General features: G+C 62.4%; 47 protein-coding genes and 4 pseudogenes (2 of these 51 cut by a window edge). 22 read left to right on the top strand and 29 right to left on the bottom strand.

Translation table 11 applies throughout. The annotated features are described in order from the left end of the window. A protein-coding gene (locus ACRHIG_RS30275) for a Crp/Fnr family transcriptional regulator (protein WP_475414633.1) crosses the window boundary here: on the bottom strand, positions 1-505 show its 5' portion. 236 nt of this gene lie to the left of the window's left edge; only the first 505 of its 741 coding nucleotides appear in the window; it begins with the start codon at positions 503-505; its stop codon lies off the left edge, out of view. 235 nt (positions 506-740) lie between these two features. On the opposite strand from ACRHIG_RS30275, the gene ACRHIG_RS30280 reads away from it, so the two are divergent. Together ACRHIG_RS30280 and ACRHIG_RS30285 are read left to right on the top strand one after the other, a co-directional pair. Continuing rightward, positions 741-935, top strand: coding sequence for a hypothetical protein (locus tag ACRHIG_RS30280; protein ID WP_489628900.1), 195 nt, complete (start codon positions 741-743; stop codon positions 933-935). A gap of 2 nt (positions 936-937) precedes the next feature. Then, positions 938-2,836: a putative bifunctional diguanylate cyclase/phosphodiesterase gene (locus ACRHIG_RS30285; RefSeq protein ID WP_489628901.1), complete on the top strand. Its 1,899-nt coding sequence runs from the start codon at positions 938-940 to the stop codon at positions 2,834-2,836. 7 nt (positions 2,837-2,843) lie between these two features. On the opposite strand, the gene ACRHIG_RS30290 is transcribed toward ACRHIG_RS30285, so the two are convergent. After that, positions 2,844-3,884: a porin gene (locus ACRHIG_RS30290; RefSeq protein ID WP_489628902.1), complete on the bottom strand. Its 1,041-nt coding sequence runs from the start codon at positions 3,882-3,884 to the stop codon at positions 2,844-2,846. Positions 3,885-4,388: 504 nt separating this feature from the next. On the opposite strand from ACRHIG_RS30290, the gene ACRHIG_RS30295 reads away from it, so the two are divergent. The 4 genes from ACRHIG_RS30295 to ACRHIG_RS30310 all read left to right on the top strand — a co-directional run bounded on the left by ACRHIG_RS30295 (position 4,389) and on the right by ACRHIG_RS30310 (position 10,987). Next, positions 4,389-7,196, top strand: coding sequence for a valine--tRNA ligase (locus ACRHIG_RS30295; RefSeq protein WP_489628903.1), 2,808 nt, complete (start codon positions 4,389-4,391; stop codon positions 7,194-7,196). 113 nt (positions 7,197-7,309) lie between these two features. After that, on the top strand, positions 7,310-7,777 hold the full coding sequence (locus tag ACRHIG_RS30300) for a DUF2147 domain-containing protein (protein WP_489628904.1): 468 nt from the start codon (positions 7,310-7,312) through the stop codon (positions 7,775-7,777). Between the two features lie 272 nt (positions 7,778-8,049). After that, positions 8,050-9,828: an ice-binding family protein gene (locus tag ACRHIG_RS30305; protein WP_489628905.1), complete on the top strand. Its 1,779-nt coding sequence runs from the start codon at positions 8,050-8,052 to the stop codon at positions 9,826-9,828. A 13-nt stretch (positions 9,829-9,841) separates the two neighbouring features. Further along, entirely contained in the window at positions 9,842-10,987 is a 1,146-nt protein-coding gene (locus tag ACRHIG_RS30310; protein WP_489628906.1) for an OmpA family protein, read from the top strand. Positions 10,988-11,024: 37 nt separating this feature from the next. On the opposite strand, the gene ACRHIG_RS30315 is transcribed toward ACRHIG_RS30310, so the two are convergent. The 11 genes and pseudogenes from ACRHIG_RS30315 to tyrS form a co-directional block, all read right to left on the bottom strand. Continuing rightward, positions 11,025-11,495 carry a YaiI/YqxD family protein gene (locus ACRHIG_RS30315; protein ID WP_077399560.1) on the bottom strand — a complete coding sequence of 157 codons (471 nt, stop codon included), beginning with the start codon at positions 11,493-11,495 and terminating at the stop codon, positions 11,025-11,027. A 32-nt stretch (positions 11,496-11,527) separates the two neighbouring features. Continuing rightward, positions 11,528-12,583, bottom strand: coding sequence for a Holliday junction branch migration DNA helicase RuvB (ruvB, locus tag ACRHIG_RS30320; RefSeq protein WP_070312419.1), 1,056 nt, complete (start codon positions 12,581-12,583; stop codon positions 11,528-11,530). A 6-nt stretch (positions 12,584-12,589) separates the two neighbouring features. After that, positions 12,590-13,167 (bottom strand): annotated as a pseudogene (ruvA, locus tag ACRHIG_RS30325) (Holliday junction branch migration protein RuvA). Between the two features lie 58 nt (positions 13,168-13,225). Then, complete coding sequence (ruvC, locus tag ACRHIG_RS30330) at positions 13,226-13,765, bottom strand: crossover junction endodeoxyribonuclease RuvC (protein WP_152253553.1); 540 nt, start codon at positions 13,763-13,765, stop codon at positions 13,226-13,228. Between the two features lie 180 nt (positions 13,766-13,945). Then, positions 13,946-15,531 (bottom strand): annotated as a pseudogene (gene purH, locus ACRHIG_RS30335) (bifunctional phosphoribosylaminoimidazolecarboxamide formyltransferase/IMP cyclohydrolase). Positions 15,532-15,638: 107 nt separating this feature from the next. After that, on the bottom strand, positions 15,639-15,872 hold the full coding sequence (locus ACRHIG_RS30340) for a helix-turn-helix domain-containing protein (RefSeq protein WP_008445162.1): 234 nt from the start codon (positions 15,870-15,872) through the stop codon (positions 15,639-15,641). Positions 15,873-16,040: 168 nt separating this feature from the next. Beyond that, positions 16,041-17,032, bottom strand: a pseudogene (gene dusB / locus ACRHIG_RS30345) (tRNA dihydrouridine synthase DusB). A gap of 153 nt (positions 17,033-17,185) precedes the next feature. Beyond that, on the bottom strand, positions 17,186-17,830 hold the full coding sequence (locus tag ACRHIG_RS30350) for a histidine phosphatase family protein (RefSeq protein ID WP_489628907.1): 645 nt from the start codon (positions 17,828-17,830) through the stop codon (positions 17,186-17,188). 3 nt (positions 17,831-17,833) lie between these two features. After that, positions 17,834-18,466 carry a YbhB/YbcL family Raf kinase inhibitor-like protein gene (locus ACRHIG_RS30355; RefSeq protein WP_489628908.1) on the bottom strand — a complete coding sequence of 211 codons (633 nt, stop codon included), beginning with the start codon at positions 18,464-18,466 and terminating at the stop codon, positions 17,834-17,836. A gap of 32 nt (positions 18,467-18,498) precedes the next feature. Further along, positions 18,499-18,945 carry a D-aminoacyl-tRNA deacylase gene (dtd, locus tag ACRHIG_RS30360; RefSeq protein ID WP_070290004.1) on the bottom strand — a complete coding sequence of 149 codons (447 nt, stop codon included), beginning with the start codon at positions 18,943-18,945 and terminating at the stop codon, positions 18,499-18,501. Beyond that, entirely contained in the window at positions 18,942-20,207 is a 1,266-nt protein-coding gene (tyrS, locus tag ACRHIG_RS30365) for a tyrosine--tRNA ligase (RefSeq protein ID WP_152253547.1), read from the bottom strand. The genes dtd and tyrS overlap by 4 nt, the downstream gene beginning before the upstream one ends. Positions 20,208-20,361: 154 nt before the next feature. On the opposite strand from tyrS, the pseudogene ACRHIG_RS30370 reads away from it, so the two are divergent. Continuing rightward, positions 20,362-21,727, top strand: a pseudogene (locus ACRHIG_RS30370) (M23 family metallopeptidase). Positions 21,728-21,857: 130 nt separating this feature from the next. Further along, the gene (locus tag ACRHIG_RS30375; RefSeq protein WP_489628909.1) at positions 21,858-22,952 is read left to right on the top strand and encodes an anhydro-N-acetylmuramic acid kinase; all 1,095 of its coding nucleotides are present in this window, start codon (positions 21,858-21,860) and stop codon (positions 22,950-22,952) included. Positions 22,953-23,121: 169 nt separating this feature from the next. Here ACRHIG_RS30375 and erpA read toward each other — a convergent pair whose 3' ends face one another. The 5 genes from erpA to rplM form a co-directional block, all read right to left on the bottom strand. Beyond that, positions 23,122-23,484 (bottom strand): iron-sulfur cluster insertion protein ErpA, encoded by a 363-nt coding sequence (gene erpA / locus ACRHIG_RS30380; protein WP_029496047.1) that lies wholly within the window; start codon positions 23,482-23,484, stop codon positions 23,122-23,124. A 98-nt stretch (positions 23,485-23,582) separates the two neighbouring features. After that, positions 23,583-23,903 carry a bactofilin family protein gene (locus tag ACRHIG_RS30385; protein ID WP_489628910.1) on the bottom strand — a complete coding sequence of 107 codons (321 nt, stop codon included), beginning with the start codon at positions 23,901-23,903 and terminating at the stop codon, positions 23,583-23,585. 158 nt (positions 23,904-24,061) lie between these two features. Further along, entirely contained in the window at positions 24,062-25,099 is a 1,038-nt protein-coding gene (gene argC, locus ACRHIG_RS30390) for an N-acetyl-gamma-glutamyl-phosphate reductase (protein WP_489628911.1), read from the bottom strand. A 170-nt stretch (positions 25,100-25,269) separates the two neighbouring features. Next, complete coding sequence (gene rpsI, locus ACRHIG_RS30395; protein WP_010393285.1) at positions 25,270-25,662, bottom strand: 30S ribosomal protein S9; 393 nt, start codon at positions 25,660-25,662, stop codon at positions 25,270-25,272. 9 nt (positions 25,663-25,671) lie between these two features. Continuing rightward, positions 25,672-26,100: a 50S ribosomal protein L13 gene (gene rplM, locus ACRHIG_RS30400; protein ID WP_010393282.1), complete on the bottom strand. Its 429-nt coding sequence runs from the start codon at positions 26,098-26,100 to the stop codon at positions 25,672-25,674. A gap of 225 nt (positions 26,101-26,325) precedes the next feature. Here rplM and ACRHIG_RS30405 point away from each other — a divergent pair, with 225 nt between their 5' ends. Then, positions 26,326-26,748 carry an OsmC family protein gene (locus tag ACRHIG_RS30405; RefSeq protein ID WP_475414619.1) on the top strand — a complete coding sequence of 141 codons (423 nt, stop codon included), beginning with the start codon at positions 26,326-26,328 and terminating at the stop codon, positions 26,746-26,748. Between the two features lie 108 nt (positions 26,749-26,856). Here ACRHIG_RS30405 and coq7 read toward each other — a convergent pair whose 3' ends face one another. Both coq7 and ACRHIG_RS30415 read right to left on the bottom strand, forming a co-directional pair. Continuing rightward, entirely contained in the window at positions 26,857-27,465 is a 609-nt protein-coding gene (gene coq7, locus ACRHIG_RS30410) for a 2-polyprenyl-3-methyl-6-methoxy-1,4-benzoquinone monooxygenase (protein WP_489628912.1), read from the bottom strand. A gap of 122 nt (positions 27,466-27,587) precedes the next feature. After that, complete coding sequence (locus tag ACRHIG_RS30415; protein WP_489628913.1) at positions 27,588-28,019, bottom strand: hypothetical protein; 432 nt, start codon at positions 28,017-28,019, stop codon at positions 27,588-27,590. 148 nt (positions 28,020-28,167) lie between these two features. Between ACRHIG_RS30415 and ACRHIG_RS30420 the strand changes: the two genes are divergently transcribed. From ACRHIG_RS30420 to ACRHIG_RS30440, 5 genes are all read left to right on the top strand, one after another. Then, positions 28,168-28,947, top strand: coding sequence for an ABC transporter ATP-binding protein (locus ACRHIG_RS30420; RefSeq protein ID WP_489630895.1), 780 nt, complete (start codon positions 28,168-28,170; stop codon positions 28,945-28,947). 3 nt (positions 28,948-28,950) lie between these two features. Then, positions 28,951-30,147 carry an ABC transporter permease gene (locus ACRHIG_RS30425; RefSeq protein ID WP_475414616.1) on the top strand — a complete coding sequence of 399 codons (1,197 nt, stop codon included), beginning with the start codon at positions 28,951-28,953 and terminating at the stop codon, positions 30,145-30,147. Between the two features lie 158 nt (positions 30,148-30,305). Beyond that, the gene (locus ACRHIG_RS30430; protein WP_475414615.1) at positions 30,306-31,199 is read left to right on the top strand and encodes an ABC transporter ATP-binding protein; all 894 of its coding nucleotides are present in this window, start codon (positions 30,306-30,308) and stop codon (positions 31,197-31,199) included. 10 nt (positions 31,200-31,209) lie between these two features. Then, the gene (locus tag ACRHIG_RS30435; protein ID WP_489628914.1) at positions 31,210-31,440 is read left to right on the top strand and encodes a hypothetical protein; all 231 of its coding nucleotides are present in this window, start codon (positions 31,210-31,212) and stop codon (positions 31,438-31,440) included. Then, a complete protein-coding gene (locus tag ACRHIG_RS30440; RefSeq protein ID WP_489628915.1) occupies positions 31,437-34,787 on the top strand; it encodes an ABC transporter permease/M1 family aminopeptidase in 3,351 nt (1,116 codons plus the stop codon). The genes ACRHIG_RS30435 and ACRHIG_RS30440 overlap by 4 nt, the downstream gene beginning before the upstream one ends. Before the next feature lie 59 nt (positions 34,788-34,846). On the opposite strand, the gene ACRHIG_RS30445 is transcribed toward ACRHIG_RS30440, so the two are convergent. From ACRHIG_RS30445 to ACRHIG_RS30460, 4 genes are all read right to left on the bottom strand, one after another. After that, positions 34,847-35,230 (bottom strand): hypothetical protein, encoded by a 384-nt coding sequence (locus tag ACRHIG_RS30445; RefSeq protein WP_489628916.1) that lies wholly within the window; start codon positions 35,228-35,230, stop codon positions 34,847-34,849. A 170-nt stretch (positions 35,231-35,400) separates the two neighbouring features. Then, positions 35,401-36,864, bottom strand: coding sequence for a catalase (locus ACRHIG_RS30450; protein ID WP_489628917.1), 1,464 nt, complete (start codon positions 36,862-36,864; stop codon positions 35,401-35,403). A gap of 94 nt (positions 36,865-36,958) precedes the next feature. Next, positions 36,959-37,615, bottom strand: a complete 657-nt coding sequence (locus ACRHIG_RS30455) for a DsbA family protein (protein WP_489628918.1) — start codon at positions 37,613-37,615, stop codon at positions 36,959-36,961. A gap of 14 nt (positions 37,616-37,629) precedes the next feature. Next, on the bottom strand, positions 37,630-38,499 hold the full coding sequence (locus ACRHIG_RS30460) for an MBL fold metallo-hydrolase (RefSeq protein WP_489628919.1): 870 nt from the start codon (positions 38,497-38,499) through the stop codon (positions 37,630-37,632). A 200-nt stretch (positions 38,500-38,699) separates the two neighbouring features. Here ACRHIG_RS30460 and ACRHIG_RS30465 point away from each other — a divergent pair, with 200 nt between their 5' ends. From ACRHIG_RS30465 to pcaC, 4 genes are all read left to right on the top strand, one after another. Next, positions 38,700-40,151, top strand: coding sequence for an alkaline phosphatase (locus ACRHIG_RS30465; protein ID WP_475414609.1), 1,452 nt, complete (start codon positions 38,700-38,702; stop codon positions 40,149-40,151). 68 nt (positions 40,152-40,219) lie between these two features. Further along, positions 40,220-41,605 (top strand): alkaline phosphatase, encoded by a 1,386-nt coding sequence (locus tag ACRHIG_RS30470; RefSeq protein ID WP_489630896.1) that lies wholly within the window; start codon positions 40,220-40,222, stop codon positions 41,603-41,605. A gap of 74 nt (positions 41,606-41,679) precedes the next feature. Then, positions 41,680-42,411 carry a hypothetical protein gene (locus tag ACRHIG_RS30475; RefSeq protein ID WP_489628920.1) on the top strand — a complete coding sequence of 244 codons (732 nt, stop codon included), beginning with the start codon at positions 41,680-41,682 and terminating at the stop codon, positions 42,409-42,411. Between the two features lie 59 nt (positions 42,412-42,470). After that, on the top strand, positions 42,471-42,869 hold the full coding sequence (gene pcaC / locus ACRHIG_RS30480; RefSeq protein WP_475416777.1) for a 4-carboxymuconolactone decarboxylase: 399 nt from the start codon (positions 42,471-42,473) through the stop codon (positions 42,867-42,869). Positions 42,870-42,939: 70 nt separating this feature from the next. On the opposite strand, the gene ACRHIG_RS30485 is transcribed toward pcaC, so the two are convergent. The 3 genes from ACRHIG_RS30485 to dprA form a co-directional block, all read right to left on the bottom strand. Then, positions 42,940-45,606: a DNA topoisomerase III gene (locus ACRHIG_RS30485; protein ID WP_475416776.1), complete on the bottom strand. Its 2,667-nt coding sequence runs from the start codon at positions 45,604-45,606 to the stop codon at positions 42,940-42,942. A gap of 273 nt (positions 45,607-45,879) precedes the next feature. Further along, the gene (locus ACRHIG_RS30490) at positions 45,880-46,344 is read right to left on the bottom strand and encodes a Smg family protein (RefSeq protein WP_070222738.1); all 465 of its coding nucleotides are present in this window, start codon (positions 46,342-46,344) and stop codon (positions 45,880-45,882) included. Positions 46,345-46,438: 94 nt separating this feature from the next. Beyond that, complete coding sequence (gene dprA, locus ACRHIG_RS30495) at positions 46,439-47,542, bottom strand: DNA-processing protein DprA (protein ID WP_489628921.1); 1,104 nt, start codon at positions 47,540-47,542, stop codon at positions 46,439-46,441. 306 nt (positions 47,543-47,848) lie between these two features. Between dprA and def the strand changes: the two genes are divergently transcribed. Then, a complete protein-coding gene (gene def / locus ACRHIG_RS30500; protein ID WP_099665527.1) occupies positions 47,849-48,391 on the top strand; it encodes a peptide deformylase in 543 nt (180 codons plus the stop codon). Positions 48,392-48,485: 94 nt separating this feature from the next. Further along, a complete protein-coding gene (gene fmt, locus ACRHIG_RS30505) occupies positions 48,486-49,442 on the top strand; it encodes a methionyl-tRNA formyltransferase (protein WP_475416773.1) in 957 nt (318 codons plus the stop codon). Positions 49,443-49,529: 87 nt separating this feature from the next. On the opposite strand, the gene ACRHIG_RS30510 is transcribed toward fmt, so the two are convergent. Then, complete coding sequence (locus ACRHIG_RS30510) at positions 49,530-52,004, bottom strand: hypothetical protein (RefSeq protein ID WP_489628922.1); 2,475 nt, start codon at positions 52,002-52,004, stop codon at positions 49,530-49,532. A 641-nt stretch (positions 52,005-52,645) separates the two neighbouring features. Here ACRHIG_RS30510 and metH point away from each other — a divergent pair. Continuing rightward, complete coding sequence (metH, locus tag ACRHIG_RS30515; protein WP_489628923.1) at positions 52,646-56,440, top strand: methionine synthase; 3,795 nt, start codon at positions 52,646-52,648, stop codon at positions 56,438-56,440. Between the two features lie 113 nt (positions 56,441-56,553). Next, positions 56,554-56,925, top strand: a complete 372-nt coding sequence (locus tag ACRHIG_RS30520; RefSeq protein WP_489628924.1) for an SPW repeat protein — start codon at positions 56,554-56,556, stop codon at positions 56,923-56,925. Positions 56,926-57,027: 102 nt separating this feature from the next. On the opposite strand, the gene ACRHIG_RS30525 is transcribed toward ACRHIG_RS30520, so the two are convergent. Further along, positions 57,028-57,671 carry the 3' portion of an EAL and HDOD domain-containing protein gene (locus ACRHIG_RS30525; RefSeq protein ID WP_034784728.1) on the bottom strand. The gene runs 637 nt beyond the window's last position, so only the last 644 of its 1,281 coding nucleotides appear in the window; the start codon falls outside the window, past its right edge; its stop codon occupies positions 57,028-57,030.

Genomic DNA, 57,671 nt, shown 5'->3' on the forward strand with positions numbered 1-57,671 from the left:
TCGGCAGGCGGTCCATGGTCAGCAGCAGCCAGCGGCACAGCTGCTGCTCCACCGTATGGTGGCGGTTGCACACGGCCGTTTGCGACATTTGCGTGATCAGGGCTTGCGTGTAGCGCAGCAGCAAACGCATGACGGGGCCGGCGCGGTCGAATTCTTCCATCAGCAGATGGGCCTTGAGCCGGTAGCCGACGCCGCCCGTCTGCACGACGGCACGGCTCGGCGTCGAGTTACCGCCCATGAACAGCGACACGCCCACGATGCCCTCGTTGCCGACGCCGGCAATTTCGGACGAACCGCCGTTTTCCAGCAGGTAATGGATGGAAACGATGGCCGTGGTGGGAAAATACACGTGCTGCAGCTTGTCGCCCGAGTCGTAGATCACGTCGCCCAGCAGCATGGAGACTTGCTCCAGATGGGGAGCCAGGCGCGCGAAATCGGCGTCGAGCATGGCGGCGAGCAAATGGTTTTGATTCGGGTTGTGCAGCTGGGCATGCGGACTCGACATGGGCAGTTTTCCTGGTTTCCAGTCGTCAGCTAGGGGGAGATGAAAGGCGTCCGAACGAGGGTCGCCATGGTGTGCAGCGTAACACACTGCTTGCACGGTGGCCCGACTATATTTCTTGTTGGCATCAACGTCCGTTCGGTACCGAACGGACCCTGCGGCGCCTGCCGCCCTACAGTCAGTCACTGCCCGGCCTGCCTGATCATGGATCGGCACCGGCGCCGCCACGGGACTCATCATGCAATCATTCTTCAAGCGCATCTCCATCTCCGTCTCCACCTCGGCCCTGATCACCCTGGCGGTCGGCCTGGGTCTGACGGCGCTGTGCTACGTCTCGGCGCGCCAGATCGAAGGGGAAAGCGCTCGGCTCCTGCTGCAGTACCACGCCAGCGGCCACACGCTGGGCGCTGCCCTTTGCCGGCCAAGGGTATGACCTTGGATGCCAACCATCGCGGCTCGCTGTACGTGTTGCTGGGTGGAATGTTGTCGAGCCTGCTGGCCACGGCGTATGTATACCAGCTGGTGTCGCGCAATTCCGTGATTGCCCGCATCACGGGCGAACGCACGGCGGCCTTGCAGTTTGCCAATTTGCGCCTGTCCGAGGACATCGCCGCGCGCATGCGCAATGAAAAGTCGCTGCGCTTGCGCGAACGCATCATCGAAGTCTCGGCCAACGCCATCATCCTGTGCAGCGCCGACGCGCCCGGCTACCTGATCGAATACGTCAATCCCGCCTTCGAACGCATCACCGGCTATGCCGCCGGCGAGGTCATCGGCCAGCGCCTGGAAGACTTGCAGGGGCCGGAGCACGCACGCCAGGACATGCATGCGATCAGCGTGGCCTTGAGCGAACAGCGCGAAGGCAAGGCCATCGTGCGCAATTTCCGCAAGGACGGCAGCACCTATTGGAGCGAGCTGTTCGTCGCGCCCGTGCGCGACGATGGCGATGGCCCCGTCAGCCACTTTGTCGTGGCGCAATACGACATCAGCACCGTCATGCGCTTCGAGCAGGAACTGGAATTCCAGTCGCGCCACGATATCCTCACTGGCCTGGCCAACCGTCTATTGCTGCGCGAGCGGCTGGAACAGGCGATGGCCGTGGCGCGCCGCAGCACCCTGCCCCTGTGGGTGGTCTTCATCGACCTCGACCGTTTCAAGTTCGTCAACGACACCCTGGGCCACGACGCGGGCGACACCCTGCTGAAACTGATCGCCGACCGCCTGCGCGCCGCCACGCGCGAAGTCGACACGGTGGCGCGCCTGGGCGGCGACGAATTCGTCTTGCTGCTGCCGCAACACGCCAACAGCGACCCGGGCCAGCTCATCCTGCAGCGCGTGCTGGACGCCGTGGCCCAGCCGCTGCTGGTGGGCGGCCATGAATTCTTTCTCACGTGCAGCATGGGCGTGGCCAGCTATCCCGACGATGGCGACAGCGCGGAAACCCTGATCAAGCATGCCGACATCGCCATGTACCGTGCCAAGGAACAAGGCCGCAACCACTGGCAAAGCTACGCGCCGGCCATGAATGCCGACATGCTGGCCCGGCTGGGTCTGGAAAGCGAGTTGCGCCATGCGCTCGAGCGTGGCCAGTTCCACCTCGTGTACCAGCCGCAGGTGGAGCTCGACAGCGGCAAGATCGTCGGCATGGAAGCGCTGCTGCGCTGGCGCCACCCCACCCTGGGCGCCATCGCGCCCGGCGAATTCATCCACCTGGCCGAGGAAATGGGCTTGATCGTGCCCATCGGCGCCTGGGTGCTGCAGACGGCGTGCGCGCAAGCGCGGGCGTGGCAACGGGCGGGACTGGGCGGCTTGCGCCTGGCCGTCAATTTGTCTGCGCGGCAATTCCGGCAAAGCGGCTTGCTGCAATCGGTGCGGGAAATATTGGCCGTGACGGGTCTGGAAGCGCGTTTCCTCGAGCTGGAACTGACGGAAAGCATGATGATGCAGGATGTGGAACAGGCGATCGTCACCATGGGCAAGCTCAAGGCGCTGGGCTTGCAGCTGTCGATCGACGACTTCGGCACCGGTTATTCGAGCCTGGCGCACCTGCGCCGCTTCCCCATCGACGTATTAAAAATCGACAAATCCTTCGTCAGCGACCTCACGCACAGCGACGACGACGCGGCCATCGTGCAAGCCATCATCGCGCTGGCGCACAGCCTGCGCCTGGACGTCATCGCCGAAGGCGTGGAAACGGCGCAGCAGCTGGCCTTCCTGCGCCAGCACGGCTGCGACCAGATGCAGGGCTATCTGTTCAGCCGTCCGCTGGCCGCGCCCGCGTTCGAGGAATTATTACGCCAAGGCAGCATGTTGCCTGCCCTGGCGATGGTTTGAGCAGGCGTTAAAACGCGTGGCGCAAGCCGATGTTGAACGCGCGGTTGCCCGTGCCCACTTCCGTGGCGTTGCCCACCATGTAGGCGGCGTCGTTGCGGTTGCGGATATGCGCGCAGGCAACATATACCTTGCTGCGCTTGGACAAGGCGTACGTGGCGCCGATGGCCAGCTGCTGCGCATCGCGGTTGGCGCTATCGCGGTCATCCTTGCGCACATACGAGGCCAGCAAGGTCGTCGCACCGAGCGGCACGGACACGCCGACGATGGCGTCGCGGCTGTCGCTCGACTGGGCCGGCGCCTGGGCCGCGCCATATGGGTTTTCCGCGAAGAACATGCTGCTGCCGTCGCCCGTGTTGCGGCCATAGCCGGCAAACGCCGTGGCCACGCCGAAGTTGTAGTTGCCGGCCAGGATAGTGTTGTTCACGTTGGCCTTGCCCGGCTCGCCGGCACGGCTCTGGCGCGCCAGGCGCAAGGTCAACGGACCGTTGACATAGCCCAGGGCCAGGCCCAGCGAGCGCTGATCCGCCGCCACACCCGTGTGTTCGCCGGCGCCATACATGACGGTGGCCGTCACGCCGCGCAGCTCGGGCGAGGTGTAGCGCACGGTATTGTCGATGCGCGTGGCCGAATAGCCTGCCAGGTTGGTCGCCGCGCCGGCCAGGCCGCCCTCGAACGGATCGGCCACGTCGGTCAGCGCCTGGCTTTGCAGATTGTACTGGCGGCCCACGGTCAGCATCCCCAGCGGGCTGTTGAGGCCGACAAAGGCCTGGCGGCCGAACAATTGCCCCGCCTGGTCCGAGCGGCCCGTGTCGCTCAGGACGCCCGCTTCCAGGGTGAACACGGCTTGCCAGCCGTCGCCCAGCGACTCCGTGCCGCGCAGCCCCAGGCGCGAACCGGCCGAGACGCCGCTGGTGAGCTTGCTGACGCCGCCTTCCTGCACCAGGCCCGCGTCCATCAGGCCATATACTTCAACGGACGACTGGGCGTGGGCGGCGGGCATGGCGCCCAGGGTGGTGGCAAGGCCGGCAACGATGGCGATTTTTTTCATGATGATTTCCTTGTAAAAGCGAAACCAGGAAAGCGGCGGCCACGGCAAGGCCGCAGGCGGCAAGGCGCCAAGCGGGGTGTGCCGTATCAAAAGACGACGCGCCGGACAACAGATCCTGGCTAAGCTGTGGCGGCGCGGCCCATAGAGACGATGGCGCGCGGTGGTCCGCCGTGAATGGTGCACCGCTGGCGGTGCGCGTGGCTCAGGCGCCCGGCCCGCAGGGGACGCGCTGAAAGTGGCTGGCATCGCTGATGCGCTGGCCGTGAGACGCGGACGAGTGCTGGATATGAAACTTTAATGCAACCGCGTCTGCTGGCGCCGTCCGCAAGGATGGGGCAGGAGGCGCCGAGGCCGGCATTATAACATCGGCAGCACGCTTATCTCCGTTCTGTTGCGGCCAAACGGCCCGCAAAGCCGCCAAAACACTGAAAAAGACCGCTTGCCACGCTGCAGGCGTTGCCGCGTCATCTATAATGGTTCCTTTTGCCAATCACACGCCAAATCATGGAATTAGCCAAGTCTTTCGAGCCCGCCGACATTGAACAATTCTGGCGCACCGAGTGGGAACAGCGCGGTTACTTTACCGCCACCCTCGATGCCGGAAAACCTTCCTTCAGCATCCAGTTGCCGCCGCCGAACGTCACCGGCACCCTGCACATGGGCCATGCGTTCAACCAGACCATCATGGATGGCCTGACCCGCTACCACCGCATGCTGGGCCACAACACGGCCTGGATACCCGGCACCGACCACGCGGGCATCGCCACGCAAATCGTCGTGCAACGCCAGCTGGACGCGCAAAAGATTTCGCGCCATGACCTGGGCCGCGAGAAATTCGTGGAAAAAGTGTGGGAATGGAAAGAAAAATCCGGTTCCATCATCACCGGGCAGATGCGCCGTCTGGGCGCCTCGGCCGACTGGCAGCGCGAATACTTCACGATGGATGAACCGCGCTCGAAAGTCGTCACCGACGTCTTCGTGCGCCTGTTCGAGCAAGGCCTGATCTACCGCGGCAAGCGCCTGGTCAACTGGGACCCCGTGCTGGGCACGGCCGTATCCGACCTGGAAGTGGTGTCCGAGGAAGAAGACGGCTCCATGTGGTACATCCAATACCCGCTGGCCGACGGCAGCGGTTTCCTGACGGTAGCCACCACGCGTCCTGAAACCATGCTGGGCGACGTGGCCGTGGCCGTCGATCCGACGGACGAGCGCTACACGGCGCTGGTGGGCAAGATGCTGAAATTGCCGCTGACGGACCGCGAAATCCCCATCATCGCCGACGAATACGTCGACAAGGAATTCGGCACCGGCTGCGTGAAGATCACCCCCGCGCACGACATGAACGATTACGCCGTGGGCCAGCGCCACAAACTGGCGCAGATCGTCATCCTGACCCTGGACGCGAAGATCACCGACGACGCGCCGGAAGCGTATCGCGGCATGGACCGCTTCGCCGCGCGCAAGCAGATCGTCGCCGACCTCGACGCGCAAGGCTTGCTGGAACAGGTCAAGCCGCATAAATTGATGGTGCCGCGCGGCGACCGCACGGGCGTCGTCATCGAGCCGATGCTGACGGACCAGTGGTTCGTCGCCATGAGCAAACCGGCCCCGGAAGGCACCTTCTTCCCAGGCAAATCGATCGCGGAAACGGCGCTGGACAAGGTCGCCAATGGCGAAATCAAGTTCGTGCCGGAAAACTGGAGCACCACCTACAACCAGTGGCTCAACAACATCCAGGACTGGTGCATCTCGCGCCAGCTGTGGTGGGGCCATCAAATCCCGGCCTGGTACGACGACGCGGGCAATATCTTTGTTGCGAAAACGCAAGCCGAAGCGGAAGCCAAGGCCCTGGCCGCCGGCAGCACGGGTCCCTTGAAGCGCGACGACGACGTGCTCGACACGTGGTTCTCGTCCGCCCTGGTGCCGTTCTCGACCATGGGTTGGCCTGAAGAAACTCCGGACATGAAGGCCTTCCTGCCGTCGTCCGTGCTGGTGACGGGTTTCGACATCATCTTCTTCTGGGTCGCGCGCATGGTCATGATGACGGCGCACTTCACGGGCAAGGTGCCGTTTGAAACCGTCTACGTACACGGCCTGGTGCGCGATTCGACGGGACAGAAGATGTCCAAGTCGAAGGGCAACACCCTGGACCCGATCGACCTGATCGACGGCATCGACCTGGAAGGCTTGATCGTCAAGCGCACCACGGGCCTGATGAACCCGCGCGACGCGGAAAAGATCACCAAGGCGACGCGCAAGGAATTCCCGGAAGGCATTTCTGCCTACGGCACGGACGCCGTGCGCTTCACCATGGCCAGCTATGCCTCCCTGGGCCGCAACATCAATTTCGACCTGGGCCGCTGCGAAGGCTACCGCAACTTCTGCAACAAGATGTGGAACGCCACCCGTTTCGTCATGATGAATACGGAAGGCAAGGATTGCACCCCGAACGATGTTGATCTGTCGCAAGCGGACAAGTGGATTATTTCCCTGCTGCAAAAAGCGGAACTGGACGTGGCCAAGGGCTTCGAAGACTTCCGTTTCGACAACATCGCCGCCACCATCTACAAGTTCGTCTGGGACGAGTATTGCGACTGGTACCTGGAAGTAGCCAAGGTGCAAGTGCAGCAGGGTACGGAAGGCCAGCAGCGCGCCACCCGCCACACCCTGCTGCGCGTGCTGGAAGTGGTGCTGCGCCTGGCCCACCCGATCATCCCCTTCGTCACGGAAGCGCTGTGGCAGACGGTGGCGCCGCTGGCCGGCAAGACCCTGAAAGCTGAGGGTGATTCGATCATGATGCAGCAGTATCCGATCGCTGACACCAGCAAGATCGACGAGTCGGCCGAAGCGTGGATGCAGCAGCTGAAAGCCTTGACGGACGCGACGCGCAACCTGCGCGGCGAAATGCAGATCTCGCCTTCCGTGCGCGTGCCGCTGATCGTCGAAGCGGGCAATGCCAGCGAGAAAGAAGCGCTGGCCTCGTACGCACCGTACATCCAGTCGCTGGGCAAGCTGGCCGACGTGCAGATCGTCGACGCGCTGCCGGACTCGCCAGCGGCCGTTGCCATCGTCGGCACCACCAAGCTGATGCTGAAAGTGGAAATCGACGTGGCCGCCGAACGCGAGCGCCTGGGCAAGGAAATCGCCCGTATCGACGCAGAAATTGCCAAAGTAAATAGCAAATTAGGTAATGAAAGCTTCGTCGCGCGTGCCCCGGCCGCCATCGTTGCGCAAGAAAACGAGCGTTTGCTCAGTTTTTCGGCGACAATTGAAAAACTGCGCGAACAGTTTGCTAAACTAGCCAGCGCATAAGGCAGGTTTGGAAGGATTGCGCGGCGTCATCCGTGACGCCGCGCAGTACCGCTGGTCTTGCCTTGGTATATAACTGTTCGTGACCCGATCAAAAAAACCATTGGAGACTGGCAATGCATAAGATATTCAAAGCAAGCGTCACAGCAAGCATCATGATGGCCGCCCTGGCCATCGCCGGCAGCGCCACCGCGCGCGACGATAACCACACGCCCGTGGGCACGTGGAAAACCATCGACGACGCCAGCGGCAAGCCGAAATCCCTCGTCGTCATCACGGAAAGCAACGGCGTCTTGCAAGGCAAGATCGAGAAGCTGTTCCGCGGCCCGGACGAAGACCAGAACCCCAAGTGCGACAAGTGCACGGGCGCGAAAAAAGACCAGCCCATCGTCGGCCTGGTGATCCTGTCCGGCCTGAAATATGACGGCAAGGAATGGACGGGCGGCGAAATCACTGACCCGGCCAATGGCAAGACCTACAAGAGCAAGGCCGAGCTGACGGAAGGCGGCACCAAGCTGCAAGTGCGCGGCTATATCGGCGTGCCGATGTTTGGCCGCTCGCAGACGTGGGTGCGCGAAGACTAAGCAACGCCCCCTGCCCGACCGAAGCCGGCCTCGCGCCGGCTTTTTTGCGTCCGCAAGCCCTCGCTGCTGTTGTTTTCCAGGCCGAATCGCTCCCTTTTGAACCTATCTGCAAGCGCCATCAGCCTATGCGCGCCACCGAACATACTTGAAGTTTCCTAAATGAAATAGTGCATGCCTGTGACGCCATCGCCCGTAGCGAAAGGCGGCATGGCTCTGCCGGATGACCTCATCAGCGGATGCCCGGCAATGATTGCCATGCACAAAGGAACTATATGAATCTCTTCAAGCGATATCTGAACCCGCTGCTCGTCTCGGCCGGTTTGCTGGCCATGGCCGCCCTTGCCGGTTGCGGCGGTGGCGGCGACCAGGGACGCGATCCCATCCTCGGCTTGCCGGGCGCCACCTTGTCCAGCCTGGCCGTCACTCCCGCCACGGCCACGGTCGCCATCGGTGCCGGCCAGCAATTTACGGCCATCGCCACGTATAGCGACGGCTCGTCGCAAGACGTCAGCGCCAAGGCGGCCTGGACGTCGGCCACGCCGGCCAGCGCGACAGTCAATGCCGCCACAGGCTTGAGCACCGGCATCGCTGCCGGCGGCAGCAGCATCAGCGCCGCGTTCGACGGCAAGAGCGCAGCGGCCCAGTTGACCGTCTCGCCGGCCACCTTGACGGCGATCGCCATCACGCCGCTCGCGCCATCGATCGCCATCGCCGCAACACAGCAATTCGCGGTGACGGGCAGCTTCAGCGACAACAGCACGCGCGACGTCACTGCCGTGTCGACGTTTGCCTCGGCGGCCCCGGCCACGGCCAGCATCGCCGCTGGCGGCCTGGCGCTCGGCAAGATTGCCGGCACCTCGCAGATCACGGCCACCACGGGCACGCTGACGGCCAGCACCGTGCTGACCGTCACGCCAGCGACCCTGCTGTCGATCGCCGTCACGCCGCAAAACCCGATCATCCCCGTCGCCGCGACGCGCCAGCTGGCCGTCATTGCCACGTATTCGGATAACAGCACCGCTGACGTCACGGCCGGCAGCAGCTTCGTTGCCGTCACACCCGCTTTTGCCAGCGTCGCCAGCGGCGGCCTCGTCACCGGCGTTGCCTTTGGCAGCAGCGTCATGAACGCCAGCTTCAACGGCAAGACGGCCAGCACCACCGTCACGGTGCCTGCCGCCACCCTGGTCAGCATCGCCGTCACGCCAGCCAACGCCAGCATCGCCGTCGGCGGCGTACAGCAATTCGTTGCCACGGCAACTTATTCGGACAGCTCGAATGCCGTCATCACCAACAGCGCCGCCTGGACTTCGGGCACCATCGCCACCGCCACGGTACTGAACACGGGCATCGCCACCGGCATCACGGCCGGCACCAGCAATATCACGGCCACGGCCGGTGGCCAGTCGGGCAGCGCGCTGCTGACCGTCACGGCTGTCGCCATCCCGCCCGTCCTCAACCCGATCATCCTGGGCCGCGCGGCACCGTTCGGCGTGCTGGCCGGCACTTCGATCACCAACAATTCGGGCGGCACCACCCTGATCACGGGCGACGTCGGTGCGCCATCGCAAACGGTCGATCCGACCCAGGCGGCTGGCTTTACCAATTACAAGTCGGGCGCCATCCTGGCCGGCGCCATGACGGACCTGCAAGCGGCGATCACGGACGGCAATAGCCGGGCTTGCGACGTCAGCTTTGCCGGCGGCATCGACCTGGGCGGCCAGACCTTCGGTCCCGGCGTGTATTGCTATGCGGGCGCCATCAGCATCACGGGCACCCTGACCCTGAACGGTCCCGGCGTGTACATCTTCCGTACGGCATTGACGCTCGATTCGACCGTCAATTCGGTGGTGGCCCTGAACAATGGCGCCACGGCCGACAACGTCACCTGGCTGCCTGTCGGCCCGACCACCCTGGCCGCCAACAGCGTCTTCAAGGGCAATATCCTGGGCCAGTCGGCCGCCATCACGGTGGGCGACAACACGACCCTGCTCAATGGCCGCGTGCTGACGGCTGCCGCCGTTACCCTGCGCAACAACCAGATCACCAAATAAACGGGACATGACCATGACTATCGCACACACACTGGGCGCGCTGAGCGTGATGACCGGCGCCTTGCTGGCGGCGCAATCGGCGCAGGCGCAGGACAACACCTTCATCAACCCGGACTGGGCCAACAGCGCCTGGTACATCGGCGCGGGCGTGGGCCAGTCGCGCACCACCATCGACGAGCCGCGCCTGCGCGCCAGCCTGGCGGCGAACGGCGAAAGCGTCACCGGTTTCAGCAAGGACCAGCGCGACACCGGCTATAAATTGTTTGTCGGCCGCCAACTGAACCAGTATGTCGCCGTGGAAGGGGGCTACTTTGACCTGGGCAAGTTCGATTTCCAGTCCACCACCAGCGGCAACGGCGTGCTCAACGGACAAGCGGCCTTTCGCGGCGTGAACCTGGACTTGCTGGGCCAGCTGCCGCTGTCGCAGCGCCTGTCGTTGCTGGGCCGTGTCGGCATGCATTACACGAAGACGAACACGGAATTCAGCGGCAACCGCCTGCTGGGTTCAACCAATACGCATGCCAGCGAGCGCAAGCTCAATGCCAAGCTGGGCCTGGGCCTCGAATACAAGTTCAGCGAAGCGCTGGCACTGCGCGGCGAAGTCGAGCGTTATCGCTTGAACGATGCCGTCGGCAACCGCGGCGATGCGGACCTGTATTCCGTCAGCCTCGTGTATAAACTGGGCCGTCCGGCCAGCGCCACGCCAGCCTACCAGCCGGTGCCGGCGGCATTGCCCCCCATCAGCGAAACCATGCCGGCCCCTGTGGCCGAAGTGAAGCCGGCGCCGGCGCCCGTGTCGGAAAAAGTATCGTTTGCTTCCGAAGCGCTGTTTGATTTCGATCAATCGACGCTCAAGCCGCAAGGCAAGGCGGCGCTGGAGCAGCTGCTCGGTCAATTGACGGGCATGGATCTGGAAGTGATCGTCACGGTCGGCCATACGGATGCCGTCGGTCCGGATGCCTACAACCAGAAGCTGTCTTTGCGCCGCGCCGAAGCCGTCAAGGCTTATCTGGTGGCGCAGGGTGTCGAGACGAGCCGCGTCTACACGGAAGGCAAGGGAGAAACCCAGCCCGTGGCCGACAACACGAGTGCCGCCGGCCGCGCCAAGAACCGCCGCGTGACGGTGGAAGTGGTGGGCACGCGCAAAGTCATGCGTTAAGCTGCATGCGCATGAAAAAACCGGCTTGCGCCGGTTTTTACGTCTGCGGCGCTGCCGGCTTGCGGTGATGCTTGCTCAGATGCCGGTCCAGGCTGTTGGCGAACTGTTGCCGGTCCGACTGGCTGAAGGCGGCAGGGCCGCCCGTATCGACGCCGCCGCTGCGCAATTCTTCCATGAAGGCGCGCATCGTCAGTTGCTGGGCGATATTGTCTTTCGTATAGAACTCGCCGCGCGGGTTCAGCGCAAAGCCGCCCTTGGTGAGTACGTCGGCAGCCAGCGGGATGTCACCCGTGATGACGAGGTCGCCGGGATTCAACAGCCGCACGATTTCCTGGTCGGCCACGTCGGCGCCGGACGGCACTTGCACGGTGCGGATGAAACGCGACGGCGGCACGCGCAAGCCCTGGTTTGCCACCAGGGTGAGCGGCAATTCCAGGCGGTCGGCCACGCGGTACAGGATTTCCTTGATGACCACGGGGCAGGCATCGGCGTCGATCCAGATCTGCATACCCACGCTCGCTTGCTCACCAGCTTCCGCCATCACAGTTCCCACGCTTCGCCGCCCGGGCCCATGCGCGGCGCGCTGACGCCGAAGTGCAGGTAGGCGGCCGGCGTGGCGACCCGGCCACGGGGCGTGCGCTGCAGGAAACCTTGCTGGATCAGATACGGTTCCAGCACGTCTTCGATGGTGTCGGCCGCCTCGCCGATGGCCGCCGCCAGATTCCCTATGCCGACAGGGCCGCCGCCGAACTTGAACAGCACGGCTTCGAGCAATTTACGGTCCATCACGTCGAAACCGGCGGAATCGACGTCGAGCATGGCCAGCGCGCGGTCGGCCACCACCTTGGTGATGTCGCCATTGCTTTTGACTTCGGCGAAATCGCGCACGCGGCGCAGCAGGCGGTTGGCGATGCGCGGCGTGCCGCGCGCGCGCTGGGCGATCTCATGCGCGCCTTCCGGGTCGATCGGCGCCTTCAGCAGGGCGGCGCTGCGCGTGACGATCTTCGTCAGTTCGCCCGTGTTGTAGAACTCCAGCCGCGCCACGATGCCGAAGCGGTCGCGCAGCGGATTGGTCAGCATGCCCGCGCGCGTGGTGGCACCCACTAATGTAAACGGCTGCAGATCGAGTTTGACGGAGCGGGCGGCCGGGCCTTCGCCGATCATGATATCGATTTGATAATCCTCAAGGGCCGGATACAGAATCTCTTCCACCACGGGCGACAGGCGATGGATTTCATCGATGAACAGGACATCGTTCGCTTCCAGGTTCGTCAGGATCGCCGCCAGGTCGCCCGGGCGCTCGAGCACGGGGCCGGACGTCTGGCGCAGATTGACGCCCATTTCGCGCGCGATGATGTGCGCCAAGGTCGTCTTGCCCAGGCCCGGCGGACCGAACAGCAAGGTGTGGTCGAGCGCTTCCTTGCGCTGGCGCGCGGCCGTGATGAAGATTTCCAGCTGGTCGCGGATCTTTTCCTGCCCCACATATTCGTCGAGCTGCTTGGGGCGCAGGGCCCGTTCGATGGCCTCTTCGTTGTGCGAGATGGGCGCCGCGTCGATGATGCGCTGTTCCGTGAAGCTGTCGGTCTGGATGCTCATGCGTTATCAGCCTTTCGACAGCGCTTTCAGCGCCAGTTTGATGCCGTCCGACACGCCGCTGCCAGCCGGCACGTTTTTCACGGCGGCCAGTGCTTCCTTGTCCGAATAACCGAGCGCGACCAGCGCATTGAGGATGTCCGATTGGGCATCGGGCGCCGCGTGCGCACCCAGCGGACCGAGATCCGCACCGATCTTGCCCTTCAATTCCAGCAGCAGCCGTTCGGCCGTCTTCTTGCCGATGCCAGGCACTTTCACCAGGCGGCCGGAATCCTGCAGGGTGATCGCCTGCGCCAGGTCGGCAATCGTCATGCCGGACAGGATGGACAGCGCCATGCGCGCGCCCACGCCCGTGATCTTGATCAACTGGCGGAACACGGCGCGCTCGGCCGCATTGCCGAAGCCAAACAGCAAATGCGCATCTTCGCGGATGGCCTGGTGCGTAAACAGCACGACTTTTTCGCCCACGTGGGGCAGGTTGTAAAAGGTGCTCATCGGCACGTCGACTTCATAGCCAACGCCCTGGCAATCGACCAGCAATTGTGGCGGATTTTTTCAAGCAAAATACCGGAGAGACGGCCTATCATCGCGTGTTCCTAATGTTGTGTATCGTAGTTTTTATTGATTATGAGGGCCATGCCGCAGTTAACCTACTAAACGGCCGCGCTTCATGCGCAAGCCCTGCAGCTGTGGCGCCAGCGCGCCGAGCATGGCCAGCGCATCGATGCTGTTGGCGTGGCAAATGGCCACGCCCAGCGCATCGGCCGCATCCGTGCCGGGTAAACCAGGCAAGGACAGCAGCCGGGATACCATCTCCTGTACCTGCTCCTTGGCCGCCTTGCCATGGCCCGTGACGGCCTGTTTCACTTGCAGCGCCGTGTATTCGGCCACCGACAGGTCAGAATTGACGAGTGCGCAGATGGCCGCGCCCCGTGCCTGGCCCAGCAGCAAGGTCGATTGGGGGTTGACGTTGACAAACACTTTTTCGATGGCCGCGCAATCGGGCTGGTAGGTGCCGACGATTTCGCTCACGCCCCGCAGGATGACTTTCAGGCGCGGCGGCAATTCCCCTTCGGAACCCGTCTTGACGGTCCCCGACGCGATATAGCGCAGCTTGTTGCCGTGTTTTTCAATGACCCCAAAGCCGGTCGTGCGCAGGCCAGGATCGATGCCAAGAATAATCATCGCCAGATTCTATAATGAATACGGCAGGCACCGGTGAATAACCGGTGCCTGCCGCTGAGTACCTTATCGAGAGCTGTAGGTCGGATTAGCGGTACGCGTAATCCGACATGCGTCGCCAACTGCGCTTGTCGGATTACGCGCGGCCTTTGGCCCTGCTAATCCGACCTACTCTCTTCACTATCAATGACGGAAGTGACGCGTTCCGGTATACAACATGACCACGCCGCGCTCGTCCGCCGCATCGATCACTTCCTGGTCGCGCATGGAGCCGCCCGGGTGGATGACGCAGGTCGCACCCGCGTCGACGACGACGTCGAGGCCGTCGCGGAACGGGAAGAAGGCGTCCGACGCCACCACGGAACCGGTCAGCGACAGGCCCGCGTTTTGCGCCTTGATGGAAGCGATGCGGGCGGAATCGATACGGCTCATCTGGCCGGCGCCCACGCCCAGGGTCATGTTATTGCCGCAGAAGACGATGGCGTTCGACTTGACGAATTTTGCCACTTTCCAGGCGAACATCAGGTCGGACAATTGCTGCGGCGTCGGCTGCAGCTTGCTGACCACGCGCAAGTCGCCGATGCCGACGTTTTTCGCGTCCGGCGATTGCACCAGCAGACCGCCGCCAACGCGCTTGAAGTCCATGGCGTTGACGCCGCTGCCCAGCGGAATTTCCAGCATGCGCACGTTTTGCTTGCTCGACAGAATCTGTTTCGCTTCGGCGGAGAACGACGGGGCGATCAGCACTTCGACGAACAGCTTGGCGATTTCGCCGGCGGTGGCGCCGTCCAGTTCGGTATTAAACGCGATGATGCCGCCGAATGCCGAGGTCGGGTCCGTCTGCAGGGCGCGCGCATACGCTTCAGCCGCGTTCTTGCCCAGGGCCACGCCGCATGGGTTCGCGTGCTTGACGATGACGCAGGCGGCGCTTTGTTCGAAGCCGCCCAGGCTCTTCACGCATTCCCAGGCCGCATCGGCGTCGGCGATGTTGTTGTACGACAATTCCTTGCCTTGCAGCTGGCGGTAGTTGGCCAGCGCGCCATCGGTGGTGACGAGGTCGCGGTAGAAGGCGGCGCTCTGGTGCGGGTTTTCACCGTAGCGCATGTCTTGCACTTTCTCAAATGCAACGTTGAGGATTTGCGGATAGGCGCCGCGCTCGGCGTGCACCTTCGTCGGGCCCAGGCTGGTCAGGTAGTTGGTGATGGCGCCATCGTATTGCGCCGTGTGCGCAAAGACTTTTTTGCCAGCATGAATTTGGTGTCGTAGCTGACGTCGCCTGCCTTGCCGTCGGCCGAGCGGATTTCCGCCAGCACCGCGTCGTAGTCGGTCGGATCGCAGATGACGACCACGTCCTTGTGGTTCTTGGCCGCCGAACGCAGCATGGTCGGGCCGCCGATATCGATGTTTTCGATCGCGTCTTCCAGGGTGCAATCGGCCTTGGCGACCGTGCCCTGGAACGGGTACAGGTTGACCACCACCATGTCGATGGTCGGCATGTCGTGCTCGACCAGTTTCGACATGTGCTCAGGGAAATCGCGGCGCGCCAGGATACCGCCGTGCACTTTCGGGTGCAGGGTCTTCACACGGCCATCGAGCATCTCCGGGAAACCCGTGTAATCGGCAACTTCCGTGACGGGAACACCGTTGTCTGCCAGCAATTTGGCGGTGCCGCCGGTGGACAGGAGGTTGACGCCGAGGGCGGACAGGGCGCGGGCGAAGTCGAGAACGCCGGTCTTGTCGGAAACGGAGAGGAGAGCTTGTTTGATCATGGCTGTGGCTAGGTGGTTAAGTGTTCTTGGCGAATGGCGCAGCGGTCAGCTATCAGGCTGGGGCCGCGGCGGCGGATTCAAATCTTGGCGTCACTTGCATGCCGGCATTACAGCAAACCGTGCTCCTGCAATTTCTTGCGCAGGGTATTGCGGTTGATGCCCAGCATCTGCGCGGCGTGCGACTGGTTGCCATCGGCGCGTGTCATCACGACTTCCAGGATGGGCTTTTCCACGGTCAGCACGACCATGTCGTAGATATTCGATGCTTGCTGTTCGCCCAGGTCATTGAAGTAATCTTCTAGACTTTTCTGTACGACTTCCTGAATGCTTTCTTTGCTCATTTTTATGCTTCAACCGGCTGAACACCTGGCCATCCGGCGCCGCGTCGCTCATGCGGTCCGCGTGCTGCCCTCTTGCCTCGGTGTTGTAATTAATATTGCATGACGCTCTGTATAGGCGCTCGCCCTTGTACTGCTGCTAACTGGTTTACCCTGCTTGTTGCTATCTGCTCATGCTGCCGTGGCCGTTTCTACCAGGCCACTTTCACTGGATTCGGAGAGGCGGTATTGTAACCGTTCGCCAAATTTCCATTGCGACTCAAAAAATTGATCGACGGCCAGCAATTGCGCGTCCGTCGACTCCAGCAAGTTCATTTCCTGACGGAACGCTTCGCCGCCTTCCAGATCCTTGACGTACCAGCCGATATGCTTGCGCGCCGTGCGCACGCCGAGGAACTCGCCATAAAACGCGTAATGGGCGCGCAAATGCTCATCCATCAAGGTACGCACTTCATCCACGTACGGCGCCGGCAACAAGGTGCCGGTGCGCAGGAAATGGTCGATTTCGCGGCAAATCCACGGCCGGCCCTGCGCCGCGCGGCCGATCATGACAGCATCGGCGCCCGTTTGATCGAGCACAAAGCGGGCCTTTTCCGGACTGGTAATGTCGCCGTTGGCCACCACGGGGATGCCCACCGAGGCTTTTACGGCGGCAATGGTTTCATATTCGGCATCGCCCTTGTAGCCATCGGCGCGCGTGCGGCCGTGCAAGGTCAGCATCTGGATGCCCGCTTGCTCGGCGATGCGGGCGATTTTCAGGGCATTCTTGTTTTCGCGGTTCCAGCCCGTGCGAAATTTCAGGGTGACGGGCACGTCGACGGCGTTGACGACGGCGTGCAAAATCTTTTCGACCAGGCTTTCGTTTTGCAACAGAGCCGAACCGCACCAGCTGTTGCACACCTTCTTCACGGGGCACCCCATGTTGATGTCGATGATCTGCGCGCCACGGTCCACGTTGAACTTGGCGCAATCGGCCAGGTCCTGCGGATCGGCGCCAGCGATCTGCACGGCTTTCGGCTCCATTTCGCCTTCGTGGTCCGTGCGGCGCGCACTTTTTCCGTCGCCCACAGGCGCGGATTCGACGCCGCCATCTCCGACACGGCGTAGCCGGCACCCAGCTGCTTGCACAACTGGCGGAAAGGCCGGTCCGTCACGCCCGCCATGGGAGCGACGAAAACGTTGTTGCGCAGAATGTGAGGGCCGATTTGCACTGAGGAACCTGAAATGGACGGAGGAACCTGCTATTTTAACCGATTCCCTGCCTAATTAATAAGCACTATTTTTTTGGCTCAGTGCGTCAGAGTGAGGATGGGGCCTTAGCCCAGCTCGTCCATCGCGGGCGCGCTCAGGTGCTCGATGTTTCCCCAGTGCACCAAATGCAGCTTGCCGTCCGCATATGAAAACCGGTTGACGCTGGCATTCTTGACCTGGAAGTCGCGCGGGCTGTCGAGCGTCATGCCGACCGCCTCGCGGTAAGCGCACTCGAGTACGCCGCCGTGGGCGACGATGGCGATCGTCTGGCCGTCGTATTGCCGGGCCCAGCGGGCGATGGCGCCATTCGCGCGCGCATAGAACTGGCGGAAACTCTCCGCGTCGCGCTCGCCCGACGGCATCACGGCATCGATCTGGCGCGATTGCCACTGCGCATACTCGTGCGGATAGCGCGCGGCGATGTCCGCGTACAGCAAGCCTTCGAAAGCGCCATAGCAGCGCTCGCGCAGCAAGGGGTCCGTCTGCACGGGCAAGTCTTGCACGTCGGCCACGGCTTGCGCCGTCTGCTGCGCGCGCTGCAAGTCGCTGGCGATGATGGCGGCCAGCGGTTCGTCCGCCAGCGCCTGTCCCAGTGCGGCCGCTTGCGCCAGGCCCGCCTCGTTCAGGGCGATGTCGATATGGCCCTGCAGGCGGCGGCCCGCATTCCAGGCCGTTTCGCCATGGCGTATCAATAAAATCGTGGTGCTCATGCTTTATTTCTTCAGAGTAAGTGCCAGCTCGGGGTTGAGCGAGTAGGCGACGACGAGCTGGGCTTCGTCGAGGATGTGGCCGTAGAGCGCGGCATGCGCTTGCTGCCCCGTAAAGCGCTCGGGCAAGGCCAGCTGCGGCACGTCGAGCGCATACAGGCGGAAGATGTAATGGTGGATGCGCTCGTCATTCCACGGCGGGCATGGGCCATCATAGCCGTAATAGTCGCCGGCCATGGCGGCATCGCCGGCAAACCAGGCCGTGTAGTCGTTGATGCCCTGGCGCAGCCCAGCACCTGCGGCCTTGCCGCGCGGCGTGATGCCGCTGGAAAATTCTCCGGCAGCAATAGAACGCATGGCGGGCGGCAAGTCGAGCAAGCTCCAGTGATAAAAGTCGCCGCGCGGCGCCGTCAGCGGCAGGGATTGGTCGTCGCGGTTGACCAGGCTGGCGTCTTGCGGCGCATCGGGGTCGATGCAGAACAGGGCCAGCGACTCGGTGCCGTTGGGCACCTCGTCCCAGGCCAGGTGGGGATTGCGGTTGCCGGCGAGGCGCACGCGGTTGGCCGGATCGATCTCGGCAAAGGCATGGTCGGCCGGCATCAGGCCGCCATCACGAAACGTCTCGCTCCACAATTTCATCGCTTGCTCCCCTTGTAGTTATTGTTTTGTACTTATTTAGCGTTCACTTGCAGCCAGAATGTCACGGGCCCGTCATTCGTCAGCGACACCTGCATGTCGGCACCGAACTGTCCCGTTTGCACGGTCGCATGGCGGCCGCGCGCCTGGTCCACGAAATGCGTGAACAGGCGCAAACCATCCTGCGGCGCGGCCGCCGGCGTGAACGACGGGCGCGTGCCGGACTTGGTGTCGGCCGCCAGGGTGAACTGCGGCACCAGCAGCAAGCCGCCGGCCACGTCCGTCACGCTGCGGTTCATCTTGCCCGCTTCGTCGGCAAACACGCGGTAGCCGAGCAGTTTGGTCAGCAAGGCGTCCGCTTCCTTCTCCGTATCGCCCCGCTCCGCGCACACGAGCACCATCAGGCCGGCGTCGATGGCGCCGACGGTGGCGCCGCCGACATCGACTTTCGCCTGGGTAACACGTTGCAGCAGCGCGATCATGCCGTCAAGGTGACGCGCGCGAAACTGCGCTTGCCAACTTGCAACACGAACTGACCGGCTTCCACTTGCAAGCCCTTGTCGCTGATGACGGTGCCGTCGATGCGCACGCCGCCCTGGTCGATCTTGCGCATGGCTTCCGACGTGGACGGGCACAGGCCCGCCTGTTTCAGCAATTGCGGGATGCCCAGCGGGGCGCCGGCCAGGGTCACTTCCGGGATATCGTCGGGAATGCCGCCCTTCGAGCGGTTGACGAAATCGGCCAGCGCATCTTCGGCCGCCTGCTGCGAGTGGAAGCGGGCGACGATCTCTTGCGCCAACGCAACCTTGGCGTCGCGCGGATTGCGGCCTTCCTCGACTTCGCGCTTCAGCTGGGCCAGTTCGGCGATCGAGCGCCACGACAGCAGCTCGTAGTAGCGCCACATCATGACGTCGGAAATACTCATCAGCTTGGCGAACATGGTGTTGCCCGGTTCCGTGATGCCGATATAGTTATTCTTCGACTTGGACATTTTTTCCACGCCGTCCAAACCTTCCAGCAGCGGCATGGTCAAAATACACTGCTGCTCCTGTCCGTACTGCTTTTGCAGTTCGCGGCCCACCAGCAGGTTGAATTTCTGGTCCGTGCCGCCCAGTTCCAGGTCCGATTTCAGGGCCACCGAGTCGTAGCCCTGCATCAGCGGGTACAGGAATTCATGCACGGAAATAGGAATGCCGCCCTGGAAGCGCTTGGTGAAGTCGTCACGCTCGATCATGCGCGCCACCGTGTAGTGGGAAGCGAGCTGGATGATGCCGCGCGCCCCCAGCGGATCGCACCACTCGGAGTTATAGCGGATTTCCGTCTTGCTGGCATCCAGCACTAAAGATGCTTGCGCGAAATACGTCATCGCGTTAATCTCGATCTGTTCCTTGGTCAGCGGTGGGCGCGTGACGTTGCGGCCCGAAGGGTCGCCGATCATGGAAGTAAAATCGCCGATCAGGAAAATGACTTGATGGCCCAGGTTTTGCAGCTGGCGCATCTTGTTCAGCACGACAGTGTGGCCCAGATGCAAGTCGGGTGCAGTCGGGTCCAGGCCCAGTTTGATGCGCAGTGGAACACCGGTTTTCTCGGAACGCGCTAATTTTTGCGCAAATTCGCTTTCGATCAAGAGTTCGTCGACGCCACGCTTGGTAATCGCGAGGGCTTCTTGTACTCTGTCCGACAGCGGAAGCGCGGTCTGAGCGGCGTTAGCCTTTGTAGGCGATGCGGTGGTGTTGATTTCCATAAAATTTGACTGTAGATCTCAAAATGGTAGTAGGTTTGCGGAGTTTGTTATAATGCTCGATCCCATCAATCTTGCCGTATGAAAACGAACCAAAATAACAATAACAAAGAGCACTAGTTCACGAATCGTTCAAGGGCAAATTTTAACTGATTGCATGAACCCTATACATAAAATCACAGGCTCACGCTTGTACACACAGCTGACGACGACACGCAAGGCACGCATTATCGGCGCGTCCGCAGTGCTGCTCGCCGTGGCCGCCTTCGGCGCGGTCGCTGTGTCGCCCATGGCGCCCGACGCATCGGACTTGCCGGTCACGTCCATCGCGCAAAACCTGGAAATGCCTGATCTCGCCTCGCAAATTTCCGCGATGGAACAGGTAGACCAGAATTTCACCCACGAAGAAAAAGTCCGCGCTGGCGATACCCTCGCCACCCTGCTGACCCGTCTCGGCGTGGATGATCCGGCGGCCGCCAATTTCATCAAAACCGACAAGATCGCGCGCGGCGTGATGTTGCTGAAATCGGGCAAGCGCGTGCAAGCGCAAACGACCGAAAACGGCGACCTCAACTGGATGCGCGCCACCCTCGTCGACGGCACCGACAAATCGGTCAAGAACATCCTGATCACCCGCAAGGGCGACAAGTTCGTGGCCACGGAAGTGGCAGCCCAGCTGGAACGCCGCGTTGAAATGCACGCGCGCAAGATTACTTCCACCCTGTTCGCCGCCACCGACTCCAGCCTGGACGGCACCCGCCTGCCAGACTCGATTTCCGCGCAAATCGTGGAAATGTTCTCGACCAATATCGACTTCCGCTCCGACCTGAAACGCGGCGACTCGTTCAATGTGGTCTACGAAACGTTCTGGCAAGATGGCGAATTTGTCCGAGCGGGCCGCATCCTGGCCGGTGAATTCACCAACCGCGGCACGACTTACCAGTCCGTTTGGTTCGAAGACCCAGCCAGCAAGCAAGGCGGCGGTTACTACAGCTTCGACGGCAAGTCCCTCAAAAAAGCCTTCCTGAAATCCCCCTCGAATTTTCCCGCATCTCGTCCGGTTTCTCCATGCGCGTGCACCCGATTTCCGGCAACTGGAAAGCGCACAAGGGCATCGATTTCGCCGCAGCAACGGGCACGCCCATCCGCGCTTCCGGTGACGGCGTGGTCGATTCCGTCGGCAGCCAGAACGGTTACGGCAATGTTGTCGTCCTGAAACACTGGGCCAACTACAGCACCGCCTACGCCCACATGAGCCGCTTCGCTTCGGGCTTGAAAAAGGTCAAAAAGTCAGCCAGGGCGACGTGATCGGCTACGTCGGCACCACCGGCTGGTCCACGGGCGCCCATTTGCACTATGAATTCCGCGTCGGCGGCGTGGCACAAGACCCAAGCAAGCTGAACGTGCAAGCCCAGGCGCCGCTGACGGCTGCCGAGCTGAGCCGATTCCGCATGGTGTCGGCCGACATGATGCACCGCTTCACCCTGCTGCGTCCGAACGACACGGCACTGGCTTCGCGCTAAGTAACACTGCCTTCGGGCAACATATAAAGGCACCGCCCATGCAGATGGCCGGTGCCTTTGTTTTCCCGCGTGCGTACGGCACAAATGCGGCACAATGCACCCCATCACTTATGCATTCAAGGACAACCCCATGCTGTATATCGGTCTGATGTCTGGCACCAGCCTGGACGGCGTTGACGGCGCGCTGGTCGACTTTTCCGACGATGGCGGCGTGCGCAGCCTGGGCGACGCCTACATTCCCTTTCCCGCCAGCCTGCGCGACGACCTGATGGCCTTGCAAAGTGCCGGCCAGAATGAAATCGAACGCGAAGCACTGGCAGCCAATCAGCTCGTGCGCCATTACGCCGACTGCGTCGCCCTGCTATTGAACGACGCGGGCATCGGCCCGGACGCCATCGCCGCCATCGGCGCGCATGGCCAGACCATCCGCCACCGCCCCGAACTGGGCTTTACGCGCCAGTTGAACAATCCGGCACTGCTGGCGGAACTGACGGGCATCGACGTCATCGCCGACTTGCGCAGCCGCGACGTGGCGGCCGGCGGCCAGGGCGCGCCGCTGGTGCCCGCTTTTCACCAGGCCATCTTCAACTTGCCCGGCCACACGCGCGTGCTGGCCAATATCGGCGGCATCAGCAATATCAGCGTGCTGCACGCGGACGGCACGGTGACGGGCTACGACACGGGCCCCGGCAATGCGCTGATGGATGGCTGGGCCTTGCGGCACCTGGACCAGCCGTATGACGCCAACGGCGCCTGGGCCGCCACGGGCAAAGTCTTGCCTGCCCTGCTGGCGGATTTGCTCGACGATCCCTATTTTGACTTGCCGGCACCGAAAAGCACGGGCCGCGACCTCTTTCACGCCGACTGGCTGCAAGGCAAGCTGGTGAATCACCGTGGCGCCCGGCCGGCCGACGTGCAGGCGACATTGACCCAGCTGACGGCCGCCAGCCTGGCGCACGCCATCGCGCGCGACGGAGCGCAGGCGGAAACCGTGTACGTATGCGGCGGCGGCGCGCAGAACGCCAGCCTGATGGCGGCCCTGGCCGGGCAATTGCCGGGCATGGCGGTGGCATCGACAGAGGCGCTGGGCGTGGCGCCCAGCCAGGTCGAGGCGCTGGCGTTTGCCTGGCTGGCCTGGCGTTTTACGCAGCGCAAGCCGGGCAACTTGCCGGCCGTGACGGGTGCGGCGGGCTTACGCGTGCTCGGTGCGCTGTATCCGCGTTGAGCAGATGTAGAAACACAAATAGCGGATCAATGATCCGCTATTTTTATGTTGCGCCTGTAAACCGGCGCGCCTGAAAAACGTTCAGGGCAAGGCGCATTGCCGAAGACAGTACGAATAGTACGGCGAGGCAATGCAACGCCGCCATGGACGTTTTCTCAGGTGTGCTTGCTTATACGGAGAACGACGAACCGCAACCACAGGTAGACGTCGCGGTAGGGTTTTTAATCACGAACTGCGCGCCTTCCAGGTCATCCTTGTAGTCGATTTCCGCGCCGACCAGGTACTGGTAGCTCATGGAATCGATCAACAGCTGGACGCCGTTCTTGACCATGGTGGTGTCATCTTCGTTGACGATTTCGTCGAAGGTGAAGCCGTACTGGAAGCCGGAACAGCCGCCGCCCTGCACGAACACGCGCAATTTCAGGTCGGGATTGCCTTCTTCTTCGATCAGCTGCGCGACTTTTTCGGCGGCGCTATCGGTAAAGATAATAGGGGAAGGGATCACATCTTGCATTTCAGCGACGGCATTCATATCAGGCACTCCTACTAGAAAACATTAAGTCATTATAGACTGTTGGCGCAACTCGCGCTGCGGCCGCCGCTGGCACGGCTGGCCGGTGTTGTTCCTGCTCACATTTCCGACACGGCCAGGTGCAGCACGGGGTCGGCGCTGTCGTGGCGACTGAGCTTTCCTTGCACCAATGCGCCGCTGTGCATTTCCAGCACTTTGTAGTAGACCTCTCCTACAATGCGGGCTTTGGGCTGGATTTCAAGCATTTCGGACACATACACGGGGCCGTTGATCTCGCCGCTGACGACCAGGCTCGAACAGCGCACCTCGCCATCGATGCGCCCTGCCTCGCCCAGCACCACATGCGTGGGCTCGCCCGCCTCGCCCGTGACGTTGCCGCGCACATGGCCATCGATGCGCAAGCCCCCGCAAAACAGCAAGTCGCCCTCGATCCGCGTGGAAGCGCCGATCAGGGTGTCGATGGGATTTTCGCGTTGCGCTCGAACATGAACGTCATCCTGTCGGGGTAGGTGGCAGTCCAATTTAGCACAGGTCCGGCAAAAAGGCGCCGGACCTGCGCAAGCACGGGCGCCTATTTTTATGGCAGCAGGGCGATGTGTTGCAAACCGGCCGTTTCTTTCAAGCCAAACATCAAGTTCATGCACTGCACGGCCTGGCCCGATGCGCCCTTGACCAGGTTGTCCTGCACCACCAGCACGATGACGGTATTGCCGCCTTCGGGACGGTGCAAGGCCAGGCGCAGCATGTTCGAGCCACGCGTGGAGCGCGTTTCCGGATGCGCGCCGAATGGCATCACGTCGACGAACGGCTCGTCCTTGTATTGCGCTTCGAACAAGGCTTGCAGTTCTTCATTGCTGACATCCTTGTTCAACTGCGCGTACAGGGTCGAATGCATGCCGCGGATCATCGGCACCAGGTGCGGCGTGAAGGTCAGCGCCACCTTGTCGTCCGTGAAACGCTGCAGCTGCGCCGTCGTTTCCGGCAGGTGGCGGTGGCCGGCCACGCCGTAGGCCTTGAAGCTGTCGCTGCTTTCCGAGAACAGGATGCCGATTTCCGCCTTGCGGCCGGCGCCGGACACGCCCGACTTGCAGTCGGCGATCAAGCCGCCCGCATTCACCAGACCCGCCTTGAGCAGCGGATAGAAGCCCAGCTGCATGGTGGTCGGGTAGCAACCGGGGTTGGCGATCAGCCTGGCCTGCTTGATGTCTTCGCGATTCAGTTCCGGCAAGCCGTACACGGCCTCGGCTATCAGTTCGGGCGCCGTATGGGGAATCTTGTACCACTGCTCGAACTTGGCCTGGTCTTTCAGGCGGAAGTCGGCGGCCAGGTCGATGACCTTCACGCCGGCGGCCAGCAAGGCAGGAGCTTGCGCCATCGCAACACCATGCGGGGTGGCGAAAAACACCACGTCGCACTGTTCCAGGTTCGCCTTGTCCGGCGAGGAAAACGCCACCTTCACATGGCCGCGCAGGGAAGGATACATGTCGGCAACGGGCAAGCCATCTTCCTTGCGCGAGGTAATCGCCGTCAACTCGACATCTGGATGGGTAGCGAGCAAGCGCAGCAATTCAACGCCCGTGTATCCAGTGCCGCCGACGATGCCAACTTTGATCATGTTCTTTCCTTGTGTATAGATTGCATAAAGATGAAGGGAAACGCTGCCCCTGCGGGTTTTCCGCGTATTTTACAGCGCAACGCAGAGTCACGCTGAAATGCAAAAAAGCCGCGGGACCGAAGTCCAGCGGCTTTTCGACCAGCACCCCGGAAGGCGCTGTAGCGTAGAAATTAACGCTTCGAGAATTGCTTTGCGCGACGTGCTTTGCGCAGACCAACTTTTTTACGCTCGACTTCACGTGCATCGCGGGTCACGAAGCCGGCTTTCGCCAGTTCCGGTTTCAGCGCTGCATCGTAGTCGATCAGAGCGCGGGTGATGCCGTGACGAACTGCACCAGCCTGGCCCGACTCACCGCCGCCATGGACGTTGACTTTGATGTCGAAACGCTCGACATTGCCGGTCAGTTCCAGAGGTTGACGGATGACCATCAGACCCGTTTCGCGCGAAAAGTATTCGTTTGCTGGTTTGCCGTTAACAACGATCAAGCCTGTGCCAACTTTGATAAAAACCCGAGCCACTGCACTTTTGCGACGGCCGGTTCCATAATTGTAATTACCGATCATGTCAGTTCCTTAGAGAACAAGTGCTTTAGGTTGCTGAGCAGCGTGCGGATGGGAACCTTCCGCGTACACTTTCAGCTTCTTGATCATTGCGTAGCCGAGTGGGCCTTTAGGCAGCATGCCCTTGACCGCTTTCTCAAGCGCGCGACCTGGAAAACGCTGTTGCATTTTCTGGAAGTTGGTTTCGTAGATGCCGCCTGGATAGCCAGAGTGACGGTAGTAAATTTTCTCAGTTGCTTTGGTACCGGTCACACGCAGTTTGCCTGCGTTGATGACGACGATGAAGTCGCCGGTATCGACGTGAGGAGTAAATTCTGGTTTGTGTTTGCCGCGCAGTCGGAGTGCCACTTCGCTGGCAACACGTCCGAGGACTTTGTCCGTCGCGTCAACCACGAACCAATCGCGCTGGACTTCATGTCCTTTAGCGGAAAATGTTTTCATGTTGACTTCCTAATAGATTACACGCTCAAATGGTGGTTCCGCCGATGTTGCTGTGCGGACTCTGCCTTATTTACTTTTCCTGAGCGAACGGAAAGCCGACAAGTATAAGCGGCTTTGCCGTGCCGCGTCAAGCCGCAATCGAGGCAGGCTGCGGGCCGGCGGCCGGCACATGGATGGGCATTCCTCTATTACAATACAAAACGCTTACAATTTTCGGAGAGTACGATGGAATGCAAAGTCAGCTGGAATGGCCCGTCGGGCATGAGTTTTCGGGCAGAAACCGGTTCCGGCCACATGGTGACCATGGATGGCGCGCCCGAGGGCGGCGGCCACAACCTGGCGCCACGCCCCATGGAAATGGTCTTGCTGGGCACGGGCGGCTGCACCGCCTATGACGTGGTGCTGATCCTGAAACGGGGCCGCGAAGCCGTCAACGGCTGCGAAGTGACCCTGAAGGCCGAGCGCGCCGATACCGATCCGAAAGTATTTACCAAGATCCACTTCCACTTCACGGTGCGGGGCAAGGCCCTGAAGCCGACGGCCGTGGAACGGGCCGTGGCTTTGTCGCATGACAAATATTGCTCGGCATCGATCATGCTGGCGAAAACTGCCGAGATCACTCACTCGTTCGAAATCATCGAGGAGTAGGTCGGATTAGCGCGTGAGCGCGTAATCCGACGACACCCACGGCGCCAACAATGTTGTCGGCTTACGCGCTGCGCGCTAATCCGACCTACGCCGAGCGATGCCGACGTGTTAGATGTAATACGCTGTCTTCGTCATCACTTTCCCCATGATGCCCATCAGCGCCTTGACGGGCGCCGGGGTGTCGATGGCGCCCAGTCGCTGGGCGGCGGCGCCGTGTTCCACCTCGTCGATGGCCATCTGCTTGACGATGGCGCGCGACTTGGCGTCCTGCGGCGGCAATTCCTGCAGGTGGCTGGCCAGGTGCGCTTCCACCTGGCGTTCCGTTTCCACCACAAAACCCAGGCTGCGGCCGTCGCCCATGCGCGCGGCAATGGTGCCCAGCGCAAACGAACCCGCATACCACAGGGGATTGAGCAGGCTCAGACGCGAGCCCAGCTCCGTCAGGCGCTGCGCCGTCCAGGCCAGATGGTCTTCCTCTTCGCGTCCCGCCTCATCGAACTGGGCGCGGATGGCCGGGCTGTGCGCATAGCGCGCCTGCGAGTTGTACAGGGCTTGCGCGCACACTTCGCCCACATGGTTGACGCGCATCAAACCGGCGCTGTGGCGCTGTTCGGCCGGGCTCAGCTCCGCATCGGGCGCGTGCGCGGCCGGCGTGGGGCGCGAGGCCGAGGCCACGCCCGCGATGACGCGCAAGGCCTTGTCGGCGCCGACAATCAAACGATCCAGGGGTCAAAATGGCGGTTCGCGGTCATCGTGGCTATGCTCATGAGTAGTAAAACATGAATTATAGGACGATCAGGGCCAGCCGTCCCCACGCCGCGCGCAGGGCGAACGGGGCTTTATTGACCTGTGCGCGCTTTTTCCTGCTCGATCCAGTCCACCACGGGGCCGACGGCATCGAGGCCGGACAGGCTTTTTGCCACACCCAGGTTCAGTGAAATCAGGAAAGAAATGCTGTCGACGGGAATGTCCCGGCAGTATTCGGCAAACGCGGCGCGAAAACGCTCCGATTGCAGCACGCGCAAGACTTTTTCGCCGCTCATGAATTGCAGCACGCTGGCGATGCTGTGTCCGCCGCCTATCGAGTGGTAGATAAAACGGTTGTACTTCGCGTCGATCTGCTTGAAATCGAGGGTTTCTTCCGTCATCAGGCCGGCCAGATAGTACAGCCCCAGGCTGACGCGGAAGAAACCGATGGCTTCGGCACTGGTCATGCCGGCGCGGGCCACGGCCAGTACCTTGTCCTGCATCGCCTGATCGATCGTTTGCATTGCGCTCTCCCGCGCCGTCCGCCGGCGCCCACCGGGCCAGCTTGCATGAAGATGCTGTTTTTTTCAATAGACCAAACGATATTTCCACCTTGCAAGTTACATTTTTTGCATGCTACTCTCGTTCTTCACCGTTGAATGGATGAAGCACATGATAGAGGTCAAGCACCTGGCAAAACGTTTCCGCATGCCGCCCCACAAGGGCAAGGGCGTGCACGTCAGCGATCCGCGCGAACACGAGGGCTGGTTCCACGCCGTGCGCGACGTCAGTTTCAGCTGCGCCCCGGGCGAAGTGCTGGGCTTGCTGGGGCCGAATGGCGCCGGCAAGACCACCACCCTGCGCCTGCTGTCGACGGCCTTGCAGGCGGACGCGGGCAGCGCCCTCGTCAATGGCGTCGACGTGCTGCGCCAGCCGCTGGTGGCGCGCCAGAGCATCGGCTTCCTGTCCGGCTCGACGGGCTTGTACGGCCGCCTGACGGCGCGCGAGAACGTCGAATACTTCGGCCGCCTGCACGGCATGCCGGCCGACCAGCTGAAACGCCGCTGCGATGAACTGTTTTCCCTGCTGCAAATGGAAGAATACGGCGGCAAGCGGGCCGATCAGTTGTCGACGGGCATGAAACAGAAGTGCGCGATCGCCCGCACCGTCGTGCACGAGCCGCAAGTGGTCATCCTCGACGAGCCGACGACGGGCCTGGACGTGATGTCGGCCAAGATCCTGCTCGACTTCATCGCCAGCTACAAGGCGCTGCGCGTGCCGCTGATCTTTTCCACGCACCACCTGCACGAGGTGGAAAAGCTGTGCGACCGCGTCTGCATCATCAACCGCGGCACCACCGCCTTCCATGGCACGGTCGACGAACTGCGCCACCTGGGCGGCAGTGCCGATCTGTACGACGCCTTTGTCAGCGTCATCAACCAGGGAGCCTGAGCCATGTGGACCATTTATCTGAAAGAGTTGCTGGAACTCACGCGCGACCGCAAGACGCTGATCTTCACCATCCTCATCCCCATCTTTGCCATGCCGCTGATCTTTGGCGGCTTCGCATATGTCTCGAACAATATGTTCAAGAACGCCAAGACGGCGGAAATGCGCTACGCGCTGTTCGGCAAGGACCATTCGCCGGGCTTGAGCGCGCGTTTTGCGCAGCAGCACAACCTGCGCGAAGTGCCGCTGGCCAGCGAGGGGGAGATCCGCCGCGCCATCGGCGACGACAGCATCAAGTTCGCCGTCGTCATTCCGCCCCGGTTTGAAGAGGCGCTGCGGCAACAGCAGCAAGCCAAGGTCACCTTGCACTACAACAGCGCCAGCACGGTCGATGTGACCCAGCAGCGGGTGCGCGAGATCGTCGATGCCTACAACGCCAGCCTGCGTGAAAGCGCGCTGTCGGACCTGAACCTGAGTCCGGCCCAGCTGGCCTTTGCCCTGCATCCCATCGTGCTCGACAAGCAATCGACGGCCAACGAGCGCGAGCAGATGGGCGCCATCGTCGGCGGCATGCTGCCCTATCTGCTGCTGATGGTGTGCCTGACGGCGGCCATGTATCCGGCCATCGACCTGGGCGCCGGCGAAAAGGAGCGGGGTACCCTGGAAACCCTGCTGCTGGCGCCCGTGCCGCGCAGCGCCATCGTGCTGGCCAAGTTCCTCGTGCTATTTACCGTCGGCATGACCTCGGCCGTGCTGATGGTGGGCAGCATGGGCGCCCTGCTGGCCATCTTCGGCAGCTCGCTCGAAGGCAACATGGCCGTCATGGTGCGCAGCATCGGCTTGCCCGACCTGGCCATGGTGACCCTGATGCTGGTGCCGACGGCCGCCATCTTCGCCTCGCTGCTGCTGTCGATCTCGATCTACGCGAAAAGCTACAAGGAAGCGGCCGGCATGATCACGCCATTGATGCTGTTCGTCATCCTGCCCACGGTGGCGGCCATGCTGCCCGGCGTCGAGCTGAACTGGATATGGGCCATGGTGCCGCTGACCAACGTGTCGCTGGCCATGAAGGAACTGGTGAAAGGCACCATGGATTACCGCATGTTCGGCGTGATCCTGGCGTCGACCACGGTGATCGCGGGCGCCCTGCTGGCCCTGTGCCGCTGGTGGTTTAACCGGGAGTCGGTGCTATTTCGCAACTAAAACTTGCACGGCGCGCCGTCTGCCCCGTCGAACTGCACTCTGGGCACGCGAAAATGCCGTGTATCGCATGCAACTGCCCAGTGCGTCTTAAATTCAATACAATGCCAGCATAGAGTAGCCCTGTCGCATCGGGCAGCAACGCATGAGTTAGGAGTTGTATGGAATTGCAGATTCGCAAATTGTCGAAGACCTACGCGAATGGCGTGGTAGCACTGGACAACGTTTCGCTGACGATACCGCCCGGGATGTTCGGCTTGCTGGGCCCGAATGGCGCCGGCAAGTCGACCCTGATGCGCACCCTGGCCACCCTGCAGGAATGCGATTCGGGCTCCATCTTCTTCGGCGACTATGACGTGCTCGACGACAAGGACGAGATCCGCCGCATGCTGGGCTACCTGCCGCAGGACTTCGGCCTGTACCCGAAAGTGACGGCCTACGAGCTGCTCGACCACTTCGCCATGTTGAAAGGGCTGTCGCAGCGGACGCGCCGGCGCGAGGTCGTCGATGGCTTGTTGCAGCAAACCAATCTGTTCGACGTGCGCCACCAGCGCCTGGGCGGCTTTTCCGGCGGCATGCGCCAGCGCTTCGGCATCGCGCAAGCCCTGCTGGGCGACCCGAAACTGATCATCGTCGACGAGCCGACGGCCGGCCTCGACCCGCAGGAGAGAGTCCGCTTCCACAATCTGCTGTCCGACATCGGCGAAGACAAGACGGTGATCCTGTCGACCCATATCGTGTCTGACGTGGCCGACCTGTGCGCCAACATGGCCATCATCAACAAGGGCCATTTGCTGCTGTGCGGCAAGACCCAGGAACTGATCGATGAAGTCAGCTGCAAGATCTGGGCGCGCTTTGTCGAAAAGAAAGAACTGGCCAGCTTCCAGCAACGCCACGCCGTCATTTCCACGCGCCTGCTGTCGGGCCGCACCCTGATCCACGTCTACAGCGACGACGACCCGGGCGACGGCTTCGAGGAAGCCATCGGCGACCTGGAAGACCTGTATTTCGCCACCATTGCGGGGCGCCACCGCGTCGCCCCGCAGTGCGACTGAGGGGGCGGCCATGTTTGCCATCGCCCGCTTTGAAGCGCGACAGCGGCTCAAGCTGCTGTCCACCTGGGTGTATTTCGCCATGTTTCTGGCGCTGGCCATGCTGTGGATGGCGGCCGCCGGCGGCGTCTTCAAGGAAGCGAGCATCAGTTTCGGCGGCAAGTTCCTGATCAACGCCCCCGTTCGCTGGCGTTCACGTGCAGCCTGCTGGGCTGCTTCGGCGCCGTGGTGGTGGCCGCCATGATGGGCCGCTCGGTGCAGCAGGATTTCGAATACGGCATGCAGCATTTCTTCTTCAGCGCGCCGATCAGAAAATACCAGTACGTCTTTGGCCGCTTCCTCGGCGCCTACCTGGTGCTGGCCGTGGTGTTTTCCAGCATCGTGATCGGCGCCTGGCTGGGCGCCTGGCTGCCCGGCATCGATCCGGAACGGCTGGGACCGCAGCGGGCGCTGGCCTACCTGATGCCCTACGTCTTTACGCTGCTGCCGAACCTGTTCATCTTCGGCGCCATCTTCTTCGTCATCGCCGCGCTGACGCGGCGCATGCTGCCTGTGTACATCAGCTCGGTGGTCATGCTGATCGGCTACCTGGTGGCGCCGTCGCTGGCGCGCGACCTCGACTACAAGACCCTGGCCGCCCTGATCGACCCCTTCGGCACGACGGCGCTGATACGCCTGACGGAATACTGGCCGAACGCGGAACGCAACACGCGCCTGGTGACGCTGGAGGGCGTGTACCTGCTGAATCGCGCCATCTGGTCCGGCTTCGCCCTGGTGGCCTTGCTGCTCGGCTACTGGCGCTTCCAGTTCCACGCCACGACGGACGCGGGCGCCACCCGGCGCCGCAGCGAGGGCGAGGCGCCGCAGCGCCTGTCGAACGCCTCGCTGTCCACGCAGGAAACGCCCGACTTCGCGCAGCGCAACCTGGCCGCCCTGCTCCTCAAGATGAGCTGGCTGAACCTGCGCGAAACCATCAAGAACATCTATTTTGTCGTCATCGTGCTAGCCGGCGTGCTGACCATGTATGCGGGCGCGCTGGACATGGGCTCCATCTACGGCACGAATACCTATCCCGTGACGGAAAAGGTGCTGGAGATGGTCAGCGCCTCGTTCGCCCTGTTCATGCTGATCATTACCACCTTCTATGCGGGCGAGCTGGTGTGGCGCGAACGGGAAGCGGGCACGTACCTGATGCTCGACGCCCTGCCCGTGCCGAACTGGCTGCCCCTGCTGTCGAAACTGTTCGCGCTGGTCGGCCTGCAAGCCTTGCTGAGCCTGGTCATCATGCTGTGCGGCATGTCGATCCAGGTCTTCAAGGGCTATTACCGCCTCGACCCCGGCCTGTACGTGGAATCGCTGTTCCTGTCACACCTGCCCTACTATGCGCTGGTCGCCGTGCTGGCCATCTTCGTGCAGGTATTGATCAATCACAAATACCTGGCGTATTTCGCCATGATTCTGTACCACATCGCCAGCATCAGCTTTTCCTCGCTGGGCCTGGGCGACCCGCTGCTGCTGTACGGCAGCACGCCGGATGTCGTGTATTCGGCCATGAACGGCGCCGGCCACTTTGTGTTGCGCGAGCGCTGGTACTTGCTGTACTGGAGCGGCGCGGCCGTCATGCTGACGGTGCTGTCACTGCTGTTCTGGCCCCGCGGCGCGCAGGACAGCTGGCGCATCCGCCTGCGCCTGGCGCGCCATGGCCTCACGCATGGCGTGCTGGCCAGCTTTGCCGGCGGCGCCCTGATCTTCGTCGGCGCCGGCGGCGTGCTGTTTTACGTGTTCCACGTGGCCAACGATTACCAGTCCGAATTTTCCCGCGACGGGGATCGCGCCAGCATCGAGCGCCAGTACCGCAAGTTTGCCGCCACGCCGCAGCCGAGAATCACCGACGTGAAACTCGACGTGGCCATTTACCCGGCGCAGCGCACCCTGGCCGTCACGGGCCGCTATGTGCTGCAAAACAAGACCAGCTTGCCGATCAGCCATATTTTTGTGCAACAAGACCCGACCGCCACCATGCGCCTGCGTTTTGATACGCGCGTGCATCCCGGCCTTGATGACGGCAAGCTGGGCTTCTACAGCTACCGCCTGGCCGCGCCGCTGGCGCCGGGCGCCACCCTGGGCCTCGACTTCGACATCCGCTACGCGCCGCGCGGCATCTTCGGCCTGGGCCAGGACACGCCCGTGGTGGCCAACGGCACTTTCTTCACGAATGCCGTGCTGCCGCACATCGGTTACCAGCCGCAACAGGAATTGACGGACCCGCGCGACCGCAAGAAACACGGCTTGCCCGCGCGCGAACGGGCCTTGCCGCGCGACGACCCGAAGGGATTGGCCGACAACTACATCAGCAACGACGCCGACCGCATCAACTTCGATGCCACCGTCAGCACCGTCGACGGCCAGACGGCCATCGCACCGGGCATGCTGGACAACGACTGGATCGCCAAGGGCCGCCATTACTTCCATTACACGATGGACCAGCCGATCCTGAATTTCTATGCGTTCCAGTCGGCCCGCTACGCCGTCAAGCACGAGCGCTGGCAAGACGTGGCCATCGACGTGTATTACCATCCTGGCCATGAATACAACCTCGAGCGTTTCGTGCGCGGCAGCAAGGAAGCGCTCGAGTACTACACGAAGAACTTCGGCCCCTACCAGCACAAGATCCTGCGCATCGTCGAATTCCCCCGCTACGCCACGTTTGCGCAATCGTTCCCGAACACGATACCGTACTCGGAAGGCCTGGGCTTCATCGCCAAGGTGGACGACAAGAACCCGAAGGACATCGACTATCCGTTCTACATCACGGCGCATGAAGTGGCGCACCAGTGGTGGGCGCATCAATTGGTGGGCGGCAATACACGGGGCACCACCGTGCTCAGCGAAACCCTGGCCGAATATTCGGCCCTGATGGTGATGAAGAAAACCGCGGGGCCGGCCAAGATGCGCCGCTTCCTGCGCTATGACCTGAATCAATACCTGATGGGGCGCAGCGAGGAACGCAAGAAGGAACTGCCGCTGGCCGAGAATGAAAACCAGGCCTACATCCATTACCACAAGGGCAGCCTGGCCATGTACTTGCTGCAAGACATCATCGGCGAGGACAAGGTCAACGGCGTGCTGCGCGAGCTGCTCAAGACCTACGGCCAGAAAGGCCCGCCGTATGCGAGCGTGACGGCCCTGATTGCTGGCTTGCGCCAGGTCACGCCGCCCGAGCAGGCTTACCTGATCGACGACCTGTTCGAGAAAATCGTGCTGTTCGACAACCGTGCCCTGTCAGCCACGGCCACGAAACGCAGCGATGGCAAGTATGCCGTCACCATCAAGGTGCAGGCGGGCAAATTGACGGCCGGCGAACAGGGCGAGGAACACGACGCACCGCTGCACGACTGGATCGAGATCGGCGTCGACGACGCGAATGGCCATCCGCTGCTGCGCGAACGGCTGCGCATGACGGCGCGACAAGCGAGCTACACCGTCATCGTCGGCAGCCGTCCCGGCAAGGCGGGCATCGATCCGGACAACAAGCTGATCGACCGCAAGCCCGATGACAATATGGTCACCGTCGAACTCGACGAACCATGACGAAAAATGGCCGCCCGTTTCAATGATGGGCGGCCATTTTTTTGCGTGTCACACGGGCATCAGTCTTTGGCGCAGCGCGTCACCAGGCTCAGGCTGATACCCATTTCCGTCAGGTGCTGCATGTCGGCCAGCGACAGGTCGAGCGGCGCATCGACCGTGTCGTCGCCATTCAGCTCCAGTTGCAGCTCGGCCACGATGCGCGGCATGGTGAACGTCACGCCGCGCGAGCGGCATTCGGCCAGGTAGCTGCGTATGCGCGAGGGCAACACTTGCGACTTGGGCGCCTGCGCGATCAGCACTTCGAAGCCGGAATCGAGATGCACGCGATTCGCCCCCTTCGCCTCGCCCTTGCGCCATTGCCGTTCCGGCTCGGTGGGCAAGACTTCGAGGATGGATTTGAGCGTGGGGTCGTCCCCATGCACCGACAGCTTCGCCATATTCATATTACAAGACTTTCTAGTCAGGACGCCGCCAGGAAGGCGGCGCGATCATCAGACCGACAAGTCTACGCATGGATATCAAATATGTCCATACGGCAATATTTGATATCAACCTCTAATTTGTGCCATATCAATAACAGGCGGAACAAGCAAGTTCCGCCTGCAACACGTAATTACAGCGCCACGCCACGCGCCTGCAGGGCAGCCCGCACGCCGGCGCCATAGGCCGGGTCGGCCCGGTCGAAGTGGCCGAGCTGACGCTGCAAGGTTTCCGCGCGCACCTGGCTCAGGGGACCGGCCAGGTTGTCGAACAGATTTTGCCTGGCCTGGGCCGACATCAGACGGAACAGATTGCCGGCCTGCGTGTAATCGTCTTCCACGCCGCGCCCGTCGTAACGCGCCGCGCCGCCAGCCAGCGCCAGCGCCGGCTCGCCATGGCCCAGCCCCTGCGGCGCACTGCCCGCCGCCGCCACGTTCGCATAGTTCTGCGCCGAACTGCCATTGTGGATGGCCATGCCGCCGTCGCGCTGCTGATTATGGAAGGGGCAGCGGGCCGCATTCACGGGCAGATGCTGGTGGTTCGTGCCGACGCGGTACAGCTGGGCGTCGTGGTAGGCGAACAAGCGGCCTTGCAGCATCTTGTCCGGCGAGTATCCCATGCCGGGCACGGCGTTGGCCGGCGAAAAGGCTGCCTGCTCGACTTCCGCGTGGTAATTGTCCGGGTTGCGGTTCAGCTCGAAAATACCGACGGGCAGCAGCGGGAAGTCCCCATGCGGCCACACCTTCGTCAGGTCGAACGGGTTCCAGCCCGTGCGCTGCTCCCAGGCATCGAGCTGCTCCTGCGTCGCCACCTGCAGCTTGACTTCCCACTGGGGGAAATCGCCGCGCTCGATGGCGCCGAACAGATCGCGCTGGGCGTAGTCGGGATCGGCCCCGGCCAGCCGGCCCGCTTCCGCCGCAGGCAAATTCTTGATGCCCTGGCGCGTCTTGAAGTGCCACTTCACGTACACGCGCTGGCCGTCCGCATTGATCAGGCTATACGTGTGGCTGCCGAAGCCATCCATGTGGCGGTAGCCGTCCGGCGTGCCGCGGTCCGAGAACAGCATGGTGACCTGGTGCAGGCTTTCCGGCGCATGGCTCCAGAAGTCGAACATCATCTCGGCCGATTTCAGGTTGCTTTGCGGATCGCGCTTTTGCGTGTGGACAAAGTCGGGAAACTTGATCGGGTCCTTGATGAAGAACATGGGCGTGTTGTTGCCGACCAGGTCCCAGTTGCCCTCTTCCGTATAGAAACGTACGGCGAAGCCGCGCGGGTCGCGTTCCGTATCCGCACTGCCGCGTTCGCCGCCCACGGTAGAGAAACGGGCGAAGGTGGCCGTCTGCTTGCCCACTTCACTGAACAGCCTGGCCTTGGTATAGCGCGAAATGTCGTGCGTAACGGTAAAGGTGCCGTAGGCGCCCGAGCCTTTGGCGTGCACGACGCGCTCGGGGATGCGCTCGCGGTTGAAATGCTGGAGTTTTTCGATCAGGTGAAAGTCTTGCAGCAGCAGGGGGCCACGGGGGCCGGCGCTGATGGAGTTCTGGTTGTCGGCGACGGGGATGCCCGAGGCGGTACTGAATGGCGGTTGTTGGCTCATGACTGCTTTTCCTTCGTTGTTGACTGATGAAACCTAGTGTAACGAGGTCAACAACAAAGGAAAAGCTAATAGATTTTATCGAACTGATAGCTATTTACAATGCACAGCCGTGAGCATCGCACACGCCACCGAGTTCCGCCTGCAACTTCGCCGGCTGGCCCAGGAAGCCGCCGATATCGATCACGGACAGCTTGCCGCTGCCATCGTCGAGCACGAACGTGGGAAAGCCCTGTCCTCCCACCTGTGCCAGCAAGGCGCGGCTGGTGTCGATGTGCCGCTGCGTGGCGGCGCCCGCCTGCTGCGCATACGCGGCCTGGAATGCCGCCCCATCCATGCCCAGCTCTTGCGCCAAGGTCACCAGCACGGGCACGTCGGCGATGCGCAAGCCGTCCACGTAATGGGCGTGCTGCACGCGCTGCAGCATGTCCAGGCCCTTGCCGGCCAAGACTTCCGCCGCCAGGATGGCCGTGATCGGCGGCTCGGAATCCATCATGGCCGTCGTGTCGTTCAGCAAGCCGTCGATATAGGCGTCGCCGAAGGGCTGGCCCGACAATTGCTCGATGCGCCGGTCATGCGGCAGCACATAGCCGCGCCAGGCGGGCGTGATCTGGCGGCGATTGCTGCCCGTCATCATGCCGCCGCCGTGGAACGCCACCGTCAGTCCGGGCACGGCGCGCGCCGCCTCGACCAGCGGCGCGGCGCCGTAGCACCAGCCGCACAGGGGGTCGAAAATGTAGTGCAGTGTGGGCATGCCGGCCTTGCCGCTTACCATTGCATTTCACCCTTTGCCACCTTGGCGCTCGTCTCCAAAGCGCCATCCAGGCCCAGCTGCGGATAGCGCGTTTTCATCGCTTCGATCAGGGCGGCCGAGTTGGCGGCCTTGGCCGTTTCCCCTTCAAACGTCACCAGGTAGTCGCGCGTAAAGCCGATGCTGTCCGGCGTCAGGGGCGAACCCACCTTGAAGTGGCCGGGCACGACGGTAACGGGTTTCAGCGCGGCGATGCCGTCCAGGGTCTTGAGCCAGTCCTGGCGCGATTCCAGGCTTTGCGTATCGGCCGTCCACACGTGCAAGTTACCAAACAGTACGACGCCGCCGACGACGGCCTTGATCGATGGAATCCACACATAGGTGCGCGCTGGCGTCGGGCCGGCAATGTCCAGCGACTGGCCTTCCAGACTGATGCGCTTGCCTTTCAAGGCTTCGGGAATGACGATGGCGTGCGGCGCATTGTCCTTCAGGATCGGGCCCCAGTAAGCGACCTTGGCGTCGGCCTTGCGGCGGATCTCGGCCACGGTTTCCGGCGTGGCGACGATCTTTGCCTGCGGGAACGCCGCCTTGATCACGTCCAGGCCAAAGTAAAAATCGGGATCGCTATGGCTGATATAGACCGTCGTCAGTTTCTTGCCGCTGGCGCGGATCTTCTCCACCAGCTTTTGCGCCTCGGCGCGCGAAAACTGCGCATCGATCAGCACGGCGTCATGCTTGCCCGCGACCAGCACGGAAGCGACGGGGAAAATCGCCGCCTCGCCCGGATTGAATACTTCCAGGCTCAAGGGAGCGCTGGCGGCGGCCGAGGCGGCGCCGGCGGCAAACAGGGTGGAAACGAGAACGCTGCGGATGGATTGGGAGAACATGAAGTGCCTTCACAAGATGATTGGGATGACGGCATCTTACGTTGCTTGATTCGGTAGAAAAACCCGATAAACCGCAATAGTTTGTTGCATTTTTCGATGCAATCTCCGCCCATCGAAGACCTAATGTTTCACAGCGTCATCATGACGTCACATTGAATTGTTATCTTGCCAGCTCTTTCAAACCTAGCCGGATGAACCACATGACACGCAGAAAAATTTCCGTCGCTGGCTGCAGCGTCGCCATCACCCTGATGCTGGCCGCCTGCGGCAGCGACGCCAAAAAAGAAGAGGTAGTGGCTGAAGCGCCGCCGAAAAACGTCATCTTCTTCCTCGGCGATGGCATGGGCCTGACCACCATGACGGCCGCGCGCATCTATGCGGTGGGCGAAGACGGTGCGCTGACCATGGACACCCTGCCGGAAACGGCCTTCGTCAAGACGTTCTCGAACGACGCGCAAGTAACCGACAGCGCGCCGTCGATGGCCGCCTACATGACCGGCGTCAAGATGAACAATGAAGTCATCTCGATGTCGGCCAACACGGTCGCCATCGATCCGGGCACGGATGCGAACGGCAACAAGCTGGTCAACAAATGCGGCACCGGCAACGGCACGCCCGCCACCACCCTGCTGGAACTGGCCAAGGCCAAGGGCTTTGCCGCCGGCGTCGTCAGCACGGCGCGCGTGACGCACGCCACGCCGGCCGCGACCTACGCGCACATCTGCCACCGCGACCTGGAAAACGATATCGCCGCGGCCCTGGTGCCAGGCGGCACGGGCTACAACAGCGCCCTGGGCAGCACCGGCCTGGAAGTGGTCCTCGGTGGCGGCGCGCAATTCTTCAAGCCGTTCAAGGATGGCGGCAAGCGTTCCGACGGGCGCGACCTGGTGGCCGAACTGAAAGCGAAGAGCTACACGGTCGCCAACACGGGTGCCGACTTCAAGGCCGTCGATGCGGCCAAGACGGAGCGCCTGTTCGGCGTGTTCACCTCCAGCCACATGAGCTACGACCTGGACCGCGATGCAGCCAAGGAACCGAGCCTGGCGGAAATGACCACCAAGGCCATGGACGTGCTGGCCAAGAACAAGAAGGGTTACTTCCTGATGGTCGAAGGCGGACGCATCGACCATGCGCTGCACGAAACGACGGCCAAGAAGGCGCTGCAAGACACGGTCGCCTTCGACAACGCCATCAAGGCCGCCATCGAAAAAGCCAAGCTCACCGATCCGACCCTGGCCAATACCCTGATCGTCGTCACGGCCGACCATGACCACACCCTGGTGCTGAACGGCTACGCCAAGCGCACGGGCAAGACGGCTGCCGGCAACCCTGGCGTGCTGGGCGTGGTGAAGAACTACGTCACCGGCGCGGTCGAGAAGGACCTGGACGGCGCACCGTATTCGATCATCGGCTTCGGCAATGGCGAGAACCGCACGCAAGCGAGCCGCGCCGCCATGGCCAGCCTCGATGAAACCGTCACCAGCGCCAATAATTACCACCAGGAAGCGGTGATCCGCACCACGGCCGGCAATGAAACCCACGGCGGCACCGACGTCTTCCTGGGCGCCATCGGCAAGGGTTCGGAAACCTTCCTGGGCACCATCGACAACACCAAAGTATTCGGCCTGGTCAAGACCGCCGGCGGTCTGTAATCCCCAAGAGACAAGAATTGGACAAGCACATGAAACTCGCATCGACACCCGCCGCACTGAAATCGGCCCTGAAACTCTCCTTGCTGACCACGCTCGTGGCCGCCAGCGTCGCCAGCGCCTACGCCGCCGACGCGAAGAACGTCATCTTCTTCCTCGGCGACGGCATGGGCCCGTCCGTCGTGACGGCCGCGCGCATCTACCAGTACAAGGAAGACGGCAGCCTGACCATGGACACGCTGGAACGCACGGCGCGCATCAAGACGTTCTCGAACGATGCGCAAACGACGGACAGCGCGCCATCGATGGCCGCCTACATGACCGGCGTCAAGATGAACAATGAAGTCATCTCGATGGCGCAGGATACGATCGCCAAAGAACCCGGCCGCGACGCCAACGGCAACCTGGGCGTGGACAACTGCCCGGCCGGCGGCAAGGGCGTGCCGACCATCCTGGAACTGGCGAAAGCCAAGGGCAAGGCTGTGGGCGCCATCACCACCACGGAACTGACGCACGCCACGCCGGCGACGACGTTCTCGCACATCTGCAACCGCAATGCGCAATACGCGATCGCCGCGCAAGCGACACCCGGCGGCGCCGGCTACAACGCAGCCCTGGGCGACGGCGTCGACGTGCTGATGGGTGGCGGCCGCAACCATTTCACGCCTTGGTCGGCCAGCAACAAATACGGCCGCGCCGATGGCCGCAACCTGCTGACGGAATTTGCCGCCAAGGGCTACACCGTGGCCTCCAACAAGACGGAAATGGCGGCAGCGCCGAGCGGCAAGAAATTCATCGGCCTGTACAGCACCCGCAGCCACCTCGAATATGAACTGGACCGCACGGCCACGCCGCCGCTGGGCGAAGGCGCGACCCAGCCTAGCCTGTCGGAAATGACGCTCAAAGCCATCGACTTGCTGTCGAAAAACACGAACGGCTACTTCCTGATGGTCGAAGGCGGCCGCATCGACCACGCCTTGCACGGCATCAACGCCAAGCGCGCGCTGACGGACACCATCGCCTTCGACGACGCCATCAAGGCGGCCATCGCCAAGATCAAGGAAACCGATCCGACCCTGGCCAATACCCTGATCGTCGTCACGGCCGACCATGACCACACCCTGGCCTTCAACGGCTACGGCAAGCGCGGCAACCCTATCCTCGACATCAACCGCGGCTACAAGGATAACCAGCCGAGCAAGGATGCCGATGGCAATACCTACACCACCCTGGTCTTCGGCAACGGCCCGAACCGCCCTGCGCTGCGCAGCAACGTCGACAGCGCCACGGCCCTGAAAGACAACTACCTGCAAGAAACAGGCGTGCGCCTGGCCAGCGAAACCCACGGCGGCGGCGACGTCAAGCTGCTCGCCACGGGCGCCGGCGCGAAAACCTTCAAGGGCACCCTGGACAACACCAAGGTGTTTGACCTGCTGAAGGCGGCCTTCGGCTTCTGATCCACGTCAACACGGTAACCCCACCGGGGCGGATGGCGTATGCCCTCCGCCCCTCTGCACGTAAAGGCAACACCATGAAATCGTCCCTGATCGCCATCCTCCTGGCCGCCGGCTTTGCCGCCAGCGCCCAAGCCGCTCCTCCTTCGGCTCCTGCCGACCTGGACCTGGGCATCACCTATTACAGCCGCGTCCTGACGCCGGAAGGCGTGACGCGCGAGAGCCGCTACGCAGAAAAGATGCTGCGCCGCCCCGGCCACGTGTGGGTCGAGCGCGTGCTGGCGCCGTCAACGGACGCGCATGCGGGCCACAAGCATGGCGAAAACAAGAAAGTGGCATTGAAAACGTCGACCGCGGCCACGCAGCATGAACACAAGCACTTCAATCCCGTGCTGATCCCCCGTCACGTGATGCTGGAAAAAAATACCGTGCGCGTGGAATACGTCGACGCGCATGACAAGATCGTCGTCTCGATTCCCAAGGCCGAGTACGAAAACGTCAATTTCGACGGTTCCTGGGAAAACAGTTTTTATCTGCTGGACCCGAAACTGGTGGCCGCCATGCCCCTGTCGAAACAGGCATCGGGCGTGACGGGCGCGCGCTGGCGCGAAGTGGAAAAGAATGGCGTGTTCCAGCGCATCCTGTGGGATGAGCAAAAGCAGATTCCCCTGATCATCGAAAGCGGCGACCGCGCCAACACGTTCTATCGCCGCGTTGACGTCAAGCTGCAGCCGACCGTCAGCAAGGCGCAGCCGTGGGCGAATTTGCAGAACTACGCGCAGCGCGAATACTCGGACTATCTCGACTAAGCTTGACCACCCCATGCCGGCTCGCTAGTATCGAAAACGTACAGCAACGGGAGCGCGGCATGGATGAACAATTCGAGAATGGTTTGCGCATGCGCAAACAAGTAATGGGCGACGCCTTTGTCGAACGCGCCTTTGCCCAGGTGGACGCCTTCACGGCGCCCTTGCAGGACTTCGTCACGCGCAATGCCTGGGGCACGACCTGGTGCCGCAACGGTCTGGATTTAAAAACGCGCAGCCTGGCGACGATCGCCATGCTGACGGCCCTGGGCCGCGTCCAGGAACTGCGCGGCCACGTGCGCGGCGCCGTCAACAATGGCGCCTCCATGCAGGAAATCCAGGAAGTGCTGCTGCACGCCGCAGTGTATTGCGGCATGCCGCTGGCCATCGACGCCTTCCGCTCGGCGCATGAAGTACTCAAGGAAATGGGCTTGGTGGCGCCGGCCGCGCCGCCAGCCTGAGCATTGCCCCATCAAATCGGGACGTAAAAAAGCCAGGGAAATCCCTGGCTTTTGTCTGGCTGGCGCGCAATTACTCCGCCGCTGCCGCCTTCTTCGCCGGCGCCTTCTTGGCGGCCGGCTTTTTCACGGCCGTGGCCTTCTTGACCGGCGCCTTCTTGACGGCTGCCGCTTTCTTGACGGCCGTTTTCTTCGCTGGCGCCGCGCCTTCTTCGCCTTCGACTTCGGCAGCTGCCGCTTTGGTCTTCGCGCCCGGCTTGGCCTTGCGCTCTTCAAACTCGAAGCTCACCTTGCCATCCTTGCCCCGTACGAGGAAAGCCTTGAACGGACGGCGCGTGCGCTGCGAAACAAAGCCCGGCAGCAAGTCCGTCTTGCCATCGTTGAGCAGCTTTGCCATTTGTTCCGGCAAGATTTCCTGCTGCAAGATGATGCGGCCGCTGCGGAAGTCGCACGTCTTCGGCTTGGCTACGCTGTGTTCGCACACATAGGCCAGGCCCATTTCGTACACGCCGGCATTGCACTTGGGGCACGGTCCCACGGGCGTCTGGCCCGTGAAATCGACGCCTTCGCCATCTTCGCTCTCGTCGTTCTGGCCGAAATCGAATTCCAGCTTGAAGTTCTTGATCTCTTCATCGCGCACGATGCGCAGGATGGCGGCGAACGGACGGCCCATCTTCGAGCGGAAGCCTTGCAGCGGGCCGATGGTGCGGTCCTTCAGCAATTGCTCCACTTCGGCGATTTCGAACTGGCGCGAACCCGGTGTCTTGCTCATCGAGAATTCGCACTTGGTGCAGGCGAAACGACGGTAGTTTTCCTTCACCACGCCGCCGCAATTCGGGCATGGCGTTTCCAGCGTCGCGTAGTCGCCGGGAATCGTGTCGTTGTCGTATTCCTTGGCGCGCTTGACGATGATTTGCGTCATTTGCGCGATTTCGCGCATGAATTCTTCACGCGAAATCTTGCCTTTTTCCATCTGCGACAGCTTGTATTCCCACTCGCCCGTCAGCTCAGGCGCCGTCAATTCATTGACGCCCAGGCCTTTGAGCAAAGTCATCAGCTGCGACGCCTTGGCCGTCGGAATCAGTTCGCGGCCTTCGCGGATCAGGTAGCGTTCCGTCAGCAAGCCCTCGATGGTGGCCGCGCGCGTGGCCGGGGTTCCAAGACCCTTGCCGGCCATCGCATCGCGCAGCTCGTCGTCGTCGATCAGCTTGCCGGCGCCTTCCATGGCCGACAGCAAGGTCGCTTCCGTGAAACGCGCTGGCGGTTTCGTCACCAGGCCGTTGGCGCTGACGCTTTCCGTCTGCACCTTCTCGCCCTTGGCGACGGGCACCAGGTTGCCGTTGCCATTGCTTTCCTTGTCGGCGTCCGTCGACGCTTCCTTGCCGTAGATGGCCAGCCAGCCCGGATTGGTCATGACCTTGCCTTCAGTCTTGAACTGATGGCCGGACACTTCCGTGTAGCGCGTGGTGACCTGGAATTCGGCAGGCGGGAAGAACACGGCCATGAAGCGGCGCGTGACGAGGTCGTACAGCTTCTGTTCCGGCTCGGACAAATTCTTTGGCGCGATCGTCGTCGGGATGATCGCGAAGTGATCCGAGATCTTCGTGTTGTCGAAGATGCGCTTGTTCGGCTTGACCCAGCCCTTGTCGATGATCTGCTTGGCGAACTGGTGGTAGTTGCTGTTTTCCTTGACCGTTTCCAGCGCCTGCAGCACGGTCGGCATGTAGTCTTCCGGCAAGTGGCGCGAATCGGTACGCGGATACGTCAATACCTTGTGCTTTTCATACAGCGCCTGGGCCAGGCCCAGGGTGTTCTTGGCGGAGAAACCGAAACGCGAGTTCGCTTCGCGCTGCAGGCTGGTCAGGTCGAACAGGCCCGGCGCCATCGAGGTGGTCGGTTTCGACTCTTCCGTGACGATGCCTTGGCGGCCGCGGCAGGCGGTGGCGATCGAGTCGGCAGCCGTCTTGCTCCACAGGCGCTCGGCGCGCTTCTCGGGATCGTTCTCGTCCTTCTTGAACTTCGTGTCGAGCCAGCGGCCTTCATAGATGCCGGCTGCGCAGACGAATTCGGCGCGCACTTCCCAGAAGTCGCGCGGCACGAATTTCTTGATCTTGTCTTCGCGTTCGACGACGATGGACAGGGTCGGCGTCTGCACGCGGCCCACGGTGGTCAGGTAGAAGCCGCCTTCTTTCGAATTAAACGCCGTCATGGCACGCGTGCCATTGATGCCGATCAACCAATCGGCTTCCGAACGGCAGCGGGCCGCGTCCGCCAGCGGCAGCATTTCTTCGTCGCTGCGCAGGTGCGAGAAACCGTCGCGGATGGCGCCCGGCGTCATCGACTGCAGCCACAGGCGCTTGACCGGTTGCTTGGCCTTGGCGTTTTGCGCGATCAGGCGGAAAATCAGCTCGCCTTCGCGCCCCGCATCGCATGCATTGATGAGGGTGCTTACGTCTTTGCGTTTGATCAGCTTGTTTAATACTTTGAGGCGCGCTTCCGTCTTGGCGATCGGGTTCAGCGCGAAATACGGTGGAATCATCGGCAAGTGCGCGAAACTCCATTTGCCGCGCTTCACGTCGAATTCTTCCGGCACGGCGATCTCCAGCAAGTGGCCGACCGCCGACGACAGGACGTATTCATCCGATTCAAAGTACTCATCGTGCTTGGTGAAGCCGCCAAGCGTCTTCGCGATATCGTTCGCGACAGAAGGCTTCTCGGCGATGATGAGGGTTTTTGTCATATTTTTTGGTCTCGAAAAATGCTCTAGGATAGTTTCAGCATGCGCATCATACAGTGCATTGCCAGGCGCCGACGCTTTTGTCTGCGCAAGGCCTTGTGACTTGTGGTCTTGTCAAGCGGCCAATGATAAGCGCCTATTGAAGAATTCGGCAAGTTATCTGCAAGCAAGAATGCGCCAGCGCAAACACAATGGGCCGGCGTGCGCGCCGGTGCAGTGCATCTTAAAGGGGATGGCGCGGCAGCGGCGCCAGGTGCGGCCAGGGGCGTTTATCGACTAGTGCAGCAAGCGCGGCGGGAGATCTTCGTCGTCGACAAACAAGTCGTCGAACATCAAGGCGTCCGGTTCCTTGCCCTGGCTCCATAACAGCATCAGCACGATGACTTTCAGCTTGCCCAGCGAGACGGGCGCCTCGTCGAGCGCCAGCGCCCGTTCGATGACGATTTCGCGCTGCAGCGGCGAGAGCACCTTGGCGCTTTCCAGGAACTGGATGAAACCGATGGCGGCCGTGCCCAGCACGTCGCTTTCCTGCTGCACATAGAAACGCGTGCCCGTGGAGCTGGCCGTCAGGGTTTGCTCGGCGCCTGCCATGGCGTTCAAGTCCGTCAGCCACACGAGCGCTTCGGAAATCTCCACGTCGTCGAAACCGACGGCCGACAGTTTGCGCGCCAGGACGGCCGGCTCGGGGCAGGCATCGGGGCGATAGTAAGTCTCGTAGAGGTACACCAGGATATCGAACATGGCTCTACTCTAGCAGCTAAGCTCGCTAAGACACAAGGGTGCGCGCAGACAAAGCGCCCCCGTGCGGCAAGGCCGCCACACAAGTGACAAGCTGTCATTTGCAGCGTTGAAACAGTCCTCCCGGCAAGCGTTCGACCCGGCCCGCCAGCTCCAGCGCCAGCAATTGCCCCATCAGTTCACCCATGGCCAGGCCGCTGCGCGCGGCCAGGGTATCGGCATCGTGCGGGTCGTGGCCCAGCGTGGCCAGCAGCGGCGGTTCGTCTTCCACCGCGGCCTGCACGCTGGGGACGCCGCCCAGCCATTGCAGCTCCTGCAGCACGTCATCGGCCGATTCGACCAGCTTGGCGCCCTGCTTGATGAGTGCATGGCATCCCTTGGCCAAAGTCGCATGGATGGAACCGGGCAAGGCATACACGTCGCGTCCCTGTTCGCCGGCCAGGCGTGCCGTGATCAGGGAACCCGACTGGGCCGCCGCCTCGATCACCAGCACGCCGCGCGCCAGGCCGCTGATCAGGCGGTTACGGCGCGGAAAGTTCCCCGGCATGGCGGGCAAGCCCAGCGCGTATTCACTGACGATGCAGCCTTGTTCGGCAATTCTTTGCGCCAGATCAAGGTTGCGTCGTGGATACACCAAATCGGCGCCCGTGCCGATCACGGCGACGGTGCCGCCCGCGCCGCGCAAGCCGCCCTCGTGCGCGTGCGTGTCGATACCGAGCGCCAGCCCGGATATGATGGTCAGGCCCGCCATGCTCAGCGCGTGGGCAAAGGCGGCCGCATTCTGCATGCCTTGCGCGCTGGCATTGCGGCTGCCGATGATGGCCACGCCGGGACGCGACAGCAGTTCCGCCCGCCCCCGCACATATAACAACAGCGGCGGATCGGCGATTTCCAGCAGCAGGGGCGGATAGGCGGCATCGGCCAGGGTCAGCACGGCATTGCCAGGCAGTTGCAGCCACTGCAGGGTAAGCGCCAGCTGGCTGTTGGCCACCGGCTTGGGCGGCTGCACGATGGCGCGCGCCACGCCGGCCGGCACTACCTCGCGCAGGATGTCGAACGGCGCGGCAAAGATTTGCGGCGGCAAGCCGAAGCGGGCCAGCAAGGCGCGCGCCGCCACCGGGCCCACGCCGGGCAGATGCTGCAGGCGCAGCCAGCCCGCCAGTTCCATGGCCGGGTCCGCCGTCGTTGCGATTGCATGCATGACAACCTCGTTGTGTACTGTGCCATCCCATGCTAGCGCCATGGCGCGCACGCGATACCGACGCGCGCAAGGATGCGTGCAATGGCGCCGCAAAACGGCCCGCCGTCCACAGGGCCATGGGCGTCTGTGATAAAATTTCCCTTTGCAGCAAACGAATAGCGCACTGGCAAACGCATCTGCCGCGCCGTTGCGCCACACGCGCCCAACCGTAGCGTACTCAAAAATAAAATAGCCCTGCCATCGTCCGCATGGCCCAGGCATGAATAATCCGGCGCACCGGCGCCCACCTTAACCAGTCGAATCCGTATGTCCATATTAAATATCCTGCGTTACCCCGATCCTCGTCTGCACACGATCGCCAAGCCCGTCACCGAGTTCGACGCGCGCCTGCAAACCCTGATCGATGACATGGCCGAAACCATGTACGACGCGCCTGGCGTCGGTCTGGCCGCATCGCAAGTGGACGCGCATATCCAGATGATGGTGATCGACATCACCGAAGAGAAAAACCAGCTGCAAGTGTTCATCAACCCGGAAATCACCTGGGCCAGCGAAGAAAAGCAGGTCTACGACGAAGGCTGTCTGTCCGTGCCCGGCGTCTACGATGGCGTCGAGCGCCCGGCCCGCATCAAGGTGCGCGCCCTGGACCGCCACGGCAAGCAGTTCGAGCTGGAAGCCGATGGCTTGCTGGCCGTCTGCATCCAGCATGAGATGGATCACTTGCTGGGCAAGGTATTCGTCGAATACCTGTCGCCGCTCAAACGCAACCGCATCAAGACCAAGATGATCAAGGAAATCCGTGGCCTCGAGCGCGAAGCGAGCCTGCGCGCACAAAATCGCCGTTTCTAAGCCGCTTTTGCAGTACTGCTGATAGACTGACCGTAACACCACGCCAGCCTGGCGCCTCCGGCCCGGGCCTGCGCACCTCACGTCAAGGAACGCTATGAAAGTGATCTTCGCAGGCACGCCTGAATTCGCCGCCACGGCCCTGAAAGACTTGCACGAAGCGGGATTCGAGATTCCGCTGGTGCTGACCCAGCCCGACCGCCCTGCCGGACGCGGCATGCAGCTGCACGCCTCGGCCGTCAAGCAGTACGCGCAGCAGCATGGCATCGACGTGCTGCAGCCGCTGTCCTTGCGCATGGACAGCAAGGACCCGCAGCGCGCCGCCGAGGCAAAGGCGGCCCACGAACGCCTGCTGGCCACCGACTACGACGTGATGGTGGTGGCGGCCTACGGCTTGATCTTGCCGCGCAGCACGCTCGACATCAAGCCCTGCATCAATATCCACGGTTCATTGCTGCCGCGCTGGCGCGGCGCCGCGCCCATCCACCGCGCCATCGAGGCCGGCGATGATGAAACGGGCGTGACCATCATGCAGATGGAAGAAGGCCTCGATACGGGCCCCATGCTGGCCATCGAGCGCACCCCCATCGAAGCGGGCGACTCCACCGCCACCCTGCACGACAAATTGGCCAAACTGGGCGGCAAGATGATCGTCGAGACCCTGCGCAAGATGCAGCAGCAGCCGCTGGAAGCCGTGCCGCAGCCGGAAGCGGGCGTCACCTATGCGGCAAAGATCGCCAAGGAAGAAGCGGCGCTCGATTTCAGCCAGCCGGCGCTGGAACTGGGCCTGAAGATCCGCGCCTTCAATCCGTTCCCCGGCGCCTGCGGCCAGGTCGATGGCACCACCATCAAGATCTGGACCGCCGAGGTGCTCGACGCGGACAGCAAGGAAGCGCCGGGCCAGGTGCTGGCGGCCGACGCCCAGCACGGCATCGTCGTGGCTTGCGGCAATGGCTCGCTGCGCCTGACGGAACTGCAAAAACCGGGCGGCAAGCGCCTGCCCGCGGCCGAGTTCATCAAGGGCTTCCCGCTGGAAGGCAAGCGTTTCGCATAGTTTCGCTTGAGCGCACCGTGCCGTCATGTTGACGGCCATAAAAAAGGGCTTGCCGCGGCAAGCCCTTGTTGCATCCAGCCCCCTGGTTTAGCGGCGCTGCACCTTCATCAAACGTCCTCCGACGGACGACGACAGGCTGACCTCGAAGCGGCCACCGGCCGGCAAGGCGCTCACGTCGACGCTGGCTTTGCCACCCGTCAAGTCACTGGCGACCACCGTCTTGCGGCCATCGACGGCCACGTGCAGCACGGCGGCGTAGGGTTCCGCTTCGGCATTCCAGACCAGCGCCAGCTTGCCGCCGCTTTGTACCGCATCGAACGTGGCATCGTTGGCTGCGGCCCTGCTGCGGCGCGCCGGGCGCTCCAGCTTGGCCAAAGCCTTGCCATTTTGCAGCACTTGCACGTCGCTGATGTCGCCCGGATTGGCGAAGCTGACGCGGAAATGGCTCATGGCGTTGCCGCCATGGTCGGCCACGGAGACGCCATCGAAGGGCAAGTCGATAGTCTGTCCCGACGCCGTCAACACGCGCAAGGTATACGCATGGCCGCTGCCGCTGGCGGCGCCAGTGCGCACCGACGAGGCCACGGCAGGACGCAGCCCCACGCCAGCCGGCGTGATGCGGCCGGAAATGGTCAGATAGCCATTCTCGGCCACGGACATGCTGGCGGCCAGCACATTGCTGCCCGTCACCTGCGTGCTGCGGCTTTCCAGGAATTGCTGCACCCGCACATAGCTGTAGTCGGAGAACCAGGCGCCGCTGCAATAGCTCATCACGTCTTTCATCGGCGTGCTGCCATAGACTGCCTTGCTCAACTGGCCGATGGTGCCCGCATAGCTGCTGTTGTACAGCGGTTGCGGGCCCAGGTCGCCATTCGCATACGGATAGTCGGTGACCGCACCAGTCGGGCCGCCGCAGGCGACGTGCTTGAGCGAATGATTGTGGCCCAGCTCATGCACAAGCGTAGTCAGCCATTCAGGCCAGCTGTTGCCGAACGGATCGACGGAGGCAATGCTGTTGAACCTGGCATCGAGGCCGATGGCCGCCGTGAAAGCGTTGTTGCTGCCAGTCGGGTTGACGTAGGCCAGGCCGGCGGCACGCGTGGAGGACATTTTCGGCACGAAGCCATAATAATAGGCGCCGCTATCTTCCTGGGCGCGCTTGCCGTTCAGGGTTTCCAGGGTCGTGCTCCACCAGCTGTCGGCCGTGCTGCTGCCCGGCACGCTCAGCGGGGCGCGCGTGGTGATGCTGATATTTTCCGCCGCATACGGATAGACGCGGGTCAGCGCGGTGCGGATCACCTCGGCGTCCGGCAGTTGTGCCACGCCATCGTCGGTGCTCAGCGGTACCAGCACCAGGTGGATTTTCGCCGCGCTGGCCACGACGGGCGCCGCTTCCTGGCTCACTTGCGTACCGTCATTGCCCACGGCCGTCACGCGCACGCGCACGCCGGGCAAGATCCAGGCTGACGGCAGGACGGCGCTGAAGTTGCCGTTGAAACTGTAATCGCTTTTCGCCGTCGGCAAGACCGATGGACCGCTCATGCTGATGCTGCCCAGGTTGCTGCCATTGGCGGCCGTCGCATTCAAGACCACGGCCGGGCTGGCCTGGCCTGCTTGCATGGCCAGCACGGACACGCGCACGGCGGCCGACTTGCCGCGCGTCAGGCGCAAGGCTGCATCGCTGGCGTTCAGGTTCAGTACCTGCGCGAAATCAATGCTGCCCAAAGTAAAGGCCGACACCGTGCCCGCATTCACGGCGATGCGCGAAGCGGCCGACAGCATCACGCTGCCCGTTGCCGACGCTGGCGCGGACAGCAGCAACTGGCTGGCGCTGGCGCTGACGATGACGGCTGGCGTACTGCCCACCGTCGCCGCGCTGACCTGGTCGAGATTGCTGCCCTGCAGCGTCACCGACAAGGTCGCGCCGTTGACGGCCGACGTGATTGACGTCACCGCCACGCTGGCCAGGAGCGTGTACGTGTCGCTGCTGATGACGTCGTTGTACGGACCGCGCACCGTCAGCGGCCCCGTTGCCGCGCCCGCAGGCACCAGCACCGTCACGCTGCCGGCCGTCTGGCTTTGCGGCGTTGCCACCGCGCCATTACCGAACTGCACCGCCGTCACGGCGCCCATGCCGCCGCCCGTGAGCGTCACGCTGGAACCGACGCCGCCCGTCGCCGGCGCGACGCTGCTCACGCTCAGCGGCAGGTACACGTTCACGTTATAGCTGGTGGCGGCCGTGCCGCCGGCGCTGACCAGGCTCAAGGCGCCCGTGACGGGTACGCCCGGCATGACCAGGGTCGCGCTGGTGTCGCTGACGGCACTGCTGGCGACCGTCACGCCGCCGACCTGGAAGGCCGTCACACGGCTCAGATTCGTGCCCGTCACCACCAGGCTGCCGCCCACGGCGACGTTCGCCGCCGAGACGGCCGTCACGGCAGGAATCACGGCAGGATTGCCCGACGTGGTCGCCACCACCGTATCGCCACCGCCACCGCCTCCCCCGCCGCAAGCGGACAGGCCCAGCACGACAAACAATGCCACAAGCAGATGGTTTTTCATGGCTGGCAACCATGTTGGTGCAGCGCGATGCCGGGGAGGACACGAGAGAAATGTGACATATTGGTGACTTTTGGTGAGAATTTAGTTTCGAAGAACCAATATTATGGGTTAATTCGATTCCTAAAGACAACTATTAATGCTTTTGATTCAATTGGTTTTGATAATAATTAAGATATCTGTTTGAAAAGCTTTATTTTGGGAATTATCCGCGCCACTCTGTATTGTCTTAAATCAAAATTATTTTCCTTTGCAGCTATTGCCATTCAATTCATTAAAAATTTCTTGAGCCGGCACAAATAATGTGGAAATTTTTCCACAGCCTAGACGTCATGCCTTCCTGCCAATTTTGGTGGAAGAATTAACGTTTTGAGTAAGATTTTCAGGAATGTAATTTTCAGCAGGCGGTGCGGTGCAAGGCGATGTGTTGCAAGAAGGCCTGCCGTGGGACGAACGGCCGCTTTTGCTTAAAACCAAAGCAGCCTGATGCCGTATAATTTTAGACCCGGTGAAATCAGGCGATTGCCACCTTCTGCCTGCCCTACCCGGCCGGCACTCTCCGTCAGCTGATCCTGCTGGCCCGCAACCGCCCCCGTACAGTCCTGTCGCCGCGCCGCCGCCCGTTTGCCTATTGAAAGCATGAAATGAACGATACCGTGATCCCCGCCATGTCCCCGACCGAAGCCACCTTGCGCGCCATCCTGGCGCAGCGGATCATGATCCTCGACGGCGCCATGGGCACGATCATCCAGCAATACAAGCTCGACGAAGAAGCCTACCGTGGCGGTCCCGCCGGCCGCTTCATCGATTTCGCCGCGCCGGCCGACAGCGGGGCGCGCGAACTGTTTGTCAAAGGCAACAATGAGCTGCTGACCCTGACCCAGCCGCACATCATCCAGGAAATCCACGAGCGTTACCTGGCGGCCGGCGCCGACCTGATCGAAACGAATACCTTCGGCGCCACGACGATCGCGCAAGACGATTACCATATGGCCCACCTGGCCTATGAAATGAACGTCCAGGCGGCAAAACTGGCGCGCGCCGCCTGCGACAAATATTCCACGCCGGACAAGCCGCGCTTCGTCGCCGGCGCCCTGGGCCCCACGCCGAAGACGGCATCGATCTCGCCCGACGTGAACGACCCGGCCGCGCGCAACGTCAGTTTCGACCAGCTGGTGGCCGCCTACCTGCAGCAGACGCAGGGGCTGGTGGAAGGCGGCGCCGACGTGCTGCTGGTGGAAACCATCTTCGATACCTTGAACTGCAAGGCGGCGCTGTTCGCCATCGACCTGTACTACGAGCAGAATCCGCACGTCGTGCGCCTGCCTTTGATGATTTCCGGCACCGTCACTGACGCTTCGGGCCGTATCCTGTCGGGCCAGACCGTGCCCGCCTTCTGGAATTCCGTGCGCCACGCGAAACCGCTGACCATCGGCCTGAACTGCGCGCTGGGCGCCGCCCTGATGCGCCCGTACGCGGAAGAGCTGGCCAAGATCGCCGACACCTTCGTCTGCATCTACCCGAACGCGGGCTTGCCCAATCCCATGAGCGACACGGGCTTCGACGAGTTGCCAGCCGACACGTCCGCCCTGCTGCGCGAATTTGCCGACGCGGGCTTCCTGAACATGGCGGGCGGCTGCTGCGGCACCACGCCCGAGCACATCGCCGCCATCGGCGAGTTGCTGTCGAAAAACACCCCGCGCACCGTGCCGGCCCCGTCGCACGACTTGCGCCTGGCCGGCCTGGAACCGTTCGTCGTCAACGACGAATCGCTGTTCGTCAACGTGGGCGAGCGCACCAACGTCACGGGCTCGAAGGCGTTCGCGCGCATGATTCTCAACGAGCAATACGACGAGGCGCTGTCCGTGGCGCGCCAGCAAGTGGAAAACGGCGCGCAAGTGATCGACATCAACATGGACGAGGCGATGCTCGACTCGCTGGCCGCCATGACGCGTTTCCTGAACCTGATCGCCTCGGAACCCGATATTTCGCGCGTGCCCATCATGGTCGACTCGTCGAAATGGTCGGTCATCGAAGCGGGCCTGAAATGCGTGCAGGGCAAGGCCATCGTCAATTCCATTTCCATGAAGGAAGGCGAGGAAGAATTCCTGCGCCAGGCAAAGCTGTGCCGCCGCTACGGCGCGGCCGTCATCGTCATGGCATTCGATGAAAAAGGGCAAGCCGACACCTTCGAGCGCAAGATCGAGATCTGCGCCCGCGCATATCACTTGTTGATCGATGCGCTGGACTTCCCGCCGGAAGACATCATTTTCGACCCGAACATCTTTGCCGTCGCGACCGGCATCGAGGAGCACAACAACTACGCCGTCGATTTCATCAATGCCACGCGCTGGATCAAGGAAAACTTGCCGTACGCGAAGATCTCGGGCGGCGTGTCGAATGTGTCGTTCAGTTTCCGCGGCAACGATCCCGCCCGCGAAGCCATCCATACCGTCTTCCTGTACCACGCCATCAAGGCCGGCATGACCATGGGCATCGTCAACGCCGGCATGGTGGGCGTGTACGACAACCTGGACCCGGAATTGCGTGAACGCGTGGAAGACGTGGTACTGAACCGCCGCGAAGACTCGACCGAGCGCATGATCGAATTTGCCGGCACCCTGAAGGCGGGCGGCAAGGCCGAGGCGCAAACCCTGGCCTGGCGCGAAGGCACGGTACAGGAACGCCTGTCGCACGCGCTGGTGCACGGCATCACGCAATTCATCGTGGAAGACACGGAAGAAGCGCGCCAGCAGCTGCTGCACAATGGCGGGCGCCCCATCCACGTGATCGAGGGGCCGCTGATGGCCGGCATGGACGTGGTCGGTGATCTGTTTGGCCAAGGCAAGATGTTCCTGCCGCAAGTGGTGAAATCGGCGCGCGTGATGAAGCAGGCCGTGGCCCACCTGATTCCGTTCATCGAGGAAGAAAAGCTGCTGGAAGAACAGCGTACGGGCATCGTCGCCAAACCGAAGGGCAAGATCATCATGGCGACCGTGAAAGGCGACGTGCATGACATCGGCAAGAATATCGTCACGGTAGTCTTGCAATGCAATAACTTCGAAGTGGTGAACATGGGCGTGATGGTGCCGTGCTCGGAAATCCTCGCGCGCGCCAAGGTGGAAAACGCGGACATCATCGGCCTGTCGGGCCTGATCACGCCGTCGCTGGAAGAAATGGCGTATGTCGCCAAGGAAATGCAGCGCGACGAACATTTCCGCATGCTCAAGATTCCCCTGCTGATCGGCGGCGCCACCACCAGCCGCGCCCACACGGCCGTGAAAATCGCGCACAACTACGAAGGCCCCGTCATCTACGTGCCGGACGCTTCGCGTTCCGTGTCCGTGGCGCAATCGCTGCTGACGCCGGAACAGCGCGACAAATACGTGGAAGACATCGAACTCGACTACGCGCGCATCCGCGAGCAGCACGCCAACAAGAAGGCCCTGCCCATATTGCCGCTGGCGCAGGCGCGCGCCAACAAGATGGTCGTGCCGTTCGACGGCGCCTGCACGCCCGTGAAACCGAAGTTCATCGGCCGCCGCGTGTTTAAAAATGTCGACCTGGCCACCCTGGCCAACTACATCGACTGGGGTCCGTTCTTCCAGACCTGGGACCTGGCCGGCCCCTTCCCCGCCATCCTGACGGATGAAGTGGTGGGCGACGCGGCCACCAAGGTATACGCGGAAGGCCAGGCCTTGCTGAAAAAACTCATCGACGGGCGCTGGCTGACGGCCAACGGCGTCGTGTCCCTGCTGCCGGCGAACAGCGTGAATGACGACGATATCGAGGTGTACACGGACGATACGCGCAGTAGCGTGGCGTTCACCTACTACGGCATGCGCCAGCAAGGCGTCAAACCCGTGGTCGACGGCGTACAGCGTCCGAACCAGTGCCTGGCCGACTTCATTGCGCCGAAGGCATCGGGCGTGAAGGATTACATCGGCATGTTTGCCGTGACGTCCGGCCTGGGCATCGAAAAGTATGAAAAACGCTTCGAGGATGCGCACGACGATTACTCGTCCATCATGTTGAAGTCGCTGGCCGACCGCCTGGCCGAGGCGTTTGCCGAATACCTGCACGAGCGCGTGCGCAAGGATTTGTGGGGCTACGTGCCCGATGAGCACTTGAGCAACGACGACATGATCGCCGAGGAATATGTCGGCATCCGCCCGGCGCCAGGCTACCCGGCCTGCCCCGAGCATACCGTCAAGAAAGAGATGTTCGAAGTCATGCAGGCCGAGGAAATCGGCATGCAGCTGACGGAATCGTATGCCATGTTCCCCGGCGCGGCCGTCTCCGGCTTCTATTTCGCCCACCCGGAGTCGAAATACTTCGTCGTCGGCAAGATCGGCATGGACCAGGTGGAAGACATGGCCAAGCGCCGTGGCGCCAGCATCGAGGACGTGGAGCGCTGGCTGGCACCCAATCTGTCATAATATAAGCACAAGGCGCGCGGAACTTTTCGCGCGCCGCAGCGCACTAACGCAGTATGCCGGCCGGCATGCTGCATGCCCGCTCCGGCCCGTTCCCCAACTGGCAAGGAGGTAATATGGCAACCAACTTCAAACTGAAACGCTGGCAGGACCAGGTGATCCTGTTGCTGGGCCTGTGGCTGCTCGTCTCGCCCTGGGCCTTTTCCTATCCCGAAGGCTCGCCGCAGATGATCAACGCCTTTGTCTCCGGCCTGGTGATCGCCGCACTGGCCGCCTTCGACCTGTACAAGACCTATTTCTGGGCCGTCGTCGTCAACCTGCTGGTGGGCGTCTGGGTCGCCGTTTCGCCATGGGTACTGCGGCTGGCCGATCAGCGCGTCGTCATGTGGAACGAGCTGATTGTCGGTATCGCCGTCGTCGTGCTGGCCCTGTGGGAATTGCGCACCGACCCCGAGCTGCACAAGCACTGGCCCGGCGCCGCCGCGTAGCGGCGTAAAAGCCCTGTCACGGCGATGCCGTGCAGGGCTTTTGAAGAACGCGCCAACAATGTTGTCGGATTACGCGTGGCCTGACGGCCGCGCTAATCCGACCTACAGCGCATACCTGACAACGTTATCGCTCCATTCATAGGCGGCCATTTCCAGCTCCACCAGGTCGTCCGGCGACATGGCCAGGTCGCGCAAGGTCGGCACGATCTCGCCTTCCATGTCTTCGATGCGCTCAATGCATTCGGCCAGGCGCAGCAGGTCGCCGTAGAAGCCTTCGCGCGACAGCAGCGCTTCGGCCACTTCGTCGATGACTTCGATCTGGCTGAGGATTTCCGACATCGGCACGCCGAACAGGGTATCCATCAGGGACATGATACCGACCGTAAAGGCGATATCGGCCGAATGGGCATGGTTCGGGCGCAGTTTATGCGCGAGCAATTCGAGCAGGCGGCCCCGCGTGGTGGCCAGCATCAGCAGCGGCGTCATACTATGGCCGCGCTTGCTTGGCTCCGCGTACAGCATGATTTGCAGCCAGCGCTGCAACTGGCGGCGGCCCAGCACGGTCACGGCCTGGCTCAGCGAATCGATGCGCTGGCGCGCGCCCACGGCCGGCGTATTAACCAAACGCAACAGATTCAGGGCCAGCGAGACGTCGCGCTTGATGGCGCGCTCGATATCCATGTTGTCGGCATCGGACGTCACCAGTGTCATCAGTTCCATGACGGCCAGTTGCGACGGCGACAGCT

It is taken from the genome of Janthinobacterium sp. C22, assembly GCF_057919405.1.

What these genes read in the sequence shown, in the direction of transcription:
- ACRHIG_RS30350 (WP_489628907.1), bottom strand. Translation starts at nt 17,830, where the DNA reads ATGAGCACCACGATTTTATTGATACGCCATGGCGAAACGGCCTGGAAT.
- ACRHIG_RS30300 (WP_489628904.1), top strand. Translation starts at nt 7,310, where the DNA reads ATGCATAAGATATTCAAAGCAAGCGTCACAGCAAGCATCATGATGGCC.
- ACRHIG_RS30315 (WP_077399560.1), bottom strand. Translation starts at nt 11,495, where the DNA reads ATGCAGATCTGGATCGACGCCGATGCCTGCCCCGTGGTCATCAAGGAA.
- ACRHIG_RS30425 (WP_475414616.1), top strand. Translation starts at nt 28,951, where the DNA reads ATGTGGACCATTTATCTGAAAGAGTTGCTGGAACTCACGCGCGACCGC.
- ACRHIG_RS30435 (WP_489628914.1), top strand. Translation starts at nt 31,210, where the DNA reads ATGTTTGCCATCGCCCGCTTTGAAGCGCGACAGCGGCTCAAGCTGCTG.
- ACRHIG_RS30490 (WP_070222738.1), bottom strand. Translation starts at nt 46,344, where the DNA reads ATGTTCGATATCCTGGTGTACCTCTACGAGACTTACTATCGCCCCGAT.
- ACRHIG_RS30445 (WP_489628916.1), bottom strand. Translation starts at nt 35,230, where the DNA reads ATGAATATGGCGAAGCTGTCGGTGCATGGGGACGACCCCACGCTCAAA.
- ACRHIG_RS30305 (WP_489628905.1), top strand. Translation starts at nt 8,050, where the DNA reads ATGAATCTCTTCAAGCGATATCTGAACCCGCTGCTCGTCTCGGCCGGT.
- ACRHIG_RS30405 (WP_475414619.1), top strand. Translation starts at nt 26,326, where the DNA reads ATGGAATGCAAAGTCAGCTGGAATGGCCCGTCGGGCATGAGTTTTCGG.
- ACRHIG_RS30460 (WP_489628919.1), bottom strand. Translation starts at nt 38,499, where the DNA reads ATGTTCTCCCAATCCATCCGCAGCGTTCTCGTTTCCACCCTGTTTGCC.
- ACRHIG_RS30280 (WP_489628900.1), top strand. Translation starts at nt 741, where the DNA reads ATGCAATCATTCTTCAAGCGCATCTCCATCTCCGTCTCCACCTCGGCC.
- ACRHIG_RS30420 (WP_489630895.1), top strand. Translation starts at nt 28,168, where the DNA reads ATGATAGAGGTCAAGCACCTGGCAAAACGTTTCCGCATGCCGCCCCAC.
- fmt (WP_475416773.1), top strand. Translation starts at nt 48,486, where the DNA reads ATGAAAGTGATCTTCGCAGGCACGCCTGAATTCGCCGCCACGGCCCTG.
- ruvB (WP_070312419.1), bottom strand. Translation starts at nt 12,583, where the DNA reads ATGAGCATCCAGACCGACAGCTTCACGGAACAGCGCATCATCGACGCG.
- ACRHIG_RS30310 (WP_489628906.1), top strand. Translation starts at nt 9,842, where the DNA reads ATGACTATCGCACACACACTGGGCGCGCTGAGCGTGATGACCGGCGCC.
- ACRHIG_RS30510 (WP_489628922.1), bottom strand. Translation starts at nt 52,004, where the DNA reads ATGAAAAACCATCTGCTTGTGGCATTGTTTGTCGTGCTGGGCCTGTCC.
- ACRHIG_RS30475 (WP_489628920.1), top strand. Translation starts at nt 41,680, where the DNA reads ATGAAATCGTCCCTGATCGCCATCCTCCTGGCCGCCGGCTTTGCCGCC.
- metH (WP_489628923.1), top strand. Translation starts at nt 52,646, where the DNA reads ATGAACGATACCGTGATCCCCGCCATGTCCCCGACCGAAGCCACCTTG.
- rplM (WP_010393282.1), bottom strand. Translation starts at nt 26,100, where the DNA reads ATGAAAACATTTTCCGCTAAAGGACATGAAGTCCAGCGCGATTGGTTC.
- ACRHIG_RS30440 (WP_489628915.1), top strand. Translation starts at nt 31,437, where the DNA reads ATGATGGGCCGCTCGGTGCAGCAGGATTTCGAATACGGCATGCAGCAT.
- ruvC (WP_152253553.1), bottom strand. Translation starts at nt 13,765, where the DNA reads ATGATTATTCTTGGCATCGATCCTGGCCTGCGCACGACCGGCTTTGGG.
- tyrS (WP_152253547.1), bottom strand. Translation starts at nt 20,207, where the DNA reads ATGGAAATCAACACCACCGCATCGCCTACAAAGGCTAACGCCGCTCAG.
- erpA (WP_029496047.1), bottom strand. Translation starts at nt 23,484, where the DNA reads ATGAATGCCGTCGCTGAAATGCAAGATGTGATCCCTTCCCCTATTATC.
- ACRHIG_RS30295 (WP_489628903.1), top strand. Translation starts at nt 4,389, where the DNA reads ATGGAATTAGCCAAGTCTTTCGAGCCCGCCGACATTGAACAATTCTGG.
- ACRHIG_RS30340 (WP_008445162.1), bottom strand. Translation starts at nt 15,872, where the DNA reads ATGAGCAAAGAAAGCATTCAGGAAGTCGTACAGAAAAGTCTAGAAGAT.
- ACRHIG_RS30430 (WP_475414615.1), top strand. Translation starts at nt 30,306, where the DNA reads ATGGAATTGCAGATTCGCAAATTGTCGAAGACCTACGCGAATGGCGTG.
- dtd (WP_070290004.1), bottom strand. Translation starts at nt 18,945, where the DNA reads ATGATCGCGCTGCTGCAACGTGTTACCCAGGCGAAAGTCGATGTCGGC.
- dprA (WP_489628921.1), bottom strand. Translation starts at nt 47,542, where the DNA reads ATGCATGCAATCGCAACGACGGCGGACCCGGCCATGGAACTGGCGGGC.
- ACRHIG_RS30375 (WP_489628909.1), top strand. Translation starts at nt 21,858, where the DNA reads ATGCTGTATATCGGTCTGATGTCTGGCACCAGCCTGGACGGCGTTGAC.
- pcaC (WP_475416777.1), top strand. Translation starts at nt 42,471, where the DNA reads ATGGATGAACAATTCGAGAATGGTTTGCGCATGCGCAAACAAGTAATG.
- ACRHIG_RS30415 (WP_489628913.1), bottom strand. Translation starts at nt 28,019, where the DNA reads ATGCAAACGATCGATCAGGCGATGCAGGACAAGGTACTGGCCGTGGCC.
- ACRHIG_RS30450 (WP_489628917.1), bottom strand. Translation starts at nt 36,864, where the DNA reads ATGAGCCAACAACCGCCATTCAGTACCGCCTCGGGCATCCCCGTCGCC.
- ACRHIG_RS30290 (WP_489628902.1), bottom strand. Translation starts at nt 3,884, where the DNA reads ATGAAAAAAATCGCCATCGTTGCCGGCCTTGCCACCACCCTGGGCGCC.
- ACRHIG_RS30485 (WP_475416776.1), bottom strand. Translation starts at nt 45,606, where the DNA reads ATGACAAAAACCCTCATCATCGCCGAGAAGCCTTCTGTCGCGAACGAT.
- ACRHIG_RS30465 (WP_475414609.1), top strand. Translation starts at nt 38,700, where the DNA reads ATGACACGCAGAAAAATTTCCGTCGCTGGCTGCAGCGTCGCCATCACC.
- ACRHIG_RS30355 (WP_489628908.1), bottom strand. Translation starts at nt 18,466, where the DNA reads ATGAAATTGTGGAGCGAGACGTTTCGTGATGGCGGCCTGATGCCGGCC.
- ACRHIG_RS30455 (WP_489628918.1), bottom strand. Translation starts at nt 37,615, where the DNA reads ATGCCCACACTGCACTACATTTTCGACCCCCTGTGCGGCTGGTGCTAC.
- rpsI (WP_010393285.1), bottom strand. Translation starts at nt 25,662, where the DNA reads ATGATCGGTAATTACAATTATGGAACCGGCCGTCGCAAAAGTGCAGTG.
- ACRHIG_RS30520 (WP_489628924.1), top strand. Translation starts at nt 56,554, where the DNA reads ATGGCAACCAACTTCAAACTGAAACGCTGGCAGGACCAGGTGATCCTG.
- argC (WP_489628911.1), bottom strand. Translation starts at nt 25,099, where the DNA reads ATGATCAAAGTTGGCATCGTCGGCGGCACTGGATACACGGGCGTTGAA.
- def (WP_099665527.1), top strand. Translation starts at nt 47,849, where the DNA reads ATGTCCATATTAAATATCCTGCGTTACCCCGATCCTCGTCTGCACACG.